The sequence below is a fragment of the Microbacterium sp. NPDC057407 genome, assembly GCF_042803895.1.
Taxonomy (GTDB): domain Bacteria; phylum Actinomycetota; class Actinomycetes; order Actinomycetales; family Microbacteriaceae; genus Microbacterium.
This window is the reverse complement of sequence record NZ_JBHVCA010000004.1, coordinates 1-56,674: the sequence shown is the minus strand read 5'-3', so window position 1 is coordinate 56,674 and position 56,674 is coordinate 1. Positions and strand designations below refer to the sequence as shown.

The 56,674-nt window shown below is 66.2% G+C and carries 53 protein-coding genes and 2 pseudogenes (1 of these 55 cut by a window edge); 31 read left to right on the top strand and 24 right to left on the bottom strand.

Translation table 11 applies throughout. The features are described 5' to 3' along the window. From ACFUTX_RS12270 to ACFUTX_RS12250, 5 genes are all read right to left on the bottom strand, one after another. Positions 1-85, bottom strand: the start of a protein-coding gene (locus ACFUTX_RS12270; protein ID WP_378864838.1) for a hypothetical protein. The gene continues 164 nt to the left of window position 1, outside the view; 85 of the gene's 249 nt are visible here — the first part of the coding sequence; the start codon lies at positions 83-85; its stop codon lies off the left edge, out of view. Positions 86-335: 250 nt separating this feature from the next. Continuing rightward, positions 336-1,175, bottom strand: coding sequence for an alpha/beta fold hydrolase (locus tag ACFUTX_RS12265; RefSeq protein ID WP_378864835.1), 840 nt, complete (start codon positions 1,173-1,175; stop codon positions 336-338). Between the two features lie 126 nt (positions 1,176-1,301). After that, a complete protein-coding gene (locus tag ACFUTX_RS12260; protein ID WP_378864832.1) occupies positions 1,302-2,114 on the bottom strand; it encodes an MBL fold metallo-hydrolase in 813 nt (270 codons plus the stop codon). 25 nt (positions 2,115-2,139) lie between these two features. Continuing rightward, the gene (locus tag ACFUTX_RS12255) at positions 2,140-2,973 is read right to left on the bottom strand and encodes an alpha/beta hydrolase (protein WP_378864829.1); all 834 of its coding nucleotides are present in this window, start codon (positions 2,971-2,973) and stop codon (positions 2,140-2,142) included. A 48-nt stretch (positions 2,974-3,021) separates the two neighbouring features. Next, positions 3,022-3,846: an alpha/beta fold hydrolase gene (locus tag ACFUTX_RS12250; RefSeq protein WP_378864826.1), complete on the bottom strand. Its 825-nt coding sequence runs from the start codon at positions 3,844-3,846 to the stop codon at positions 3,022-3,024. Positions 3,847-4,033: 187 nt separating this feature from the next. Between ACFUTX_RS12250 and ACFUTX_RS12245 the strand changes: the two genes are divergently transcribed. After that, positions 4,034-4,717, top strand: coding sequence for a hypothetical protein (locus ACFUTX_RS12245; protein WP_378864823.1), 684 nt, complete (start codon positions 4,034-4,036; stop codon positions 4,715-4,717). Here the strand turns inward: ACFUTX_RS12245 and ACFUTX_RS12240 are convergent. Then, complete coding sequence (locus ACFUTX_RS12240; RefSeq protein WP_378864820.1) at positions 4,696-5,649, bottom strand: helix-turn-helix domain-containing protein; 954 nt, start codon at positions 5,647-5,649, stop codon at positions 4,696-4,698. The two genes, ACFUTX_RS12245 and ACFUTX_RS12240, sit on opposite strands and share 22 nt — an antisense overlap. 159 nt (positions 5,650-5,808) lie before the next feature. Between ACFUTX_RS12240 and ACFUTX_RS12235 the strand changes: the two genes are divergently transcribed. Continuing rightward, entirely contained in the window at positions 5,809-6,774 is a 966-nt protein-coding gene (locus ACFUTX_RS12235) for a helix-turn-helix domain-containing protein (protein ID WP_378864817.1), read from the top strand. Between the two features lie 35 nt (positions 6,775-6,809). Here ACFUTX_RS12235 and ACFUTX_RS12230 read toward each other — a convergent pair. Both ACFUTX_RS12230 and ACFUTX_RS12225 read right to left on the bottom strand, forming a co-directional pair. Beyond that, positions 6,810-7,917 (bottom strand): annotated as a pseudogene (locus tag ACFUTX_RS12230) (fatty acid desaturase family protein). Positions 7,918-8,102: 185 nt separating this feature from the next. Then, on the bottom strand, positions 8,103-8,306 hold the full coding sequence (locus ACFUTX_RS12225; RefSeq protein WP_378865321.1) for a cold-shock protein: 204 nt from the start codon (positions 8,304-8,306) through the stop codon (positions 8,103-8,105). A gap of 558 nt (positions 8,307-8,864) precedes the next feature. On the opposite strand from ACFUTX_RS12225, the gene ACFUTX_RS12220 reads away from it, so the two are divergent. Both ACFUTX_RS12220 and ACFUTX_RS12215 read left to right on the top strand, forming a co-directional pair. Further along, positions 8,865-10,610 carry a SulP family inorganic anion transporter gene (locus ACFUTX_RS12220; RefSeq protein ID WP_378864814.1) on the top strand — a complete coding sequence of 582 codons (1,746 nt, stop codon included), beginning with the start codon at positions 8,865-8,867 and terminating at the stop codon, positions 10,608-10,610. A 191-nt stretch (positions 10,611-10,801) separates the two neighbouring features. Next, complete coding sequence (locus tag ACFUTX_RS12215; RefSeq protein ID WP_378864811.1) at positions 10,802-12,712, top strand: alkyl/aryl-sulfatase; 1,911 nt, start codon at positions 10,802-10,804, stop codon at positions 12,710-12,712. Between the two features lie 49 nt (positions 12,713-12,761). Here the strand turns inward: ACFUTX_RS12215 and ACFUTX_RS12210 are convergent, their stop codons facing one another. Further along, positions 12,762-13,097, bottom strand: a complete 336-nt coding sequence (locus ACFUTX_RS12210) for an ATP-dependent DNA ligase (protein ID WP_378864808.1) — start codon at positions 13,095-13,097, stop codon at positions 12,762-12,764. 254 nt (positions 13,098-13,351) lie between these two features. On the opposite strand from ACFUTX_RS12210, the gene ACFUTX_RS12205 reads away from it, so the two are divergent. Further along, on the top strand, positions 13,352-13,696 hold the full coding sequence (locus ACFUTX_RS12205) for a hypothetical protein (protein WP_378864806.1): 345 nt from the start codon (positions 13,352-13,354) through the stop codon (positions 13,694-13,696). 38 nt (positions 13,697-13,734) lie between these two features. Here the strand turns inward: ACFUTX_RS12205 and ACFUTX_RS12200 are convergent, their stop codons facing one another. Both ACFUTX_RS12200 and ACFUTX_RS12195 read right to left on the bottom strand, forming a co-directional pair. Beyond that, the gene (locus ACFUTX_RS12200) at positions 13,735-14,421 is read right to left on the bottom strand and encodes an aquaporin (RefSeq protein ID WP_378864803.1); all 687 of its coding nucleotides are present in this window, start codon (positions 14,419-14,421) and stop codon (positions 13,735-13,737) included. 63 nt (positions 14,422-14,484) lie between these two features. Next, positions 14,485-14,829: a metalloregulator ArsR/SmtB family transcription factor gene (locus tag ACFUTX_RS12195; protein WP_378864800.1), complete on the bottom strand. Its 345-nt coding sequence runs from the start codon at positions 14,827-14,829 to the stop codon at positions 14,485-14,487. Between the two features lie 85 nt (positions 14,830-14,914). On the opposite strand from ACFUTX_RS12195, the gene ACFUTX_RS12190 reads away from it, so the two are divergent. The 7 genes from ACFUTX_RS12190 to ACFUTX_RS12160 all read left to right on the top strand — a co-directional run bounded on the left by ACFUTX_RS12190 (position 14,915) and on the right by ACFUTX_RS12160 (position 20,175). Then, the gene (locus tag ACFUTX_RS12190; RefSeq protein WP_378864798.1) at positions 14,915-16,231 is read left to right on the top strand and encodes an FAD-dependent oxidoreductase; all 1,317 of its coding nucleotides are present in this window, start codon (positions 14,915-14,917) and stop codon (positions 16,229-16,231) included. A gap of 14 nt (positions 16,232-16,245) precedes the next feature. After that, positions 16,246-16,740, top strand: a complete 495-nt coding sequence (locus ACFUTX_RS12185; protein WP_378865319.1) for a GNAT family N-acetyltransferase — start codon at positions 16,246-16,248, stop codon at positions 16,738-16,740. 648 nt (positions 16,741-17,388) lie between these two features. Then, positions 17,389-18,270, top strand: coding sequence for a metalloregulator ArsR/SmtB family transcription factor (locus tag ACFUTX_RS12180; protein WP_378864795.1), 882 nt, complete (start codon positions 17,389-17,391; stop codon positions 18,268-18,270). A 72-nt stretch (positions 18,271-18,342) separates the two neighbouring features. Further along, positions 18,343-18,759, top strand: coding sequence for an arsenate reductase ArsC (locus ACFUTX_RS12175; RefSeq protein ID WP_378864792.1), 417 nt, complete (start codon positions 18,343-18,345; stop codon positions 18,757-18,759). Further along, positions 18,756-19,409: an arsenate reductase ArsC gene (locus ACFUTX_RS12170; RefSeq protein WP_378864789.1), complete on the top strand. Its 654-nt coding sequence runs from the start codon at positions 18,756-18,758 to the stop codon at positions 19,407-19,409. The genes ACFUTX_RS12175 and ACFUTX_RS12170 overlap by 4 nt, the downstream gene beginning before the upstream one ends. 69 nt (positions 19,410-19,478) lie before the next feature. Continuing rightward, a complete protein-coding gene (locus ACFUTX_RS12165) occupies positions 19,479-19,964 on the top strand; it encodes a DUF2975 domain-containing protein (protein ID WP_378864786.1) in 486 nt (161 codons plus the stop codon). Position 19,965: 1 nt separating this feature from the next. Continuing rightward, positions 19,966-20,175 (top strand): helix-turn-helix domain-containing protein, encoded by a 210-nt coding sequence (locus ACFUTX_RS12160; RefSeq protein ID WP_378864783.1) that lies wholly within the window; start codon positions 19,966-19,968, stop codon positions 20,173-20,175. A gap of 12 nt (positions 20,176-20,187) precedes the next feature. Here the strand turns inward: ACFUTX_RS12160 and ACFUTX_RS12155 are convergent, their stop codons facing one another. The 6 genes from ACFUTX_RS12155 to ACFUTX_RS12130 form a co-directional block, all read right to left on the bottom strand. After that, entirely contained in the window at positions 20,188-20,784 is a 597-nt protein-coding gene (locus ACFUTX_RS12155) for a hypothetical protein (RefSeq protein WP_378864780.1), read from the bottom strand. A 47-nt stretch (positions 20,785-20,831) separates the two neighbouring features. Continuing rightward, the gene (locus ACFUTX_RS12150; RefSeq protein WP_378864777.1) at positions 20,832-21,818 is read right to left on the bottom strand and encodes a hypothetical protein; all 987 of its coding nucleotides are present in this window, start codon (positions 21,816-21,818) and stop codon (positions 20,832-20,834) included. A gap of 311 nt (positions 21,819-22,129) precedes the next feature. Beyond that, complete coding sequence (locus ACFUTX_RS12145) at positions 22,130-24,796, bottom strand: hypothetical protein (protein WP_378864775.1); 2,667 nt, start codon at positions 24,794-24,796, stop codon at positions 22,130-22,132. Positions 24,797-25,026: 230 nt separating this feature from the next. After that, positions 25,027-25,509, bottom strand: a complete 483-nt coding sequence (locus tag ACFUTX_RS12140; protein WP_378864772.1) for a hypothetical protein — start codon at positions 25,507-25,509, stop codon at positions 25,027-25,029. 229 nt (positions 25,510-25,738) lie between these two features. Continuing rightward, a complete protein-coding gene (locus tag ACFUTX_RS12135) occupies positions 25,739-25,975 on the bottom strand; it encodes a hypothetical protein (protein ID WP_378864769.1) in 237 nt (78 codons plus the stop codon). A 105-nt stretch (positions 25,976-26,080) separates the two neighbouring features. Beyond that, a complete protein-coding gene (locus tag ACFUTX_RS12130) occupies positions 26,081-26,680 on the bottom strand; it encodes a DUF2510 domain-containing protein (protein ID WP_378864766.1) in 600 nt (199 codons plus the stop codon). Between the two features lie 163 nt (positions 26,681-26,843). On the opposite strand from ACFUTX_RS12130, the gene ACFUTX_RS12125 reads away from it, so the two are divergent. After that, positions 26,844-27,119, top strand: a complete 276-nt coding sequence (locus tag ACFUTX_RS12125; RefSeq protein WP_378864763.1) for a hypothetical protein — start codon at positions 26,844-26,846, stop codon at positions 27,117-27,119. A gap of 1,081 nt (positions 27,120-28,200) precedes the next feature. Here the strand turns inward: ACFUTX_RS12125 and ACFUTX_RS12120 are convergent. After that, a complete protein-coding gene (locus ACFUTX_RS12120) occupies positions 28,201-28,689 on the bottom strand; it encodes a hypothetical protein (protein WP_378864760.1) in 489 nt (162 codons plus the stop codon). A gap of 318 nt (positions 28,690-29,007) precedes the next feature. Here ACFUTX_RS12120 and ACFUTX_RS12115 point away from each other — a divergent pair, with 318 nt between their 5' ends. Beyond that, complete coding sequence (locus ACFUTX_RS12115) at positions 29,008-30,090, top strand: hypothetical protein (RefSeq protein ID WP_378864758.1); 1,083 nt, start codon at positions 29,008-29,010, stop codon at positions 30,088-30,090. Between the two features lie 97 nt (positions 30,091-30,187). On the opposite strand, the gene ACFUTX_RS12110 is transcribed toward ACFUTX_RS12115, so the two are convergent. Continuing rightward, positions 30,188-30,847: an HNH endonuclease gene (locus tag ACFUTX_RS12110; RefSeq protein ID WP_378864755.1), complete on the bottom strand. Its 660-nt coding sequence runs from the start codon at positions 30,845-30,847 to the stop codon at positions 30,188-30,190. A gap of 153 nt (positions 30,848-31,000) precedes the next feature. Between ACFUTX_RS12110 and ACFUTX_RS12105 the strand changes: the two genes are divergently transcribed. From ACFUTX_RS12105 to ACFUTX_RS12085, 5 genes are all read left to right on the top strand, one after another. Then, complete coding sequence (locus tag ACFUTX_RS12105) at positions 31,001-31,201, top strand: helix-turn-helix domain-containing protein (protein ID WP_378864752.1); 201 nt, start codon at positions 31,001-31,003, stop codon at positions 31,199-31,201. Positions 31,202-31,270: 69 nt separating this feature from the next. Further along, positions 31,271-32,749, top strand: a complete 1,479-nt coding sequence (locus ACFUTX_RS12100) for a hypothetical protein (RefSeq protein WP_378865316.1) — start codon at positions 31,271-31,273, stop codon at positions 32,747-32,749. A 29-nt stretch (positions 32,750-32,778) separates the two neighbouring features. Then, a complete protein-coding gene (locus ACFUTX_RS12095) occupies positions 32,779-33,666 on the top strand; it encodes a DNA adenine methylase (RefSeq protein WP_378864749.1) in 888 nt (295 codons plus the stop codon). Next, complete coding sequence (locus ACFUTX_RS12090) at positions 33,666-34,733, top strand: hypothetical protein (RefSeq protein WP_378864746.1); 1,068 nt, start codon at positions 33,666-33,668, stop codon at positions 34,731-34,733. The genes ACFUTX_RS12095 and ACFUTX_RS12090 overlap by 1 nt, the downstream gene beginning before the upstream one ends. Positions 34,734-34,761: 28 nt before the next feature. Beyond that, positions 34,762-35,787, top strand: coding sequence for a hypothetical protein (locus tag ACFUTX_RS12085; protein WP_378864743.1), 1,026 nt, complete (start codon positions 34,762-34,764; stop codon positions 35,785-35,787). Between the two features lie 363 nt (positions 35,788-36,150). Here the strand turns inward: ACFUTX_RS12085 and ACFUTX_RS12080 are convergent, their stop codons facing one another. After that, complete coding sequence (locus tag ACFUTX_RS12080; protein ID WP_378864740.1) at positions 36,151-37,902, bottom strand: ATP-dependent RecD-like DNA helicase; 1,752 nt, start codon at positions 37,900-37,902, stop codon at positions 36,151-36,153. Positions 37,903-37,985: 83 nt separating this feature from the next. Further along, the gene (locus ACFUTX_RS12075; RefSeq protein WP_378864737.1) at positions 37,986-38,735 is read right to left on the bottom strand and encodes a relaxase domain-containing protein; all 750 of its coding nucleotides are present in this window, start codon (positions 38,733-38,735) and stop codon (positions 37,986-37,988) included. A 552-nt stretch (positions 38,736-39,287) separates the two neighbouring features. On the opposite strand from ACFUTX_RS12075, the gene ACFUTX_RS12070 reads away from it, so the two are divergent. After that, complete coding sequence (locus ACFUTX_RS12070; RefSeq protein WP_378864734.1) at positions 39,288-39,725, top strand: helix-turn-helix domain-containing protein; 438 nt, start codon at positions 39,288-39,290, stop codon at positions 39,723-39,725. Between the two features lie 132 nt (positions 39,726-39,857). Here ACFUTX_RS12070 and ACFUTX_RS12065 read toward each other — a convergent pair whose 3' ends face one another. Genes ACFUTX_RS12065 through ACFUTX_RS12055 form a run of 3 tightly spaced genes read right to left on the bottom strand, consistent with a single transcriptional unit; the run spans position 39,858 to position 43,233 of the window. After that, positions 39,858-40,979, bottom strand: a complete 1,122-nt coding sequence (locus ACFUTX_RS12065) for a hypothetical protein (protein ID WP_378864732.1) — start codon at positions 40,977-40,979, stop codon at positions 39,858-39,860. Further along, positions 40,979-41,575: a hypothetical protein gene (locus tag ACFUTX_RS12060; protein WP_378864729.1), complete on the bottom strand. Its 597-nt coding sequence runs from the start codon at positions 41,573-41,575 to the stop codon at positions 40,979-40,981. Before ACFUTX_RS12060 ends, ACFUTX_RS12065 begins: the two co-directional genes overlap by 1 nt. Beyond that, positions 41,575-43,233 carry a hypothetical protein gene (locus ACFUTX_RS12055; RefSeq protein WP_378864726.1) on the bottom strand — a complete coding sequence of 553 codons (1,659 nt, stop codon included), beginning with the start codon at positions 43,231-43,233 and terminating at the stop codon, positions 41,575-41,577. Before ACFUTX_RS12055 ends, ACFUTX_RS12060 begins: the two co-directional genes overlap by 1 nt. Before the next feature lie 30 nt (positions 43,234-43,263). On the opposite strand from ACFUTX_RS12055, the gene ACFUTX_RS12050 reads away from it, so the two are divergent. The 11 genes and pseudogenes from ACFUTX_RS12050 to ACFUTX_RS12000 all read left to right on the top strand — a co-directional run. Continuing rightward, positions 43,264-44,310 (top strand): hypothetical protein, encoded by a 1,047-nt coding sequence (locus tag ACFUTX_RS12050; protein WP_378864723.1) that lies wholly within the window; start codon positions 43,264-43,266, stop codon positions 44,308-44,310. An 84-nt stretch (positions 44,311-44,394) separates the two neighbouring features. Beyond that, positions 44,395-44,592, top strand: coding sequence for a hypothetical protein (locus ACFUTX_RS12045; protein ID WP_378864720.1), 198 nt, complete (start codon positions 44,395-44,397; stop codon positions 44,590-44,592). A gap of 93 nt (positions 44,593-44,685) precedes the next feature. Next, positions 44,686-47,301, top strand: a complete 2,616-nt coding sequence (locus tag ACFUTX_RS12040) for a Z1 domain-containing protein (RefSeq protein WP_378864719.1) — start codon at positions 44,686-44,688, stop codon at positions 47,299-47,301. Then, entirely contained in the window at positions 47,291-49,108 is a 1,818-nt protein-coding gene (locus tag ACFUTX_RS12035; RefSeq protein WP_378864716.1) for a hypothetical protein, read from the top strand. The genes ACFUTX_RS12040 and ACFUTX_RS12035 overlap by 11 nt, the downstream gene beginning before the upstream one ends. Continuing rightward, positions 49,105-50,001 (top strand): hypothetical protein, encoded by an 897-nt coding sequence (locus ACFUTX_RS12030; protein ID WP_378864713.1) that lies wholly within the window; start codon positions 49,105-49,107, stop codon positions 49,999-50,001. Before ACFUTX_RS12035 ends, ACFUTX_RS12030 begins: the two co-directional genes overlap by 4 nt. After that, on the top strand, positions 49,994-51,325 hold the full coding sequence (locus ACFUTX_RS12025; RefSeq protein ID WP_378864710.1) for a hypothetical protein: 1,332 nt from the start codon (positions 49,994-49,996) through the stop codon (positions 51,323-51,325). The genes ACFUTX_RS12030 and ACFUTX_RS12025 overlap by 8 nt, the downstream gene beginning before the upstream one ends. Before the next feature lie 24 nt (positions 51,326-51,349). Continuing rightward, positions 51,350-53,359 (top strand): AIPR family protein, encoded by a 2,010-nt coding sequence (locus tag ACFUTX_RS12020; protein ID WP_378864708.1) that lies wholly within the window; start codon positions 51,350-51,352, stop codon positions 53,357-53,359. A 65-nt stretch (positions 53,360-53,424) separates the two neighbouring features. Next, positions 53,425-54,525, top strand: coding sequence for a DNA cytosine methyltransferase (locus ACFUTX_RS12015; RefSeq protein WP_378864705.1), 1,101 nt, complete (start codon positions 53,425-53,427; stop codon positions 54,523-54,525). Position 54,526: 1 nt separating this feature from the next. Next, positions 54,527-55,510 carry a restriction endonuclease PLD domain-containing protein gene (locus ACFUTX_RS12010; protein WP_378864702.1) on the top strand — a complete coding sequence of 328 codons (984 nt, stop codon included), beginning with the start codon at positions 54,527-54,529 and terminating at the stop codon, positions 55,508-55,510. A 34-nt stretch (positions 55,511-55,544) separates the two neighbouring features. Further along, positions 55,545-55,967, top strand: a complete 423-nt coding sequence (locus tag ACFUTX_RS12005; protein ID WP_378864700.1) for a very short patch repair endonuclease — start codon at positions 55,545-55,547, stop codon at positions 55,965-55,967. 278 nt (positions 55,968-56,245) lie between these two features. Then, positions 56,246-56,455, top strand: a pseudogene (locus ACFUTX_RS12000) (tyrosine-type recombinase/integrase); the annotation flags it as partial. Positions 56,456-56,674: the final 219 nt, after the last annotated feature.

The following is a 56,674-nucleotide window of genomic DNA, read 5'->3' as shown; positions in this document are numbered from 1 at the left end:
CGGGATCGCAGGCGACCCAGGCTCCCGACCCGACCCACACCAGTTCGGGATGGCGGTGCGTCTCCGTCTGAGAGGGAGCGAGCATGGGAGCCTCCTTCGGGTCCGGGAACGCCGTATCAAGGCTCAGATTGGCGGCGAACCGGTGTCACGGGAGGGGTCTTGACGGGGAGGGGCGTTTGTGCATGAGGGTTCGTCGGTCCGCGAGGGGCCGATCTCGAGGCCGTGCCCGGGGCCTCGCGCGCACAACGTCGGCGATCCGGCTCCGCCCGTCGCCGCCTGAGCCGTGGCTCCGGGCGAGGGGAGGGATCGCCGACGTTGTGCACGCGGGTCGCGCGCTACTTCGAGGCCTTGCGGATCAGTGAGATCACCGACTGCGGCTTACTCAGCATCGGCACGTGGGAGGTGTTGACCTCGACGGTGGTGGCTCCGGCGCGGGCCGCCATCACCCGCTCCGCCTCGGGAGGGATGATGCGGTCCTGCTTGGCGACCAGGTACCAGCTGGGGATCGTCTTCCACGCCGGCGGGCCGGACGGCGTCACGAGCGAGGCGTACGAGCCGGGTCGCTGCGAGGCGGCCATCGTCTTGGCCACGACGCGGGGCAGATCCTGCGCGAAGAGCCGCGGGAACGCCTCCGGGTCGATGTAGGCGTCGGCGTCGCCGTTCGTCGCGCCCGGGAACGGCCGGATCACCAGGTTCTCGGTGACTTCGGTGTGGCCGCCGCCGAGCGAGTTCGCGGCGGCGACCGACTCGCCCTCGTCGAGCGCGTAGGCGGCGATGTAGACGAGCGACTTCACGTCGGGGTCGCCGGTCGCGGCATTCGTGATCAGCGCGCCGCCATAGGAGTGGCCGACGAGCACGATCGGCCCCTCGATGGTGCCGAGGAAGTCGCGCAGGTACTGGCTGTCGTAGGCGATGCCGCGCAGCGGGTTCGAGAAGGCGAGGACCGGATAGCCCTCGGCCTGCAGCGCCGGTGCGACGAGGTTCCAGCCGCTCGAGTCGGCAAAGGCGCCGTGCACGAGCACGATGGTCGGCTTCGCAGCGCCGCGGCTTGCCGGGCTGACGGCGGTGGGCTCGGACGCGGTGGCGGGGATCGCGACGGCGCCGAGCACGGCGAGGGTCGCTGCCAGAGCGGCGGCGGCGAGACCGAAGAGGCCTCGCGAATGACGACGGTTCATGGTGTGTCCTTTCGTTGGGGTGGGCAGGCCGCGATAAAGCAGGTTCGGGTGGGCCGAGCCCGGGAGGGGAGTTGCGGCGGCGAGAAGGCGAAGAAGGGGCCGGATGCCTGGACCCGGGGCATCGCGCTACGGCGCGGTCTTCTGCGGGTCGAGGGATTCGCCGAGGTCGACGGGCTCGCCGTCGGGGAGCCAGCGCACCCGGTCGCGGACGGCCGCCGGCGCCGTGGCGATGGCCGTGCGCATGCCGGCTTCGCCGTCGCGGAAGTGCGACCAGCCGTCGTAGTGCGCCGGGATCGCGATGGCCGGTTCGAGGGCGGCGATGAGCTTGGCGGCATCCGTTCCCGTCATCGAGTACCGCACGGGCCCCGTGATGCCGAACTGCACGCCGCCGCCGTTGACGATCGCGACGTCGACGGTCATGTGGCGCGCGGTCCGGCGGAGGCGACGGGTGAGGACGGTGTCGCCGGTCGCCCACAGGTCGAAGTGCGCGCGCGACTGGCGGCGGACGGTGAACCCGATGACGTCGCCCACCAGCCGCCGGCTCAGCGGCGGCCCGTGACGGCACGGGGTGGCGCCGACCCGGATGGGCTCGCGGCCGGGAGCCTCGAGCAGGATCGTGTCTCCCGTCGCGAGTCCGTGAGCGTTCGGCAGGCCGAGGCGGCCCGCGCCCGAGACGGTCGTCACGACGTGACGGGCGCCCGGGAGCAGCGCGCGGCCGGCGTCGTCGAGGTTGTCGGCGTGATGGTCGTGGCTGACGAGGATCACGTCGATCTCACCGAGCTCGTCGACGGGGACCGACGGCCCGCGGGTCTTCACGCTCGACGTCCCCAGCCCGAACGAGTATCGCCGGCCGGGGGCGTCGAACGTCGGATCGACGAGGATGCGCCAGCCGTCGAGCTCGACGAGGACGGTGGGCCCGCCGATCCGGGTGACGTTCATGATCTCGTCCCGGTGCCGCCCGCCGTCAGGCGGTGGTCCGGTCGGCCGTCGACCTCGCGTGCGCGAGCGTCCACTCGAGGGCGTAGTCGGCGACCGCCTCCCACCCCGGTTCGGCGCAGGTCCAGTGGCCGCGGCCCTCGAACTCGTGGTACTCGGTGATCGCCGGCGACTTCTCCCAGTGCTTGGCGTTGGACTTGTTCACCGACGGCGGCATGATGTGGTCCTCGCTTCCGCCGATGAACAGCAGCGGCGCGCGGTCGGCGCTGTAGTCCACCCACGTCTCCTGGTGGCCGGGTTGGAAGTTCGCCAGCAGTCCGTACGCCCAGACCCAGTTGCCCGGTGCGGGGATCGCGTACCGGTCCCACGAGGCATCCGATTCCTCGCGCGTCAGCACATTGGCGAAGGCGTAGTGCCACTCGTCCTTCGTGAAGCCGACCGCCTTGTGGAAGTTCGCCGGGTTCTTGAGCGCGGGGAACAGCGACCGCGCTTGCGAGAGCGGCGTGACCCGAACGCCTTCGGTGGGGGCGGAGTCGATGACCGCGCCGGCGGCGCCGAGCCCGCGGGCGAGGAGGAGCTGGGTGAGGGTGCCTCCGAACGAGTGCCCCATGATGATGGGCGGACGGGGGAGCGCCTCGATCACCCCGGCGAGGTGGTCGACGGTTTCGGGAACGGTGAGGTTCGCGATGACGTCGGGGTTCTCGCGAAGCGCCTCGACCTCGATCTCGAACCCGGGGTAGGCGGGGGTGACGACGGTGAAGCCCTTGCTCTCGTAGTGCGTCTTCCAGTGCTCCCAGCTGCGGGGCGTGACCCACAGGCCGTGGACGAGGACGATGGTGTCGGGTGCGTCGGCAGTGCTCATGATGCGTTCCTTTCGCGGGCGCTCGGGTGTTTCGGGTGTGCGGGTCAGTCAGGATTCGACGAAGGCGAGGATGTCGGCGTGCAGCCGGTCGCGTGCGGTGTCGGGCAGCCCGTGTGCGCCGCCTTCGTAGACGATGAGCTGCGCGCCGTCGACGAGCTGGGCCGACAGCTTCCCGCTGATCCCGAACGGGACGATCTGGTCGTCGTCGCCGTGGATCACGAGCGTCGGCACATCGACCTTCGCGAGATCGGGGCGGAAGTCGGTGGCGGAGAACGCGGCGATGCACTCGTAGGCGTTGCGGGTGCCCGACGCGAGGCCCTGCAGCCAGAACGCGTCGCGCGTGCCTTGCGGCACGTCACCGGCACGATTGTTGCCGAAGAACGGCCCGTCGGCGAGCTCGCGATAGAGCTGGGAACGGTTGGATGCCTCGCCTGCCCGGATGCCGTCGAAGACGTCGATCGGCAGCCCGTTCGGGTTGTCGTCGGTGCGCACCATGAGCGGCGGCACCGCGGAGACGAGGATGAGCCTCGCCACGCGCGACGACCCGTGCCGCGCCAGGTAGTGGAGGACTTCGCCGCCTCCGGTCGAGTGGCCGACGAGGGTGACGCCGTGCAGATCGAGGTGGTCGAGCAGCTGGGCGAGGTCATCGGCGTAGGTGTCCATCTCGTTGCCCTGCCACGTCTGCGTCGACTTGCCGTGACCGCGCCGATCGTGAGCGATCGCCCGGTGTCCGCGCTCGGCGAGGAAGAGGGCGGCCGCCTCCCACGCGTCGGAGTTCAGCGGCCAGCCGTGGCTGAGCAGCACCGGCGTCCCGTCCCCTCCCCAGTCTTTGTAGAAGATCTCGGTTCCATCGGTCGTGGTCAGATACGGCATGGCGTCCTCCTTCGTCTGCTGCTCGGACGCTACGGCCGCGGGCGCCCGCGTCGCCTTCACCGTTCGTGCACGGGGGTGTGCACAGTGCGCACGGATGCCGCGGGCGTGCGCAGTCCGCACACCTCCGTGCACACCCGGTCAAGGCGCGGTCGTCTCACGGCGGGTTGACTCGGCGCAGGAGGTCGGTGTGAGCGGGGTCGAGAGGCAGGTCGTGCTGATCACGGACGTGACGGGCGACCTCGGCGGGCACCTCGTCGGCGCGTCATTGCGCGGCGGTGCCGACCGCGTCTATGCGTGCGCGCCCCACCGTCTCATGGCCCCGTCGCGGCGTGTCGTCCCCATGCTCCTCGATGCTGACGATCCCGTGTCGATCGGCCGGCTCGCCGAGACGGCCGCCGACGTCACGGTGCTGGTGACGACGACGACGTCACCGACGTGGCCGCCCGTCTCCGTAAGCGGAGGCGACGCGGACGCCCTCCAGCGCCACCTCGCCCGAGCCCTCTTCCCGCCGCTGCGGGTCGCGTCGGCGCTCGCCGCCACGCTGGCCGCCAACGGCGGCGGCGTGATCGCGTGCGTCGAGTCGGTGCAGGCGTGGATCAACCTGACGGGAGCCTTCGGCGTCGCGCAGGCTGCGCTGTGGTCGGCCGTCAACGCGCTGCGCGTCGAGCTGCGACCGTCGGGCGTGCACGTCCTTGCCGCGATCGGAGCCTTCGACGAGGGGGAGCGGATGTCGATGCCCGCTGCGGCCGAGACGATCCTCGCGGGGATCGCCGACCGGTCGAACGAGGTCGTCCTCGACGAGTACACCGCGCGCGTGCGCCGGCGCCTGTCGGGGCGCCTCGAGCAGCTCTACCCGGAGGTGGAGGGGTGAACGCCGCGCTCGCGCCATTCCGTGGGAGTGCATCCATACCTCTCGCGGAAAGCCCGGGTGAAGGACGAGTGGTCGGCGAAACCTGCTCCTCTGCCGATCGCGGCGACGGTGACCTCGCGCTGCGACGCATCGGCGAGGGCGGCTGCCGCCCGGCTGAGCCGCTCGGTGCGCACCCACTCGCCCAGCGAGACGCCCATCCTCCCGAGCACGACGTACAGGTAGCGCCGCGAGATGCTGAAGCGGGCGGCGACGCTCTCGGCCGTGAGATCGGGGTCGCTCAGGTGGGCGCGGAGGTACATCATGATGCGCACCCCGATGGTCTCGCCGAGGGGCCGGCGCGCGGCGGACTGGTCGCCGGACGCGGTCGCGAGAAGCAGCCGCACCAGTTCGATCGTGGGGGAGGCCGCGGCATCCGATTCCTCCGCATCGAGATCGGCGCGGGTCAGGCCCGAGAGGAACCCGGCGACGACCGAGCCGAAGGGGGAAGCGCCGAGGTCGCGGCCCATCAAATCGCGGACGGTCCGGTGCGGCAGTGCGACGTCATCGAGGGGCAGCGTGATCGCGTCGATGGACGCCGGTTCCGGGATGTCGGTACGCAGCGGGTCGAGGCTCCACATCGCGACGACCGAGGTCGGGGTGCTGGTGATCCGGTGCCCGCGCTGCTCGGTCGTCACCGCACGGTCGGCGACCTGCAGGATCAGCCGAGGCTCGGAGCGCCGGACGAGGTCGTCCGCCCGGACCGCGCGATAGTTGCCCGTGTGCACGTGCGTCACGACCAGGTCCGAAAGAAGCTGGTGATGGATGTCGAAGGTGATCGGGCGCGACGGATCGACCGCCGACACCGCATAGGGCACCGAGTTCTGGGCGGCGAGGTCGCGCATGACGCTGAAGCCCTCTTCGCGAGGCATGCGTTCGATGGTGAGGGTGGCCATGCCACGCAATGGTGGCACCGCATCCCGGTTGCGGACATTCCGCTCAGCGACGTGTTCTGTCGCCAGAGTGCCAGGCGGCGGGGACCGGCCGTTGACAGATCGCGGTTGCCGGTGGGAGCCTGACAACCTGCCATGGCACCGCTCTCAGAGGGGGTTTCCATGCTTGTGCTCGACACCGCCCAGATCGACACGAGCGACCGTGCAGACGCGTACCAGAGCGCGGTCAGCCAGAACTGCACCACCAGCGCCGCCACGTTCGAGGACCGCGACGCGCTGTGGGCGCGCATCCACGCCTACGAACTGGGACAGGCGAAGGTGCTCACGATCGACGCCTCGGGCACCCTCCTTCGGCGCACCCCGAAGATGGCGAGGGGGATGAACGACTGCCCGATCGCGCTGGCGCTTCCGGTGCGCTCGCTGAACCGGCTGACCCGCGACCGGGACGACCGCACGTTCGACCGCGACGACCTCATGCTCGTCGACCTGTCGGCGCCGTATGTGTACGGGTGGGGTGGCAGCGGCGCGTCGTACGCCTTCCACGTCGACCTCGATGTGCTCGACGTCCCGATGGACGTCATCCGCACCGCGATGCCCAATCTGGCGGGAAGCCCGATCTACGCCCTGGTCCGCGATCACTTCGGGCACGTGATGACGAACGTCGGTCGCATCGTCGACAGCGGCGCGGCGGTCAGCGTGGGGGCGGCGAGCATCGAGCTCATGCGCGCGCTCATCGTGACGGCGGCCAGCGACGCCGACCGCTCGCGGGAGCTCATGCAGCGGTCGCTCCCCGATCGCGTGGAGACGTACATCCGCCATCACCTGCGCGACCCCGACCTGAGTCCCGCGAAGATCGCCGCGGCGAACGCGATCTCGGTCCGGCAGCTGTATCGGCTCTACGAGAACCGTGATCTCGGCCTCGAGGCGACGATCATCGAGCAGCGGCTGCTCAGCGCGCGGGCGGCGCTGGCAGCGCGCGATGCGCGGGATGCCTCGATCTCCGCGATCGCGAGCGCGTGCGGCTTCAGCAACCCGAGCTACTTCGCCGACCGGTTCCGCCGCCGTTTCGGCATGACTCCCCGCCAGTGGCGCGACCTCCATCATTCGCCGGTCGGCGCGGCGGGCTGAGTCGACGCCGACCGACCAGTCGCTGGGGGCCGACCTCAGGCCCGGCGGTACTCGCCGACCATGGGGCAGTCGAACGGGTCGCGCGCGGCGAGGCCGACGCGGTTCAGGTACGCGATGACGATGGCGTACGACCGTCCGAGCGTGGTCTCGGTGTAGGGGATCCCGAGGGTGCGGCACTGCTCGATCACGATCTCGCGCGCGCGGGCGAGGTGCGGGCGCGGCATGTTCGGGAAGAGGTGGTGCTCGATCTGGTAGTTGAGCCCGCCCATGAGCCAGGTCGCCCACCAGCCGCCGCTGACGTTGCGGGACGTGTAGACCTGCTTGCTGAAGAAGTCGAGCTTGGCGCCCGGCGCGATGATCGCCATGCCCTTGTGGTTCGGGGCGAACGACGCCCCCATGTACACGCCGAAGACGGCCAGCTGCACCCCGAGGAACGCGAAGGCCATCCCGAGCGGCAGGAAGACGAAGACGGGCGTCCAGATCACGGCGAACCGGGCGGCGAGCATCCCGAGCTCGACCCAGCGGTCCTTGGCGCCCTCACGGCTGAACAGGTGCTTGAAGGCGAGGAAGTGCAGGTTCAGTCCCTCGAGCGTGAGCAGCGGGAAGAACAACCAGCCTTGACGCCGGGTGATGAGGCGACGGATGCCGCGTGCCTGGCCGGCATCGGCATCCAGGAACGAGATCGTGTCGACCTCGATGTCGGGGTCCTTGCCCACGCGGTTGGGGTTGGCGTGGTGGCGGGTGTGCTTGCTGGTCCACCACGAGTAGCTCATGCCGACGACGGCGTTTCCGAGCAGGCGGGCGAGCCGGTCGTTCGCAGGACCGGACGCGAGGATCTGCTTGTGCGCGGCCTCGTGCGAAAGGAACGCGACCTGCGTGAACAGGATGCCGAGGGCCGCCGCGATGAGCAGCTGGTACCAGGTGTCGCCGAGCAGGATGAAGCCGGTGATCGCGCCGCCGAAGCCGAGGGCGATCGCGAGGCCGACGATTCCGTAGAACCACGGGGTGCGTCGCAGCAGGCCGCTCTCTTTGACGACCTGCGAGACCTCGGTGTAGGCCTTGGCGATCGGGGGGAAACTCGGCGGTTCCGGCATATGTCTGACGGACGGGACCGAGTCGGGACTCGAGAGCGGTGGAGGAGATGATTCACCCGGTTTCGATGAGGCCGATCTGGCCGTGTAAGCCAGAGGCGGTTGCCCATCGCTGGTCCCACGCTACGTCGCTCCGCATCACCGTGGCGGTATATGCGCGTTCTGCCGGGAGATGTTCAGGCTGCAGACAGGAAACGCCCGTCCCACCGGAGTGGGACGGGCGTCGATTCCGCGGGATCAGAGCGGCCGGATGTCGGCTGCCTGCATGCCCTTCGGGCCACGCTCGGGCTCGAAGGCGACCTTCTGGCCCTCGGTGAGCTCCTTGAAGCCCTCTCCGGCGATCGCGCTGAAGTGTGCGAAGAGATCGGCCGAGCCGTCATCGGGTGCGATGAAGCCGTAGCCCTTCTCTGAGTTGAACCATTTCACGGTGCCAGTGGCCATCGTGTCTTTCCTCTTCTTCGGGCCGCGGGAGCGGCCGGGGTGCCACACCAAGGATGCAGTGTGGGCGATCAGGGGGCGGCGGTGCGGGGTGCGCCGTCGCGGGGGGAGTGCGGACCTGTCCTGACTCGCGTGCGTGTGCGAGCTCTCGACCGCGTCGCGGGCGGATTCGGCGGTGTCGTACACGCCGAGCTCCTCGCCGCGGGAGCCGTACGCGACGACCCCGGAGAGTGCGAGGTGGGTGAAGCCGGCGTACTCGTCGCCGGAGGTGGCCACGAACACGTCGTGGTCGGCTTGGCGCCACGTCAATGCGTGGGCAAGGTGGAGGGAGATCATCGGGATTGTCGTTTCGTGCTCAAGCATCGGCGCTTGATGCGGGCGGGTGCAGACACCGCGGAGAAGATGGCAGGCGCTCGAATCGACTTCTGCATGCAAGGCAGGGTTCGTGCGCAGGGTCCCGGGAACGGGAACTCCCAAGGCTAGCACGCATCCGGTCGGGTGAACGCCGCTAGCCTGTGACGCGTCACCGTTCGCCGGTGCCGCAGGCCGAAAGGAACGCGCGTGCAGAAGCCCCTCGCCGGACTGACCCGTCGCAACATCGGGCGCGAGCTGCTCGCCGGTGTGACGCTGATCGCGATCGCCATCCCGCTCAACATCGGGTACGCGCAGATCGCGGGGCTTCCCGCCACGGCGGGGCTCTACGCGCTCATCGTGCCGACCGTGCTCTACGCGCTCGTGGTGTCGTCGCGACAGGTCGTGGCGTCGCCGGATGCCGCGGCCGCCGCCCTCGTCGCGTCGTCGGTCGGCGGGCTCGCGGTCGCCGGCTCGGCCGACTACGCGATGCTGGCGATGGCGCAGGCCATCATCAGCGGCGTCCTCTTCGTGCTGCTCGCCGTCTTCAAGCTCGGGTTCCTCGCGAACTTCCTCTCCAAGCCGATCCTCGTCGGGTTCGTCGGCGGCCTGGCGCTCGGCATCCTCGTGTCGCAGGTCGCGAAGATGCTGGGCGTGCGCATCGACAGCGGCGGCGAATTCGTCGAGAAGTCGGTGCAGCTCGTCACGGGCCTCTCGACCACGAACGGCTGGTCGGTGCTGATCTCGGTGGTGTCGGTCGCGGTGCTGCTGCTCGGGCGGCGCTGGCTGCCCGCGGTGCCGTGGGCGCTCGTCGTGCTCGTGCTGGCCACGATGGCGGTCGTGGTCACGGGTGCCGATCAGGCCGGAGTCGACGTGCTGGGCGAGGTGCCCGCCGGGCCGCCGGCGCTGACCTGGCCGGTGATCTCGTGGACCGAGTGGCTGGCGCTCGTGCCCTCGGCGATCGCGCTCACGATGGTCACGGTCGCCGAGGGTCTGCTCGTCGCGAGATCGTATGCCGAGAAGCGGCGCTACCCCACGAGTCCCGACCGGGACCTCCTCGCGTTCGGCGTCGCGAACATCGCGGCGGGCGCGTCGGCGAGCTTCGCGGTCGGGTCGTCGACCAGCCGCACCGCCGCGATGGACCAGGCGGGCTCGCGCACGCAGCTGCCGTCGCTCGTGATGGCCGCCGGCACGCTGCTCCTGCTGCTGTTCGGCACGGCGCTTCTGGCCGACATCCCGTCGCCGGCGATCGGGGCGATCGTCGCCGTGGCGATCCTCCCGCTCCTCGGCATCGGCGAGCTCCGCGCCCTGTGGCGGCTCGACCGCTTCGAGTTCTGGATCGCGGCGACCTGCTTCCTGGTGACGCTGCTGATCGGCTCGATCCCCGGCATCCTGGTCGCGTTCGTGCTGGCGCTCATCAACCTGGCCAAGCGGGCCTCGACCCCCGCGATCGACGTGCTCGCCCGCAACGACAACCCCGCGGCATCCCTTCTCGACGAGGCGGGGCCGGGTGAGACGACCGCGCCCGGCGTCGTGGTGGTGCGGATGGCGGCGCCGCTGTTCTTCGCGAACGGGACGGTGTTCGCCGAGTCGGTCAAGAGGGCCGTGACAGGTGCGGGCGACGGCGAGGTCCATCACGTCGTGATCGACATGGAGGCGGTGACGGATGTCGATGTCACGGCCGCCGAGGCGTTCGAGGGCCTGCGCACCTGGCTCGCGCAGCACGACATCGCCCTCGCGTTCAGCCGCGTGCGCTCGGGGGCGATCCCGCGCCTGCGCCGGTTCGGGATCCTCGGCGACGCGCCGGTGTATCCGACCAACCGTGAGGCGGTGGCCGCGCTGGCGCCCCCGCCGCACTGGCTCGACCGGGTGCGCACCCGTCTCGGCTTCGAGCGGCACGACGACCGCCCCGCGAGCCCGAAGCGCCCCGACAACATCGCCCGCAGCAGCAACTGAGGCATCCGTCGGACCCGGGCCCGGCGCGCACCGCCCGCCCGGCGCGCACCGCCCGTCCGGCGCGCACCGCCCGCCCGGCGCCGGAGAGATGAAGGGTGGGCGACGACCCGTGACGCGTGGCTGCCGGGTCGATACGCTGACCCCGAGCCGCGCGGGCCCAGCCGAGCGGCGGAATGCGGAAGGCGGTTGTCATGAGTGGTGCGCGTGATCCGAAGCCGGCGACGGAGTGGACCCGCAAGGCGAACGCCGAGGCGGCCGCGAGCCTTCCGCTGCACGACCGCCGCGACTTCGACGACGCGGCGCGTGGTTTCGTCGCGACGCTCGACGAACCGGTCATCCACCGGGCGGACGGCGTTCCGATCATCGACATCTCGGCTCACGACTTCCTCGACGCCGAGGTGCCCGACACGGTGCATCCGGGGCTGTGGCGGCACGCGCAGGCGAACCACCACCACGGCCTGTTCGAGGTGACCGACGGTATTTACCAGGTGCGGGGCATCGACCTGGCGAACATGACGATCGTCGAGGGCGACGAGGGGATCATCGTGATCGACCCGTTGTCGTACGTCGAAACCGCGACCGTCGGCATCCGTCTCTACCGCACCCACCGCGGCGCTCGGCCGATCCGGGCGGTGATCTTCACCCACAGCCACGTCGACCACTACAACGGCGCACGCGGCGTGATCAGCGAGGACGAACTCGCCGCGGGCGTGCCGGTGATCGCGCCCGAGGGGTTCCTCGCCGAGGCGGTGTCGGAGAACGTCTACGCCGGCAACGCGATGACCCGGCGCGCGCTCTACCAGTACGGCACCGCCCTGCGGTCGGGCACGCAGGGTCAGATCGACGCGGGCCTGGCCAACAACCTCGCGCACTCCGGCGAGTCCACCCTCATCCCGCCGACCGACCTCATCACGACGACGGGTGAGACGCGCGAGATCGACGGGGTGCGCATGGTGTTCCAGATGGCGCCGGGCACCGAGGCGCCGGCGGAGTTCCTCATCCACTTCCCCGACCGGCGCGCCCTGTGCGCTGCCGAAGACGCGACGCACACCCTCCACAATCTGCTCACGCTCCGGGGAGCGCAGGTGCGCGACGCGGTCACCTGGTGGAAGACGCTCAACGACACGGTGCACCTGTTCGGGGCCGACACCGACGTCGTGTTCGCCCAACACGGGTGGCCGCGATGGGGAACCGCCGACGTCACCGCGTACCTCGAGAACCAGCGCGACCTGTACAAGTACATCCACGACCAGTCGCTGCGCCTCGCCAACCACGGGCTGACGATGACCGAGATCGCCGAAGAGCTGACACTGCCGGCATCCCTCGATCAGCAGTGGTACAACCGGGGCTTCTACGGCACGGTCAACCACAACTCGAAGGCCGTCTACCAGCGCTACATCGGGTGGTACGACGCCAACCCGGCACGCCTCCACGCGCTGCCGCCCGAGAAGGTCGCACCGAAGTACGTCGAATTCATGGGCGGGGCCGACGCCGTGGTCGAGAAGGCGCGGGCGTCGTACGAGCAGGGGGAGTACCGCTGGGTGGCCGAGGTGGTGGGCCACGTCGTGTTCGCGCAGCCCGACCACGAGGAGGCGCGGCTTCTGCAGGCCGACGCGTTCGAGCAGCTCGGCTACCAGTGCGAGAACCCGACCTGGCGCAACGCCTACCTCATGGGCGCGCAGGAGCTCCGGCACGGCGTGCGCGACCTCGGCGCGATCCAGCTCGTGACGCTCGACGTGCTCCGGTCGATGACGCCCGACATGGTCTTCGACTACATGGGCATCAAGCTCAACGGCCCCGCGGCGGCCGAGGCACGCGGCACCATGTCGTGGACGATCGCCGACGGCGCGTCGGGCACCGAGCAGTACCTGCTCGAGCTGCGGAACGGATGCCTCATCTACACGCCGCACCGAGAGGCGGCGGCCGATCTGCGGGCGTCGTCCGACAAGCTCACCCTCGCGTCGCTCGTGTTCGGCACGAAGACCGTCGACGACGCCCTCGGCGACGGGACGCTCGAGGTCACCGGCGATCCGGGCGCGTTGAGGACACTCTTCGGTTTGCTCGACGACTTCCGGTTCTGGTTCCCGATCGTCGAGCCGTGATCCGGCGCTCTCGCGGGCTCCGGTTTCGCCCTAGTCCGCGGCAGCGGAGTCAGATCGCGTCGGCGTGATCCCGGGTGCCGAGCCGCGAGACGGCCGGTTCAGGCACGACATACAGTCCGGTGGACGAGTTGGCGGTGAAGGCCAGCGCCTCCACCCACGCCGGATTGAGCTTCGGCAGGCGGCTGCCGTAGAACTTGTAGATCAGCGCGCTCTGCGCGTGGACCCATACCGTCGTGCGGCCGTCGCCGATGCTGGCGTCGTCCTTCCAGCTGAAGTGGAACCCTTCATTGCGGCGCAGCTTGGTGCCGATCACCACCATGAGGTGCGCGAGCGTGCGGTCGTCGAAATCGACCCGGACCGCCCCTTCGTAGGTGAACTTGCCCATTGTGGGCCTCCATGGAGATGCCGGCGAAACGAGGCGCCGAAGGCGCGATAGAGGGGGACGCCGGTCAACTCCGTTCTCCATCGTCCTCTCTCTCACGGCGCTTCGATAGCCCCCTCGCGCTGTCGAAGTCCGTCGCGCGACGACCATGGAGATCGGATCTTGACCGGCCGACACGGTCCTCGCCACGATGGAGGCGGGAGCGATGGCGCTCGCCGCGAGGCAGGACGCGCGTGCGTTCGTACGAGGAGGATCACATGCCGTTCCGCTCGATGGAGATGCTGCGCACGTGGGTGGCGGAATTCGAGAGTGCGCACCCGCCCCGGAACGTCACCATCCGAGTCATCCCGCAGGACGGCGACGAGGGCGCCGACACGGGCCTCGTGGGGGTGCGCCTGCTGAACTCGCCCGCCGAGATCTACGTCGAACCGCCCGCGGTGGCAGAAGACGAGTGGGTCGTCACGTTCGAGCCCCGTGAGGAGTTCGTGCACCTGACGACGGGACAGGTGGTCCTCATGGCCGACGCCGTCGGCGAGCTCGCTGCCATCTGCGCCTTCCTGCAGGAGAAGGGACGCGCGCTGGCGGCGAACCCGGAGGGCTGACCGCTTTCACGGCAGTGATCGCCGCGAAGTGCCGATCGTCACGCCTCGACGGTGGCGCGGCCGACCTCGACCGGGAACAGCACGCGGACGACGAGGCATCCGATCGCCGCACCCACCAGCTGTGCACCGATGAAGGGCAGCACCGAGGCGGGCGCGATGCCGGCGAAGGTGTCGGAGAACATGCGGCCGATCGTGATCGCCGGGTTCGCGAAGCTCGACGATGACGTGAAGAAGTACGCGGCGCCGATGTAGGCGCCGACGGCGGGCGCGGCGAGGTGCGAGCGGCCGGTGCGCACGAGGGCGAAGATCACGACGATCAGGCCCGCGGTCGCGACGACCTCGGCGAGCAGGAGCGGCCAGCCGGAGCGGTCGGTGGTGCTCCACGCGACCGCGGGCTCGGCGAACATGAGGTTCGCGAGAATGGCGCCGCCGATGCATCCGATCACCTGCGCGGGAAGGTAGACGGCCGCGATGGACCACCGCTCGCGGTGCAGGGTGAGGTCGGCCAGGGTGACGACGGGGTTGAAGTGCGCGCCCGACACGGACGCGAACACGAGAATCAGCACCGCGAGGCCGAGGGCGGTTGCGAAGGCGTTCTCGAACAGCTGCAGGCCGGTGTCGCCGGGGGAGAGGCGCTGGGCGGCGATGCCCGAGCCGACGACGACCGTGGCGAGACCGGCGCTGCCGAGGAACTCGCCGAGCGCGGCGCGTGCGGTGCGGTTCACGAAGTGTGGGTCTTCCTGAGGCGAGGATGCGTGCGGCGGGGCAGATTCACGAGGCGGTCGGGTTCACGAGGCGACGAAGAGCTGCGAGACGCGGTCGAGGGCGCCGGGCACGAGCGCGTAGTACGCCCAGGTGCCGCGCTTGCTGCGGGTGAGGAAGCCGGCCTCGGTGAGCACCTTGAGGTGGTGCGAGACGGTGGGCTGGCTGAGTCCGACCGGGTCGATGAGGTCGCACACGCAGGCTTCGGCGCCGTCGGAGGCGGCCACGATCGAGAGCAGGCGGAGTCGCGTCGGGTCGGCGAGGGCCTTCATGGTGTGCGCGAGCTGCTCGGCGTCGTCGGCCGAGAGGGTGTCGCGGACGAGGGGCGTGCAGCAGGGGGCGGACACATCGGTCACCTCGAGCGTGATCATGCATCGATGCTAGTCGATATTGACAGTCATCGATAGACGGGTGCAGGATGACATCGAAGCTCATCGATATTCGAAAGGCACGACCGTGACCCTGCTCGACCTCACCCCCCGAACCGCGACGAGCGACCGGCTCGCGACGCTCCCCGTCGTCGTCATCGGCGCCGGACCGATCGGTCTCGCGGCCGCCGCGCACCTGGTCGATCGCGGGATCGACGTGGTCGTGCTCGAGTCGGGCGACACCGTGGCGGCGAGCGTCAGCTCGTGGGGGCACACGCGGCTCTTCTCGCCGTGGAAGCACCTCGTCGACCCGGTCGCGCGGCGCATGCTCGAGGCATCCGGATGGGAACTTCCCGACCCTGAGCGGGCGCCGACCGGCACTGAACTGGTCGAGCAGTATCTGCGTCCGCTCGCGGCGCTCGAGCCGATCGCGGCCGTCGTGCGCACGGGTGTGCGGGTGGTGGGCGTCGCCCGGGCGGGGATGGACCGCACCCGGTCGAAGGCTCGGTCGACGACCCCGTTCGTGCTGCGCGTGGCCACCGCCGACGGGGTGGACGAGCTGCAGGCTCGGGCCGTGATCGACGCCTCGGGAACGTACTCGACGCCGAACTCGCTGTCGTCGAACGGCCTGCCGCTGCTGGGCTTCGAAGAGATCACGGATGTCGTGGCCCCGGCACTGCCCGATGTGCGAGGCCGCGACCGCGCGAGGTTCGCCGGGCGCCGCACGACCGTGGTGGGTGCGGGGCACTCGGCGGCGAACACGCTGCTGGCGCTCGCCGAGCTGGCGCGGGACGAACCTGGGACGCGGGTGACGTGGCTGATCCGCAACGCGCAGGCGGTGCGGGTGTCGGCGTCGCCCGACGATGAGCTCGCAGACCGCGCGAAGCTGGGCAGCCGTGTCGACCAGGCCGTCGCCGAGGGTGTCATCGAGGTGGTCGACGGGTTCGAGATCATCCGCGCCCGGCGTGCCGGTGAGGGTGTCGCGCTGGTCGGGTACCGCGGGGGCGAGGTCGTCACGCACGAGACCGACGTCGTGGTGAACGCGACCGGGTTCCGGCCCGACCTCGACATGCTGCGTGAGATTCGGCTCGAGCTCGACGACATCGTCGAAGCGCCCAAGCGCCTCGCGCCGCTCATCGACCCGAACGTGCACTCGTGCGGCACGGTCGAGCCGCACGGGTTCCGCGAGCTGACGCACCCCGAGAACGGGTTCTTCATCGTCGGCATGAAGTCGTACGGACGCGCGCCGACCTTCCTGCTCGCGACGGGGTACGAGCAGGTGCGGTCGGTGGCGGCGTGGCTCGACGGCGACCTCGCGTCGGCGTCGAACGTCGAGCTCGTGCTTCCGGCGACCGGTGTGTGCTCGACCGATCTGGGCGGCGGCGGGTCAAGCTGTTGCTCGTGATCGAGACGCGCGCGATGGTTCCCGGCGACTGGCCGGCGGTCGAGCGCATCTACGCGCAGGGCATCGAAGACGGCGAGGCGACGTTCGAGGCGTCGACGCCGACGTGGGAGGCGTTCGACGCCGGCAAGCTCGGGTTCGGCCGGCTCGTCGCGGTTGAGTCGGTGGCTGGTGTGGTGGCCGGGTGGGTGGCGGCGTCGCCCGTGTCGTCGCGCGAGGTGTACCGGGGCGTGATCGAGCACTCGGTGTACGTGGACCGCGCGTTCCGCGGGCAGGGAATCGGACGGATGCTGCTCGACGCGTTCATCGCGGATGCCGAAGCCGCCGGCGCCTGGACGATTCAATCGAGCGTCTTCCCCGAGAACGCCGCGAGCCTGCGCCTTCACGAGCAGGCGGGGTTCCGCGTGGTCGGGCGCCGGGAGCGCATCGCGCAATCGGCCGCCGGCCCGCGGGCGGGGGAGTGGCGCGACACCGTACTGATCGAGCGGCGCAGCGAGCGCAACGGGGTGTAGCGCGGCGGGTCGTGCGTTCGGGGCGCCGTTCGTGCGCGGCGCGCGGGGTGGGGCGGCGTGTTCCGCGGGTTCCGCGCCCCGACGCCGGGACGCGGGTCAGGGTCCTTGGGTTTGGGGCGCCGTTCGTGCGCGGCGCGCGGGGTGGGGCGGCGTGTTGCGCGGGTTCCGCGCCCCGATCCTGGGACGCGGGTCAGGGTCCTTGGGTTTGGGGCGCGGTTCGCGCGCGGCGCGCGGGTGGGACGGCGTGTTGCGCGGGTTCCGCGCCCCGACCCAGGGACGTCGGTGAGGGTCGTGGGGTTCGGGGCGCGGTTTGTGCGCGGCGCGCGGGGTGGGGCGGGGTGTTGCGCGGGTTCCGCGGCCCCCGACGCCGGGACGTCGGTGAGGGTCGTGGGGTTCGGGGCGCGGTTTGTGCGCGGCGCGCGGGATGGGGCGGCGTGTTGCGCGGGTTCCGCGCCCCGACCCAGAGACGCGGGGCAGGGTCCTGCGGTTTGGGGCGCGGTTCGTGCGCGGCGCCCGGGTGTGGCTGGCGTGTTGCGAAGGTATGACGCCCCGAACGGGCCTGGTCAGGTGGGCTCCGAGTTCGGGGCGCGCGAAATGCACCACGCGCCGGAGCGGCTCGGCCGCCGCCCGCTCGATAGACTGCGGTCTATGGATCAGCGGGAGTCGGGCTTGGTCGTTCTGGCGGACCCGACCCGTGCGCGCATTCTGCGGCTGATTCGGGATGCCGAGGGCGGGCGTGAACTCGTGGGCCGCCTGGCCGACGCGCTGGCGCTGCGGCAGCCGACGGTGAGCCACCACATGAAGGCGCTGCTCGCCGAGGGTGTCGTCGCGCGCGAGCCGGACGGACGGCGGGTCTGGTACTCCATCGCGCCGGACCACGCCGAGCGCGTCGATGCGCTGCTCGGCGCCCCGGCTCTCGCGCCGTCGACCGAGCCCGACATCGACCGCATCGTCGCCGACCTCGCCGTCCGCTATCGGGGCACGTTCAGCCCCGAGACGGTGCGCGAGCAGGTGCGTGAGAGCTACGACCTTCTCACGCAGGGGTCGGCGTCGCCGCTGATCGCCTCGCGCACCGCGGCTTTCGCGACGGCCCGGCTCGACGCCCTGGCGCGCGTGCAGTCTCCTCACCGGGACCGACCGGAGGTGCTGTTCGTCTGCGTGCAGAATGCGGGCCGGTCGCAGCTGGCTGCCGGCATCCTGAAGCAGCTTGCCGGTGATCGCGTGGTGGTGCGCACCGCGGGGTCGGCCCCGGCCGCGGAGGTGAGGGCGTCGATCGTGCAGGCGCTCGACGAGATCGGGGTGTCGCTCGGCGGGGAGTTCCCGAAGCCGCTGACCGACGAGGTCGTGCGCGCGGCCGACGTGGTGGTGACGATGGGGTGCGGCGACGCGTGCCCGGTGTATCCGGGTCGGCGTTACCTCGATTGGGACCTCGAAGATCCGGTCGGGAAGTCGCCCGAGACGGTGCGGGCGATCCGCGACGACATCGAGTCGCGCGTGCGGGGGCTGCTCACGGAGCTGGTCGATCACTGATTGTTCACCTTCCTGGGCGTGCAATTCAATAGATCGCGGTCTATGCTTTGTGATGACAGAAAGCGAGCCGCCATGACCGACAAGCCCACCGTTCTCTTCGTCTGCGTCCACAACGCCGGCCGTTCGCAGATGGCCGCCGGATATCTCCGCGCCCTCGGCGGCGACCGTGTCGAGGTGCTCTCGGCCGGCTCGGCCCCGAAAGACCAGATCAACCCCGTCGCCGTCGAAGCGATGGCCGAGGAGGGCATCGACATCGCGGGCAACACCCCGAAGGTGCTGACCGTCGAGGCGGTGAAGGAGTCGGATGTCGTGATCACGATGGGCTGCGGCGACGCGTGCCCGATCTTCCCCGGCAAGCGGTACGAGGATTGGGAGCTCGACGACCCGGCGGGCCAGGGGATCGACGCGGTGCGTCCGATCCGCGACGAGATCCGGCGCCGCATCGAGACGCTGATCGACGAGATCCTCCCGGAGGGACAGGCGGCATGAGCACCGGGAGCGGGCAGTCCGCACTGCTGTCGCCCGACTCGGTGCTGCATCGGGCGTCGGAGCGGCTGGCGCAGAAGTTCACCGGCATGGTCGGTGAGGAGACCGTGGAGCGGGTGGTTTTCGAGTCGTATGTCGCGCTCGGCCGCACCGCGAAGGTGCAGACGCACCTGCCGTCGCTCGCCGAGAAGTTCGCGAGGGAGCGGCTGACGGCGCTCGCGCAGTCCCGCGGACTCGTCGTGAAGGACGTGCCCGAGGTGCTGTACATCTGCGTGCACAACTCGGGTCGGTCGCAGATGGCCGCCGCATTGACGCGGCACCTGTCGGGTGGCCGGGTGCATGTGCGGTCGGCGGGTTCGCAGCCGTCGGGTGAAGGCATCCTTCCGTCTGTCATCGCCGTGCTCGACGAGATCGGCATTCACGTCGACGAGGAGTTCCCGAAGCCGCTCACCGACGATGTCGTGCGTGCCGCGGACGCGGTGGTGACGATGGGGTGCGGCGACGCCTGCCCCCTCTACCCGGGCAAGCGGTACCTCGATTGGGAGCTCGCCGACCCGGCGAAGCTCGACCTCGACGGGGTGCGGGTGGTGCGCGACGAGATCCGCGCGCGCGTGGAGGACCTGCTGTCGGAGCTCGTGCCGACGAAGGGCTGACGCTTGGCCATTGCCTCATCTATCGATAAACGATATATTCCTATCGTTACTCGGAGATCGGGGTGGGCCATGGGGAAAGCAACCGTCGTCGTGCTGCAGGTCGTGATCGCGCTGGCGCTCGCTGGGTCGGTGGTCGTTCAGGCCATGATCCTGCCGGCGATCTGGCGCGACCTCGAAGGTGCTGCGACCGGACCGCGCGTCACGCTCGTCACACTGCTCGCGCTCGTCGTGGTCGCGATGCAGGTGTTCGGGGTGTGCGTCTGGGTGCTGGTGACCAAGGTGCGCAAGGGCTCGGTGTTCTCGGAGTCGTCGTTCCGGTGGGTCGACGTGATTGTCTGGGCTTTCGCGGCATCCGCTGTCTTCGTCTTCGCCCTCGCGGTGCTGATGGCTCCCGGGGGCGCCGCGCCGGGGATCGTCGGGCTGGTCTGCGGGGCGGCGCTGGTGCTCGCCGGCATCGCGCTGCTGGTGGTGGTGATGAAGAGCCTGCTGCGGCAGGCGATCGAACGGGATGCCGAGGCCCGTGCGCTGCGCTCCGAGCTCGACGAGGTGGTGTGACGTGCCGATTGTCATAGACATCGACGTAATGCTCGCGCGCCGCAAGATGTCGGTCGGGGCTTTGGCGGACAAGGTGGGGATAACCCCCGCGAACCTCGCGGTGTTGAAGAACGGGCGGGCGAAGGCCGTGCGCTTCACGACGCTCGAGGCGCTGTGCGAGGCGCTGGAGTGCCAGCCGGGGGATCTGCTGCGGTGGGAGCCGGGGGAGTGAGCCAGGCTGGCACTACCCTGACGTGACCCCGGGCACCTTGCGCGGATTCCACGTGGGCTTCTTCACGCGCAGCGCGACGTCGTCGATGAAACGGTCGAGCTGGTCATAAGCGACTCGGCGGTGCTGAATGTACTGGCTCTGCAGTGCGGCGCCATCGTTCAGGCGCCAAGAGTCGCGTTCGGCTTCCGGCAACAGATCGAATGTCCGATAGAACCTCACGGCGGTTTCCAGAGCATCACGCTCGGCGGCGAGGACGCCGCGGGTGAACTCGGCTGCCCGCGAATGTGGGAGAAAGACAAGACGCACGTCTGCCCGGGATGTCCTGACCCGGTTGATCGCCTCCTCGCACTCCGCGACCCGCTTGTCCCTCACCTCGTGGTCGGCCAGGAGATCCTCGTTCCGATGGGGGAGCCTGTTGCCTGGCCGGAGCGGCGGAGGGGTGATGCCACGCATCTTCGCGAGGGCGGAGTAGGCGTCGCGCGCGAACTCCCGCGCCGGCTCGAAGAGAACCTCGCGGGCGTGCTGGACGCGGCTCGCCCGTTGACTGATCACCGCCGACACGAGGACCCCGACGAGACCGAGGATGGCCACGAGGAGCGTGATGGCCACCGGTTCGGACTGCACGGTGCACTCCTCAATACGCGCCGGATACCGAACTAGTCGCTAGAGTCCGCCGCGGCGGCTTTCTCGTACAGCTCGCGCACAGAGTCGTCTTGGATGTTCTTCCGTGCCGCATCCCGCCGGGTTTCGAGTTCTTTCAGCTTCTTGGTCTTCTCCGCTGAGTCCTTCTCTTTCGCGAGAGCCGCCGCGTCGCGGTCGATCGTCCCGATCTCGCGAAGCCACCGCACGTCGTTGAAGAGCTTGAAGGCGGCGATGGCGTCGTCGGCGTCGACTCTGTCGGCGTTGAGGAACTTCTCTGCCAAGTTCGCGGACACGGCCGCTGCCGCCCAGCCTTCCAGTTCACGGATCTTCGCGCCGTTGATGAACACGAGAACGTAGGAATCGCCCGTCAACACGACGTCGTCGGTGCCCGCCCAGCAGAGCTTGCCGTTCCGCACCTCGAACTGGTCGCCTGCCCGGCTGAAGCTCCCGTCAGTGGAGATCACCTGGTCGGCGTGCTTCCCCGGGTTCGCGGGGATGAGCTCGTTGCCGTCCGGGTAGAGGAGGACGTATCCGGACTTGGTGAGGTCGCGTCCCGGACTGCTCAGGTTGACCCGCCACGTCATGACGCGGTCATTGTCGCCGTCGATGGCCTTGTCGGCGATGCGGGTTACGAGCTTGGCAGCGTTCTGCGCGACGGCGATCCACGCTGCGCCAGTAGGCCCAGACACCGCGAACACGGGCAGAGAGGCGGCTGTCGCAGCGGCGTCGACCCACGAGTCGAAGGTCTCTCGGTTGAATCGGTCGAACGCCAACCGAACGGTCACATCCAGTTCGGCGCTGAGCTCAGCCGGGGAGTAGTAGATGACGTCGGAACCCGGTTCATCCGCGCGCGAGCCGAGGAGGCTCCCGTAGGGGACGGAAGAGTAGAGGTAGTGCATCGCCAGAGGCGCCGCGTCGTGCAGCATCGGGCTGCGCACCGCCGACGTCAGAATCGCGCTCTTTCCGCGATTGTGTTCCTCATCGCCGGGGAAGACGCTCATGATGCGGATGCTCAAAGGCGAGCCAGGTTTGATCGGTTTCGTGCGCAGGTTGGTCCCGTTAACGGGAACATCGACCACTGAGTCAAGTGCCTCGAATTCGATCGCGTCGAGCGCATCGTTGCTGTCCATGGGCCCCCCAGAGTGCCGCGGCGTCGACCAGTCCCCACTGGTCCAACGCCTATGTCGTTAGCCCCATGGATAGCGCTTCGCGAGGTCGCGCGCAAGACTGGTTGCTTCGCGGCGTGGAGGACCGGAGTCCGCCGCTCTAGCGTTCGGGGATTGCGCGTAGAGCTCCACTTCGCCAGCGCACGTCACTCTGCGGGGTAGGGGTTTGCGAAGGCATGGGGGAACTCGCGCCGAAGCTCGTCTCGATCATCAAGGAGCCCGTTCCGAGTCAACTCTTGGTGCAGATCCCGGACCGCCCAGAGAACCTCAGCCCGGTCGGATTTCTCGCCCAGATTCAAACGCTCGTCGATGCAAGCACGCAATGAAACTAGGCCCGAGAGGTCGCCCGTAGCAGCCCGCGCCGCCGCAAGTCTGCTCTTCGTCAGAATGCTGATGGCCTCGCGGGACTGAAGGCGCTGCCTGCCCGTCGCGAGCTCTTCGGCATCGACCAGGGCGAGGCGTGCCAGCTGCGCCGCGACATCGACGTTGCCGCTGCGCCACTGCAGATAAGACGCACGGCGGCGGGCGGATGATCGTGCCGAGAGAGCATTGAGCGTTGATCGCGACTGCGGGCCAAACGAAGTCTGGATCAGCTTGTGGGCCCGTTCGGTCATCGCCAGCGCTTCGGGCACCAACTCATCACGATACGAGTGGAGCATCCGTACGGCAAGATCCTTCTCCTGGATCGCTACCCGCGGATGACGGGTGGTTCCCCACCGCCGCGTCTGCAGGTCGATGACGTCTCGCGTTGGTTGAATCGCAGCCAGCGGGTCGACGCGCGCGATATAAAAGGCAGCGTTCGCGAGAGCTTCGCTTCGCTCGTCGGACTCGGGGCCGAACTCGGTCTCCGTAAGCACGGCATCCTCCAGCGCGAGGTGGTAGGCCTCAAGCCGCTCGCCGCGGGCGGACATGAGACCGTACCTGCGAGCTCGCAGTCGGTGGTGGATGTCGTCGGACAGGTGCTCCGTGTCCGCGGCAAGCTCGGTCGCCTCCCGGTACAGCCTCTCTGCAGCGTCGATGTCGTGAAGGTGCACATCGTTCTTGCTGCTCAGGAGGATGCTGCGCTCGAGCAGCGCCGCTATTCGCAGGTCCGGCCGCTCGCGCCGAACGCGCTTCGACGCCTTGACGGCGGCCCGCGAGAGCCCATCCAGCGCCGCGCTCGCCGGGCTGACAAGCCGCCGCTCATAGTGAGCTCGGGCAACAGCGAGTTCGGCCGCCCTGACCGGGTCGAGCCGAGTCGGCTCCACGAGCTGGTCGATGCGAGCGATCAACGACTGACCGGCCCGGTAGGCGCGCTGGCGCCAGAACTCGGCAAGTAGTTCCGTCACGCACACCGCCAGAAGGTCGTCGTTTCTATCCGTTCGGGTTCCCGCGCCAGAACGTCGTTGCTGCTCAGTAGCGATATCGATGTAAAGCGCGGCGAGAAGTGCGCGGTCCTCGTCCACTGCGCGACCTGTCAGCCACTTCTCCAACGTAAAGAGCGCGTTGTGGTACGTGAGCGCGAGAGTCGGTGGTGGTGTGCGCGAAAACGCCAGCGCACGCGCAGTCTCGTGCCGGATCGGCTCGATGAAGCTTGCGAACTCCTCGGTGAGTTGGTCCGAACGCATCCATCCGCTGACGAGCGCATGCTCGATTCCCACGTCCGCCCCCTGGAGCCGAGCGGCATCGTCGCCGAGCGACTCGGGAATTCGGTAACCGAGGATGGCGGCCGCCATGAGCGCAAGCCTTGATTTGCGGTCGGACTGCTCGAGCAGCCGCCGCAGCTCGGTGTGGAGGTCGGAATCGGCCTCCGCAAGCCAGTCGAGATCGGCCCAGTCCCACGCCTCTCCGGGCTGGGCGTCCCGATTGAGGAGGAACACCTGCAGCCCGTAGGGGTTGGACGCGAAGCGCTGCGCGAGCAGGTCGACGACCTCCGACGGCGTGCCGGGATGGAGATGATCTACGATCTCCCGGGCGTCATGAGCGTCGAGGGCGAGGAGATTCTCGACACGCAGCGCGCTGGGAGCCGACTCAACGAAGGCCTGGAACGGCGCGAAGCGCTCATCGCCATTCAATTCCCATCCCGTCGCGATGACCAAGATCGGGAGGTTCGAGGCGAGAATCACTCGCAACAGATCTGCGCTCTGATCGCTGAGGAACTGCGCGTCCTCGATCAACAGGACAATCGGCGGTCCCTTGCGTCCGTCCTCGCCCCACACAGTGGTGAGCAATTTCCGCATCTGCGCCGTGTAATCGATCGTGTCGGTGCCGACTGTTCGAGAGTTCGCGGCGCCAGCTCGCCAAGCATCGACGACGTCGGTGGTGCCGTCCAACAGAGTCGCGAGTGCTTCGATATCGGTGGGCACCGGGAGCAGCGCTCCGAGCAGCGACAACACCGTTCGGACAGTCGCTTTCGTCAGTCGTCGCATTCGCAGGATCGGCGCGATGTGTGGCTCCAATTGCGCCACGATCCTCATGTACGCCTCTTCTGGGCGGGCAAGAAGGCTGGGATCCGTCGCTATACCAAGCCAGATCCACTCCGGCGAAGCATCCCCAGGAACGTGGAATGGTGCGGGAATCAGCCGCTTCCGCTCTTTGAAGACCTCATTCACGTTTCGCGGCGTCGCTGTCGAGATCGCGGCTGGCCAGTACGGCCTCTCTTGGCTCGCCGCTAGTTCGCGATACAACTCGTGCACCAACCGCGTCTTTCCCCACCCCAGTGGCGCCTGAACGAACGTCACCCGTGGGCCACGGTGCTCGGCCACGGCGCGGTAATCCGACAGCAGCCTCTCCAGTGCTTCGATCCGGTGGCCGCCGACGAACGGCGGGTTCACGTGGGCGACTCTTCGCGGACTGGTGAAGCTAGGGGCGAAGAATGTGAGGCATGACTCGCGTACGAGGATCGGGTTTGCATTCGACACCCTGATTCGACGGGAACAAGGACGTTTGGTGCGCAGCCACACTGCAAGTGCGGCGAAAGTCACGCCAGCATATATGGCGGGAGGTCGAAATTGTTGAGTTTCGCCACGGCGCAACCCGTTAGGGAACCGTAGAGAGATCGCTTCTAGAGGTCGATCTTTGCTTTGCCGCCTAGAACTGCGACGCTTGCCGCCACCGCAATCGCGGCCGCGGACGCGACCACCCCCAAGACCTTGAGAGCGAACGCTTTGTGTTCGCGATCCTTGAGAGCCTCATCATCGAGAGCCTTTTTGAGCATCTCGAGAATCCTGAAGCGGTCTTCCGAAGTGAGGTTGTCGCGATCGAGTTCCTTACTCAGGATTTCGCGGTAGTGGGCGAACGCCTCGTGAACCTTTTTCTGGCTCTTCCAGTTGACTCCGACGAGGTTGGCCGCCTCCTTTTGTACGTCATCGAGCGAGCCGAGAACGAGCGACTTGAAGTCGGGGAACTGCTCGACGACCTTGAGCGCCACCTCTTCGCTCATATTCGGAAGCTCTGAGACGAATGTTAGGAACTTCTCCTTCGACAGATTTCTCCAGGAGTCGATGCCGATCTTCTGCTTCAGCTGTTCCTCGTCCTGATACTCCATGTCGCGGTGTCTCCTGCCTCGGGCGCACGGGTGCTTGATCAGACCCTACAGAGTGTTCATCTCCCGACACGCGCAGCCTGCGGAGGTGGCGAGTCCGGCGCGAGGGGCGCCTCGGAAGAGACCAGATCTCGCGGGAGGTGCAGCGGTGTGCGACCGGCGCCGAAGAATCGGCGCATCTGACCGCGCCGCTAGCGGCGATCCTGCGCGAGGCGCCGGCTAGCTCCAGGCCTCAGAGATGCGGGTAGACCTCGACCTTCGCGTCGAGCGGGATGTGCCAGTAGCTGAGGTTCCAGGCTGCGGTGCCGCCCGCGGGGACACGGTTCGCGGTCGTTGATGCCACTGCGCGGATCTTCCCCTCCGCGTCTCTGGCTACGAGGTCGAGACGCACTCCATCCTGGTCCTCGGTGAACTCGGACGTGATCCTGCCCTTGACTGTCACCCAGTCGTATTCGGGGGCGAGCGTCACGTCGCTGATCGAAAAGCTGCCCGCCTCGTGTTCGGGTGAGTGTGTCGCTGCGTCGGCGGGCGGCACCCGAACGTCGAGGTGGTCGATCGCACCGGCGCCGATGTCTTAGCAGTAGCCGACGAAGATCGAGGTCCCCGGCGAGACGTTCGCGAAGAGGGTGTCGGTGTCGATGAGCACTCCGGCCGAGTCGTACGCATCGACGCCGATATCGGTGAGCGCGGTGAAGACGTAGTCGTCGTTGGGGTTCGTGATCTCGACCGCGTACCAGCCCGTGCCCCTCTCCGCATCCATGCCGAACGCGGTCTCGCCGACCTCGAGCGGCTCGGGGGCGGCGGCTCCTCGTTCGTCCGGCTCGTCGGCAGTGAACGGACGCCGCGAGTCGCCCTGCGCCACACCGGTACCCGCCTGCGACCCCGCCTGCGGCCGAGCGGCGCTGAGGCTCGCGATCACAATGGCGGTGACGACGAGGACAGCCAGTCCGATCACTGCCCAGACCCACCAGGGCGGGACGCCCTTTGCGGCTCGGGTGCTTCCGGCGGCTTTCCCGGCAGCGTCAGCGGTGGGTGCCGAGGCTGTCGGCTCGGCCGACTGGTTCGCGGGTCGCGTGTGCTCGGTCCACTCCGACCCATCCCAGTAGCGGAGCTCATCAGCCACTCCGGCCGAGTACCAACCGGCGGGCATCGACGGAGTGGAAGGTGCAGTCATCGATCGGCTCCTGGGACAGGGTGCCCGCGATGAAGCGGGCGCGGGTGCAGTAGTGGATGCAGCGGACCTGCGAACGCCTCAGGCGAAAGAGACGTTGAGTGTTGCCGCTTTCGTGTGAGAGTATCAGAGTATTGACCGAAATTTCACCGCTCAAGGAGGAAGCGTGAACTCCCCATCTCGAATCACCGTCCACGCGATCGTGGGCCTTGCCGTCGGCAGCGCCCTCGTGTTCATCGCGGCTATCTGCTCGCTGCTCATCGCACTCGTCACCGAGTGGACCGTCGAGATCCCCGGGATCATTTCGATCTGGCCCACGGTCGAGAACGACGCCCGCGCGTTGATCTTCGATCCGAATCCGCTCGGCATGAGCATCGCGGCGGTCGCGATCGCCGCTGTCTACGGGGCCGTCACGGTCAGGCGGGCGTCGCGCGCGGCGTAGAGCCCGCGGGTGGAGGTGAACGGAAGACATGATGTCTCCAGATTCGAGCGCGCTGCCCTCGCTTGCGCGAAGCGGGCGAGCACGGCCGGTGCGTCAGGGCGACCGGGTTGTTGCGACGGGTCGAGTGCGCAGGGAAGGGCGATCGACGAGGTTGCACGCGGTCGGACAGGGGCTTGTCGACACCTCCTTCGGCGACGCGGGCGGGTTCAGTGTGCCCATCGACATCGCCTCCGATTTCGACGAAGGCACACTTCGCGCCTGAAGCCCCGCGGTGGACCAATGGGATCTGACCACCAGCTCAAATGGCTCGCCGCGGCGGCGGTCTCCGTAGTTCGCGCCGCGGCGTCGCCGGTGTCGCTCCCGCTGACTGCTCCGTCTCGATCTCGCCGTCCCCCTGGCGTCGCTGATTTGGTCTAGGTACGCGATCCTCAATCGGTCGTTGCGCGCATGCGGCCCGTCGCGAGCCGGCATGCGCGCCTGCGTTTGGCAACGGCCGTTCGAGTTCTGCACCCCACCAAGGAGGCGATTCGACCGTGCTCTGACCCGTGCGAGTCCTCCCGCTCTTCGGGTAGTACGCGCAAGCCCGCCCCCGTCTGCGCACAATGCCCCGATAGGGATCGCGGCGGTTCACCCGCAACTCCAACCGCGGCGTGGCAACGGGGCGCGAGAGCCCGAAATGGCGGGTTCGGGGCGATCCGCCACTAGCGTACGAGGCGGGCGATTGGATTCTGGGTTAGCGGGCGAGTGTCGGACCTGCTCGGTATTCTCGCGGCATGCGAGGTGTTAGATGCCGGACGGGCCGCACCCCGATCGCTACACAGGCTGAGGCAGCAACAATCGCCGCCGGCGTATTCAAGGGCGCGAGCGCTATGCACTGTCCTTATTGCGGTAGGTGGCATGTCGCGGGCTATGGTTCGCCGATCGAGCGCCCTAGCAACGCGCGGAAGCGCCGTCGGTAAGTGCGAGCGCGTCAGCGATTGGAGTGAGCATTGCGCGCGAGCGGGATCTCGAGCGCAAAGCGTCCGGGAGTCCGTCACCAGCCGGACGCGCACGAAGATTGGTGAGGGGCTCTGAGACAGTTCTAGCCTGCGATGAGAGTGCGCTCGGAGTCGTGGGCGGGGCCGTTCTCGTCGGCGAACTCCCAGTGCAGCGTTATCGTGCGGATGCTCAACGCGTATCGGGATCGCGCCCAAAACTGAAGTTGCTCGCCCGCTCGGAACAGCTTTGGCAATTCAACATCGAGTTCAAACAAGGGAGTCGCCTCCTTCGGTACGACATCGATGCGCTCGAGCATGATCGGACGCTCGGAAGTGTTCCGGATCACCCACAGATCTCCCGCTCCACCCTTGAGCGGCCCCCAGGCCTTCGGACGATGCGACTGCGCGACAATCTCCTCCGCATCAGCGATCCGGGTCCACGCGCGGTTCGCCTCTGCCGCAAGCACAGCGGTTTCCCGCCCGGCGGCTTGAGCAGCCGCCCTCGCCTTCTTGGCCTCACGCGCCTGAGCGAAGGCAGCGATTGCGGCGAGGATTGCGCCACAGCCCCGCGACGCCAATCCAATCGCCAACATTCATGGCGTGATCATACGATCTCTGCCGATCGATTGTTCTTCGGCGATACGCATCCCGGCTCGCACGCACGAGGCCCGCCCCAAGCGGCCGCGGGTGCGTGCGTTTGGCATTCGCCTGCGCGCAGCCGCCCGAGGAAGAACGTCGCTCGACATGGGCTACGTTGTCGGGTTGAACCCGCCCGGGCGGCCGCCGCAGTTCGTGACTCGGCGAGTGCGCCCCGCACGAAAAGGGAGCCTCTTCGTGCCGGTTCGCTGGCTCATCTGAACCGATGTCGTTAGTTCCGAGCAGAATCTGCAGGTATGTGAAACTGGGCGAGCATGGGCGACGGGCCCGTCTTTGATTCGTTCGGGCTGAGGATAAGGTCGCCCGCCTCGCTTCCTCGCGCGGCTCCTAGGGCGAGCGGAGCGGGTAGAAGCACCTACTTCGATATCCCGCTCGGAGGCTTGCCGTGGGCCAGAACGGTCATGCTGGACTGGAACATCAGCGCTCGCATCGAGAACATTCATCGGCGGCAGGCGCGTTTCGAGCCGTTGAACCTGACTTCGGCTGAGGTTCAAAGGCTGCGCCGCCTCGTGTTGTCGATTCCGGAGGGCGCGGCGGTTATGGGGGCGTTCGCCGCAGCGGAACCTGAGACGCGTCGTACGCCTCGGCCGCACGACGTGGATCGCTACAACGCTCGCACCGATGTCGCCTCGGTGTATCTGGCACAGGCACCGGACTACCTTCTGCACCTCCTGGATGGTGGGGACAGCGGCGGCTTGGTCATGGACTCAGTGGCCGACGACGATCCATATGAGCCTGATCCATTCCGGGCCTGGTTCATGATCTCGTACGCGACATTCCTGAAGGCAGCCAGCCTCCATCGCGAGCGGCTGAACTCCCGTCGGGAGCGTGTGGAGAGCTTCGCGACGTGGCTAGAGCATGATCTCCGTATCTCGCCTGGCCTGGAAGCATGGATCGGCTTCAAGCTCCTGGCAGGCCGCGGCGATCAACCCGGCAAAGCCGAACGGCTGCTCAAACTCGGTCGCCCGCACGGCAGCGCGGACGCGATCTGGGGAGCCACCTGGGACCTGATGTACACCCGGATCCCCGCGGTGATGGCTGTTCCGCCGTTGCGAGGAACGTGGCCGCTTCCTATCTCGTTTGTCACCGACGACGCTGCGCTGGTCGACGTGCTCGAGGGAAGCAACTCCCCATTCCTCGTCACAAACGCGAATGGAGTGACACTCGGCGGCGGTCACGTCGACCTCACTCTCCTGCACGACGACGTGCAACCGACCGTCCGCGCCTACCTGAAACGCGAGAAGCTCAGGGTCCTAACCAGCAGTCCGGGTCTAACCGATGACGCAATGAATCGCGCTGCACGGCTCGCTCGATCTCTCGAGTCCCTCTTCGAGTAGGCGATCCGCATCCGGGCTATGCCCGTTGGCGGGGCGTAATGGGCGGGTCATGAGGTGCCCGACCGATGCTCTGAGGGGAGCGGCTGGGTTACCTCGCCTATTCAGGCTTCAGCGAGAAGTGCCGTAGCCAGCGGTCGTGGTAGCTCGCCGCCGAGTGTCGTCGTCCGTGGGACTCGCCCATGGCGATGATCCTTGGGTAAGCCGCGAGAAGCCCGTCCCATCCGATCACGTGCTCGGGTCGATCAACCGCTGGCAGGTCGGTCACGAGCGCGTCGGATTTGCGGGCGTTGCACATGGTGTGGAGCGTCGTGAGGTTCGCGATGTCGCCTGTGCCTCCGCGGGCGTGCGCGAACTTGTGGTCCGCTTCGGGAGCGAGTGCCCAGTACATCGGGTGGATCGCTCCACGTCGGTAGTTGGGGTGGTACGGCAGCTCGTCAGGGAACAGGTCGCTGAACGCGACGAGGACGTTCCGCGGGATGCATCGTCCACCGCAATACGTGCATGCCATCTCATCCCGCAGAAAGACCTGCGCGCGCATGGGATCGGTGACGTCGCGAGGCCGGCGTTCGGTGTGGTCGGTCGCTGGTCCGGCTTCCGCTGCGTAGCGAAGCTGTCCTTCCCAACGTTCGAACGCGATCGGTTCGATGCCGCTCCGAGCGCGCTCGAGGTCGCCGCTCACGAGCGCTCCCGCCGCTGCGCTGAGCGCGTCGGCGTATCTGTCTACGTCGTCGAGGTCGAGGGTAAGGATGGCGGTCACGGCGCCACTGTATCCATCCCCGACCGGGCGTTGCGCGGTGGAGGGGCCGCAGCGTGCGCGCGGTCACTCCAGCGTTCCCTGCGTGTGTCTGGCCGTGGGCGGAGCGCCGCTGATAGCGTGAACTTGCGTCCCGCAAGAGGAGAGAGCTGGAAGATGGCGGAAGATCACGAAGTCCTGACCACGGAGGAAGCTGCCGCACTCCTTCGTGTCAGCACCAAGACGGTTCTCTCCCTTGTGCGTTCCGGCAAGTTGCCAGGCGAGAAGGTCGGACGGGCTTGGCGTTTCCCGAAACGAGACGTTCTCGACTATGTCCGAGGGTCGAGCGAACATAAGGCGGGAATCGTGGATGAGTAGGGTGCAGACCTTTGGCACGACCGCGATCAGCGTGCCCGCTGCAAGTCGAGGTAGGCGGCTGTGATCAACATGACGACGTGGGAAGAGCTGACCGTAGACATCGTCAACGGTGTCAGACTCGACCCTCGAAACGTCCGCCTGGACATCCCCGAGGGAGTCCCTGAGTCCGACATCGTTCAGGACCTCTTCGCGAACGAGAAGGCCCTTAGCCTCGTTGAAGGCATAACGAAAGTTGGCCTCCTGACTCACGAGGTCCCTATCGTCGTTGAGCGTGACGGCACTCTCATCGTCGTTGAAGGAAACCGTCGAGTGGCGGCGCTCAAAGCGATCCAGAACCCGTATCTCGCGCCAGATCACCAAGCCCGAATCACCAAGCTCGCGCAGAGCATCGTTAGCCGTGATGAACTCCGACACATCACCGTGAAGAAGGCGCCTACGCAGGACGACGCCGATCAACTGATCGCCGCGCTCCACACCGGAAACCAGCGTGTCGCCTGGAGCCCGGCCCGGCAAGCAGCGTTCTTCCAGGCACAACTTGACGCCGGCAAGACCGCCGAGCAACTCGTCGCGCAATACCCGACAGTCGATGTCCGAAAGTTCATCACTCGGAGCAAAATTCTCGGACTCTTCCGTGGCGTCAGCTTCGCCGATCCGTCACTCCATGACTATGTCAATCGTCGCCGCTTCCCCGTCTCGACTCTCGCGCGCCTCTACGAGAACGACAAGTTCCTCCAGCTCGCCGGTATCGAGCTCGATAGCGACACTGGGAATGTGGACCTCCGTTCGTCGCGAGCTCTCTTCGAACGCCTGGCGACGAAGATCGTCTCCGATATTCGTGACGGGGTTATCAACACACGTGTCCTGAACAGGACTACCGGCGAACGATACGTCGCCTACATGGACGAACTGCGCGACCTGCTTAACGAGTACGAGGATTCAACTGCCGGCCACAGCGCTTTTCATGAGTCGTCGTCATCGAATGCAGACACGGGAGGGTCCAGCCGCCAGGAGGCCGGGACGAGTGACCAGCATCAGAAAGGTCATCACGAGTCATCTGATAGAGGATCGGATGCGGGTAGCGACAAGGCAAAGCCCTTCCCGCGGAAGCGGAACTACCTCAACACGGACAACCTGACGGTTCCGAGCAGCTTCCCTGCGTCGATTCACGAGATCGTCAAGGAACTCTCCGCGATTAACATCCAGCGTTTCCCAAACGCCACCCTCGATCTACTGCGCACCTTCCTGGAAAAGACGATCAAGGCCCATGCCGAGGTGCTAGGCGAGGACATCAGGAAGGGCTCCAACGAGCAGGGATTCGTGTATCTCTCGAACTGCCTCGTCTGGCTCGAAGCGCACTTCAAGACGACCGGGCAAACCGCCTTCATCCAGCCCGTACAGAAGATTCGCGGTGGACGCTACGGTTTCGTGGGATCAAAGGCGCACCTCGACGCAACCAACCACAACCATCACATCTTTGCCACACCCGATGACGTTCGAGAATGCTGGGCGACCATCGAAGGAGTCATGAAAGCGGTACTCAAACCATGACGCGAACAGCGACATCCGCCAGGAAGAGAGTGACCATCTCACCTCTTCGATACCCCGGCGGCAAGGGGCTGCTGTACTCGCGGCTGCGAACCATCATCCGCCAGAACGACCTCACCTCAAGCGTGTACGTCGAGCCCTATGCCGGGGGAGCCGGGGCCGCTCTAGCGCTTCTGGTATCTGGTCAGGTCGAGCGAATCGCAATCAACGATCTCGACCCCGCGGTCTTCGCATTCTGGAACGCGGTGGTCACGCAGCCGGGCGAGTTCACGCAGCTCGTCAACAACGTTGAACTCACCGTGGATGAGTGGGAGCGACAGCGAGAGGTCTACTTGACATCGGCGAGAGACGACCATCTTCCCCTTGGGTTCGCCACCTTCTACCTCAACAGGACAAACCGTTCCGGTGTGCTGAACGGCGGGCCGATCGGCGGGAAGGACCAGACGGGGAACTACAAGATCGACGCTCGCTTCAATCGGGAAGGTCTGGCGGAGCGAATCAGGTTGATCGCGCTGCACGCGGACCGCATTGCCGTGACCAACGAAGACGGTCTGGACGTGATTTCGCGCTACTCCGACTGCGAGGACGCGTTCATCTACGCAGACCCGCCCTACTTCGAGAAGGCCGGGTCCCTGTACCTCAACGCGTTCCAAGAGGCCGACCACAAGGCGCTTGCTGAACGTTTGAAGAGCGTCGAGCGAGCGAAGTGGATCCTCACCTACGACAACGTCCCTCAGGTCACAGAACTCTACTCGACTCTACGACGACGCCTCTTTGCCCTGAACTACTCCGCACACCGCGTAGTGAAGGCAAACGAAGTCATGGTGTTCTCACCCGACCTCGCCATCCCGGAAGAACTCGAATCCGCCCATGCTGAGCTGATGCAGCGTGTAGACGGCACGACAGAAGGAGCTTCCTGATGGCGCGGCTCGATAAGGCAGCACCCGACACACTGTCCCTCGACTTGTCGAACCCGCGAATGCCGGACGCGAAGTTCACCGATGAGGATGAAGCGATCGCCTACCTCTACGTTCAAGCAGACTTGAGTGAGCTCATCCAGTCGATCGGAAACTCAGGCTGGCTTGACTTTGAGCCGCCCATCGTCGAAGAGTCGACTCGAACCGTTGTCGAAGGCAATCGGCGCCTCGCAGCTCTTCGCATCATTGCGAGTCCTCGCCTCCAGCAGCAGTTCAAGGTCTCGCTCCCGCAGCCGCTACACGCCAACGCCGTACCGACCGAAATTCAGGTGAACTACGTCGGTAGCCGCAAGGAAGCACGCGACTTCATCGGGTTCAAGCACGTCAACGGCGCGTTCAAGTGGGACTCCTACGCGAAGGCGAGATTCGCGCACTCGTGGCTACAAGACGGAGACGATATTGACGAAGTGAGCCGCAGGCTGGGCGATGGCCACAACACCGTCAGCAGACTCGTCAACGGTGTCGTCATCCTGGAGCAAGCGGAGAACGCCAAGCTCTTCGACCGCGAGCTCCGCTCCAAGAAGTCCTTCTACTTCTCGCACCTCTACACCGCGCTGTCCACCGTCAACGTGCGCCAGTTCCTCGGACTGCCCGAGAGTGACAACTCGGTGCTGCCAGCCAACCCAGTGCCCGCGTCACACCGGCCGCAGCTTCGTAGCTTCTTGTCGTGGCTCTACGGACAAGACGACGAGCCGGCGCTCATTAGGAGTCAGAACCCCGACCTTGGGCGACTCGTCAACGTGCTCGGCAGCGAGCGCGCCGTCCGGGTACTTGAGTCCAACCGGGACCTCGACCGCGCTTTCGACGTCGTGGAGGACAAGGCCAAGGCCTTCGAGAAGGCGTTCTACCAGCTCGCGAGCTCGGCCGAGGACGTCTCGCGCATCATTGCTCGCTACGACCCGAAGTCTGACCTGGTTGATGATGCTGAATCGACTCTCCGCGTGGTCACCATCGTCGTCAACGCGATGAAAGAAGCACATCTTCGAGGCAAGCCCGCCGATGAGAGTTAACGCGCCACTGGAACGCTCGACGCGGAGCGTGGCGGCCGACTGGGTAGAACTGCGCGCTTTGTTGGATGAGTCGGGCGCCAATGAGCAGAGCCTGATTCGAAGCCAGACCGTTCAGAGGGAGCCTGACCACGGAAGCCTGCTGACCGATCTCGACGCCGAGCTTGTCGATGAAGAGATCCTGGAACCTGAGAACGATGAGCTTTCTGAGCGCGTTTACGAGGAGCTTGCCTACCGCGAGCGCGTGCTCGGTGCTCTGTACCCCTTCGAGCTCGTATCGGAGTTTGGCAAATGGGCGCTAAGGCGTCGTGCGGCGCTGAGCGATGCTGATCAGGCCGCACACGACTGCTACCTTTGCTGTCTTCTCATCTCCGCTATCCATTCCGAGCTCTTACCGACGAAGAGTGACCATGAGGTGTTCAAATCGAGTGCAAGGGCTCTCCAGGTTGAGTCGTATTTGACGGCCGCAGAGGTGCTGGGCGGGCGTGCTTACTGGTTCGGTTTTCCACGTCCGGACGGATCGGGGATGCTCAAGGCCATCCAGGACCTTGCCTACGCTATGGGCACCGCTGTAGCGCCGGAAGAACGACCGATCGGACTATCGCCGCACGCTGCTGACGGCACTGTCGACATCGTCGCCTGGCGCCCCTTCCTTGACGGCGAGGCTGCCTCGATCGTCGCTTATGGGCAAGTCGCGTCAGGGAGCAACTGGACCGCCAAGCCCATCAAGTCGTTCATCGAGGGACATTTCCTCCCTTGGTTCGTGAAGATGCCCTCCCACAAGCACATCGAGATGCTCTTCGTGCCCTTCCCCCAGCATCATGAGCAATCAGAAGAGAAGAAGGCCGACTTCCGTACCGTTGCGACGGAGAAGGCGCGCCTGCGGGAGAACGACTACGGGGTGGTTATCGATCGGCTCCGGCTTACGGAACTCATGGCGCTCTCAAAGGTGAGCGGAAGATACGACAAGCAGGAGTATCAGATGCATGAGGAGTACGTTCGCACTTGGTCAACGGACGCACTTTCTTACGCCAAGGGGAGCCCCGTGGCCGCCTGATCGTGCCGTCTGCGGCTGAGCATTCGCGTCTGAGGGCCGCCGACATTGCGGTGGAGAGCCAACCTGCCTGGGACCGCGACCGCGTCCATGAGAGCCGCTCGATACTCAAGTTGGGGGCCACCGGGGAACCCCATGGGCGAACGACTGCACGAGACGGCAGCGGCCGACGCACCGCGTGGCACGTCCGTCGAGTCGACCCGGACGTCGTTCGCTCGCGCAACCGCTTCTCGCCCGGCGCTCGATAGACGGTCGATATTGGCGACAGCGGCGGGAATCGATGGGCGAGGCACGAAACCCGCACTGCTCGCGCTCAAATAGCCCGCGCGATTCTCTCGCCATTGAGCGCCCGACGATCGCGCTCCTTTACATCCCTATCCCGCGCCCCGCATTCTGCCCCGCGACCACCGGCCCCGTTACCGTGGCCGCCTCCCGGCTCTTCGCGGCGCGGCGCATCTCCGCCGCGGCCGCGCGCACAGCATCCAGCATCGTCAACTCCGGAATCCCGCGCTGCATCGACTCGGCGAGGCACTCGCGGGCCGCGGCATCCGTCCGCGCCACGACGATCGCGACGTTGCTAAGCCGACCCCGCGTGAGACCCACGTAGAGTCCGGCTGCATCCACATCCGGCCCGACGACCGATGCATCGGCGGTGTCGCCCTGCACGCCGTGCACGGTGGACGCGTAGGCGAGCTGAAGGTGCTCGCGCGCGTACTCGGCGGACACCCGCGCCACCTCGCCGCTGTCGCTCACGGAGACGAGAGACACGTGTTCGTCGCTGATCCCGCGCACGATCCACTGCGCGCGGTTCTCGACGCCAGTGAGCCGGTCGTTTCGACGGGTCTGGACGGTGTCGCCGACGAGGATGCGCTGCTGCCCGATTCCCCACGCGGCGACGCGGACCTCGAGCTCGCCCTCGTCGACTCGCCGCTGCTGAATGGCGTCGTTGATCGCATCCGCCTCAGCATTCGTGCCAGATGCCAGCGTCACCCGCTTGCCGCGTGCGTGCCAGTCGAAGTGCGCGTCGATCATCCGCTCACGCGCCGCGTCGTGATGTTCGACCCGGTCGACGTGGCCGCATCCGGCAAGCTCGTCCGCAACCAGCAGGGCACTCTCGCGATCACCCGCATCCCGGAGCCTAAGTGTGAGCGCCGCGTAGTCGGGATCGCGGAACCGGTGCACCGTGTCCAGCTCGACCGCCGCGTTCGCACGCCGGATCGCAGAACCCATCGCGCCTGCATGTCCGACCGGCAACGCCTGATGCGTGTCACCCACGAACGCCAGCCCGACATCCTGCTCGATCGCGAGCTCGACGAGGAGTTTCGCCGTCTCCGAGTCGACCATGCCGGCTTCGTCGACGACGATCCGATCGTGAGAACGCAGTACGAACTGGGTTGGTCCGCCGTATGCGGCACCCTTGCTGGGATCGACTTCTCCCACTCGAAGCCGGGTCCACACCCGCGCACCGGCCCCGTCGGTGCCCCATCGGTACCCGTGGTCCGAGAGCAAGGCATGAATACTGGATGCCGCGGTCCCGACCTCGCGAGATGCCACAGATGCCGCTTTGCGCGTCGGTGCAACGACGAGCATCCGTCTCCGTTGTGACGTGAGCGCCGCGGATGCAGCGCGGAGCGTCGTCGTCTTGCCCGTGCCAGCAGGTCCGGTCACCGTCACGAGCCCGTCCGTGCCGGCGATGGCGCACGCGGCAACGCCCTGAGACGCATCCAGTGCGCGCAAGTCCTCGTTCAGTGCGAAGCGGTGCAATTCGCCCGGCAGCAGCGAGCGCCCGGGTCGGGCGAGCACACCCAGACGGCCGGCAAGCCGTGCCTTGCCGATCACGGTCTCGGTCGCCATGAACGCCTTCACGTGCGCCGGCGGATCCTCCGCGACGAGCCGGTACATGGCACTCATGGCGCCCTGCGTTATCTCGGCAATCACGCTGTCGAGCCGGTCGCGCTCGGCGATGACGCCCGTACGCGAGAGCGCGCGTATCGCGCCCGCGCGGATGTCGAAGATGCTGAACCTCCCGCCGCACGATGTGGCCCGTTCGTCCGCGTCGACGACCGCCTGAGCAGCGAGCAGATCCAGGTCGACCGCGTGTGGGTCTTGTCGCAGCAACGGGGATGGGCACGCGGTGGGTGGTCAGACTGGGATCGATTGCTGTGATCTCGTCGCGGACGCGCGCTTTCCACGACGCCTCGTCAAGAACGGCCGGCTTGTTCGGACGCGAGACCGCCCAGGCGCGGCGATCGATCTGCTGCATCACCTCCACGCTCGGCGCAGATCCTCCGTGACCCGCCCGACCACTCCACGATCAGGCGCGCGCGGTTGGCCCCGATCTGCGCCGACCGACGCGAAAAGGGCCGGACGGCGCCGGCGAGTTCGGCAATCTCGCCAGTGTCGTCGAGCGTGTAGCCGTGCCGGGCGAGCGCGGCGATCCACGCGGGATCGGTGCGGGCGGCGAGCTCGCCCTCGGCGTTGACGACGGTGTGCAGCTTCATCGCGACGCGCGAGTCGAGGTTCGACCACTTGCCGTCGGCGCCGAGCACCTTGATGTTCAGCCAGAGGTGACGGTGATTGTGGGGGTCGAGCGCGCGAGAGCGCCGATGCTGCAACTCGACGACCTCGAGGCGGCTGATCTCCTCACGGATAAGCCCTCCGTGCCCGCGACGTGCATCGAGTTCCATCTGCCACGTGAGCAGGATGCGTTCACGCAAGCGGTCCTGGAGCGCTTCGAACTCAGTGTCGAGTTGGGGATTCAGAAGCGCGGCGATGCTGTAGGACTTCGGGTGGTTGAGCGTTCCGTCGAGCAGCAAGTCGGCGTCGGGGCTCAGTCGCTGACGGCCGCGCTCCCCGATGAGCGGGTCGTGTCCCGTGAGCCAGGCACGAAGGCCGCCCGCGGTGAGCTCGTCGGACGTTATGACGCCGTTCTCGACAATGAACCGCGACACTCTCGAATCGGATGCGCCACTGTACGCCTCGAGCGCGTCGACGCTGGGGGAGTGGTGCAGGTGTGCGTCGCAGGTGCCCTTGAGCGCGTAGCCGATGGCCTGTCGAACTCCTCTGGATTCGACACTTCGTTTCCACCGTTCGAGAACCCCCTCCCATGCCGCCAGAGTACGTCCAGTTTTGCTCGTTATCCAGGTATTTTTCCGACATGCAGTTGCGTGTAGGGGAGTGTTCCTAAAGGGTCTCGCTCACCTCGGGTGCCTGCGTGCATTGCTTCTTACTGTTCAGGCTGCGACCCTGTGGCGGCTGGACGTCTCTTGCCCGGCGCGGGCGTCTGCGGAGGATCCACACGGCGCTAAGTTGGGTCTCTCGGCAAGTGCTTGGAGCTCGTCCAATATCAGCTCAAATCTCGGATGGGTGGGCTGCTTGAGGTGTCAGGCCACAACGCCAGGGCTCGCGAAATGATCGTGGGCGTCGCGGGAGCATTTCGTCCCTCGGAGCCCTAATCGAAGTCGCACATTGCATGATTTCATCTGTTCTGAGAGCATAGACGCATGGCCCGCGTCACCCCCGAACCGCGTGCGGGTACGTCCCCGCGCACAGGAGACCTCGCGCTTGGTCGCCGTATCGCTGCGCGACGGGACGAACTTGGGATGAGTCGAAAGGATCTCGCCGAGGCAACCGACCTCTCATACCCGTACGTCGCGCAGATCGAAACCGGGTATCGGCTCCCATCTGCGAAGCACCAGGTCACACTTTCGCGTGTTCTCGGGATGTCGCTTGATGACTTGTTCGACACCGCCGGGGTCTTGCCCGCCTCCCGATCCGCTACTCCATCAACCCGGGTGCGTCCCTCCATCGAAGAGGCGATCGAGCGCGCTGTCCAGGAGCTAGAAACGCTCCCCACATCCGTCCGTATGGAAGCACTCAACAAAGTTCAGACTCGCGTGATGCAGGGCGTCGTCGAGGAGCGCAGCCGCACGCAACACTGAGTCTTGCTCGGATACATCGCGGCTGCGCGCGTTGCGTCGCGGACGCGTCGTCGCGAACCGACTATTTGCTCGCGAGGGTTCGTCGGCCACCGAATTCTCAAAGACCTCGAGTTGCAGCGGTCGCGGCCGCTCCTATCCCAGGTGCCCTGGGAACCACGTCTCCGGGGTCACCACGGCGATGCGAGACGTTCCTGTGTCGTCGAGGTACAGCACGTCGCCGTAGTTGGTCACGCGGATGGTGCCCCCGGGCTCCACCACGGTGGCCACTGCATCCTCGATCTCGCGCGCTTGTTCGGCGCAGCCGGCTCCCACAGTATCGCCGAGCGCCGACCCGGAGTCGATGTCGACGAGCCTGCCGTCGCGGATGTCGTAGAACCTCTTCACAAGGAATCCGCGGGCGGTCTCACCTTCGGGATCCTCGCCGGTGTATCCGAGAAGGCGCTCTTGGCCCTCTACAAAGCCGCCCACCGCGCCATCAGTGTCGACCCACAGGTCGCCAAGGGGGCGAGCAGAGGTCCACTGGCGGATCTTCTCGCCAAGATCTCCGCTGGTCTCACCGCGAAGCGACGCACCGGTCGCGATGTCGACGACGTCACGGGTGCGGGTCACCTTCACCCGTCGGGTGGGAACGTCGCCGCGCCAAAGGGACCCAATCGGAGGACGAGGCTCGACGGCGATGGGCTCGAGCGGAATCTCGGCGGGCGGTTCACCGCCGCCGGCAAGACCCGAAGGATCCTGCTGCGGGGAGGTCTCCTGCGCCTGCCCCGGCTGGTGCTGACCTGACTTGATACGGTCGATCCGCTTGATCATGCGGGTCGCCGGGCCAGCCACACTCATCGACGCTCTCGTACCGAAGTCGCGCAGATACTCAGCCGCCTCCCGGAGCTGCAGTACCGACGGCTCATCGGCGAAATGCAGCCACGTGTTGCGGGTGTCGATGATCTTCTTCGAGAGAACGCGAAGATCCCCGGTGTTCGGGATCACCTCGCGATAGACGGTCTCTGGAGCGCTCAGAAACTCCCGAAGGAAGAAGCTCGGGTCGGCCGGCGACTGGCGCCGCTTCACATGAACCGGATCCTGCTCGTTCCGCCATGCGACGTACTCATCGAACCAGCGTGTGCCATGCGTCGGCGCGAGGATGCCGTGACTGCGGTTCGCGAACTCGAGCCCGAATCCGCGCATGAGTGAGAAGTATCCCTTCATCACCTCGCCATAGGTGTTGTGATCGGGGAGCTCAACGACATATCCGGACATCAGTACAACGCCTCCACTCCACCGTCGCGGCCGAAGCCCTTCATGATCGGGATCACGCGCGTGATCGCGAACGCGGCGAAGACCGCCTCGAGGCCATCCTCCGAGACCGCGAAAGCGGGGTGCTCGCGGTACTGCCGAGGTTGCGGCCTCAGGTCTTCGTACGCTCCGACCCGAGCACCGTGCGAGATCAGGAGATCCGCGGCATCCGCGCCCGCCAGTTCGCTCAGCTCTTCCCATGACACCGACGCGAGCGACGGGTAGCCGCGATCGCCGTACTTGAGGGTGCGCAACAGCGCAACCCGTGAGCCGTCGCCGGCATCGGCGAGCGACATGCGGCCGGCGGCCTCGAGCCGACGGTAGGCATCAGGGCCGGCGAGGAAGTCGAGGGGCTGGACATCAGCCGACCCGTCCTCCCAGACCGTGCATCCGATCGTCATGCGCAGCCCGTCGCTCGACTCAATCACGGCTTCGCGAAGCTTGCCCTCCTGCTCGGCGCCGCCGCGGCCGGCTGACACCGGGACTCCGCGGAAGTCGACATCCTCAGGCCTCATCGCGATCGCGACCAGCCCGACGTTGAACTCGACATCGTCACCCATCAGACAGTCTCCCCTGCCTTCGCCGCCAGCAGCAGCGTCGTGTACGTGTCGCGCACCATCGTGTACGCGGGACCGGACTTGCCGACCTTCTGCGGGTCGAAGTCTCCCATCTGCATAATGCCTTTGAACCGCTTCGCGATCTCGTCCAGATTTTCGTTGAGGAAGGTGGTCGGGTCGGTCTTCCACGCGATCGTGCCATCTTCCCGGCGCTCGAGCAGAGCGGAGAGACCGTAGACCAGCGGGATGATGAAACCCTCAGGGCTCGCGTACTTCGCGCCCTGGTCGGTGAAGCGCGTCTTGTGCGGAGTCTTCGAGTTCGCGGGGTTCATCTTGCTCACTGCCGTGATGCGCCCGTAAAGTCCGCCGTTCTTGTTGTACGCCTCGGGGAACTTGCGGTAGATCAGCTCGTACAGCGCGGGGATCTGACCCGCGATCGCCAACGCGCTGAACACGGGAACGTTGTGCAGCTCGGCGACCGCTCCGTGCTCCTTGGTGACGACCGGCGAGCTCATTAGCCGCTCGAAGCGGACGACGCAGTCGCCCTTGTTGCGGTAGAGGTTCTGCGGAAGGGGCGGAACGACCGGCTTGCCGTCGTCAGCGGCAGGCATCGGCTCCAACATCCCGAGCGGAACCCACGCGAGCGCGACGATGTCGGCCACCTTGATCGGCTTCGGGTCGCCTTGCTGCCATTCCACGCGCTCACTGATGTAGGACGGCAGCGTCTGCTTCAAGTCATCGAAGTAGCCGCGCTTGTTCGCCTTCGCCTCGACCTTCAGCTGGACGTTGTTGTTGCGCGCCGCGCAGATGTCGAGAAGGGATGCTTCGAACTCCTCCGTCACGATCTCATCCTCGGGGTCCGAGGGGACGATGAGCTCCACAGGAATCAGGAAGTCCAGGTCTGTGCTGTCTCCGTCGCGTACCTTTGCGCGGAGTTCGTCGACGGTCTCAGCCTGCTCATGCCACAGAGCGCGGAAGTCTTCCCAGACCCTGACCTTCTTGATAGAAGCGTCGGGCACACCCGCCTTGGCAAGGACGTGGAGGCCGATTGCGAGTGTGTTGTGGCCGCCGTCGAGGATGCCCTCGATCTTGCGCTTCTCGAAGTTCACGCCGATACGATCGCGGTCGAGGCGACGGTAGCTCGACGCCCCGAGGAGGATGCCCTTGGTCTTGAACGGGAAGTCGTTCGGCGTGTTCTCGATCGACTCTCGGATCGCGGCCGTGACCTGCCCGACCTTCGAGGAGCGCGGGTTCGCCTCCAGGTCGATGACGTCGATCACCGGCACGAAGTACCGCGCCGGAACGAATCCCGAGAAGCGGGTGATGCGTTCGACGGTCTGCTCGACAAGCTTGTCGAACTTGATCACCGCGTGGAATGCAGCGAATGTCGTCGCGTCGGTCGTGTTCATTGCTCTACCTCTTTCATAGAGGAGAGCCCCTGGAAACAGAAAGGCCGGCCCGAGGCCGGCCGCGCTGCTGCGGGTCGATGACCCTCCAGAAGCCCTGCCGGGTTTCTTATGTGATGACGCGGCTCCCGTCCGGAGCCGCCAGATGGTGCTTCCGCCGAGCGTTTCGGCTCGACTTGATGAGCATGGCACAATGGCCGCTGTCTGCACAAGTAGATTTTTGCTCAGCGCATAGTCTATGGTGAGTTGCGACACCACCTGATCCGATCCCGAAGGCCGAACCCGATGAACATGACAACCCCGCTCAGCGACCGCAACAAGCTCATCCTCGACCGCTACTCGGACGGCGCGACTCTCCAGGAGATCGCTGCTGTTGTCGGCCTGACTCGTGAGGGTGTGCGTCTTGTCGTCGTCAAGCTCGGGGGAGCAGATGCCGAAGCATCCCGCGCCGCCCGTCAGGCCGCAAAGTCGGCACTCGCCGCGTCGGCCCGCGACGAATTCCTGGCTTCGTTCCGCGACGTCGCGTCGGATCTCGCGCACCAGGGCTTCACGCGAGCAGAGACGATCTCGCGGCTTGCCGTGCTGTATCCAGCTATGGATATCGTGGTGGCCGACGATGCCCTAAAGGATTCCGGCATCGTGTTCGACCAGAACAACGACGTTGACATCTTCTCCAATGTCGCCCTCGAAGCGGGTGTGTGGTTCCTCCTCGGCTCAGATCTCCGTCTCAAGCCGGACTACGCGTGGGCAGCTGTCAATCTCCCGCAGGAACTGCTCGACGAGCTCGGAGCGCACTTGGTCGAGGCATCCGTCACGCCTGAGGAGCTTGCCACCATCCTGGGTATCATCGGTGCCGCGCAGCGCGCCGCCCTCGACGACGGGACCCTCACGATCACCGGCGCTCGCTACAACGAGCTACGCGGGGAACTGCTCGATGCGATGGGGTTGACGTCCGCGAAGGGTTCGAAGCCGTGGCCTCCTACTCGCCAAACGATCCAGAAGCGGTATGACGGCTGGAATGATGCCCTTGAGTCGATGGGACTGGCAACGGCAACCAAGGGTCGACAGAAGGGACTGCTCGCTTTCAGCGAGGATGACTACGCCCAGGCGATCGTCGACTTCATCGCAGATGCGACCGCGACCGGCATCGAGCAGACTTTTGCGAACTACGACCAGTGGGTCAAGGAGCAGGCGGCTGCGGGCACTCGCCGTCCGTCGCCGGCCTCGATTCGCAACTTCTACGGAGCGTGGCTGCCGGCTCTGCGGCAGGGGGCGCGTGCGCATTCGGCTTCCGGAAGCATTGGGATGCGTCCCGAAGCACTTCCTAGATAACGTTCAACCGGGGCGCAGATGCTCCAATCAAGCAAGGGGTGAGCTATGGCGGCAATTGGCAAGTTTGTGGTTGGTGATCGGCAGGTGAAACCGCCCCAGAGCACGGTGGACGGATACGTGCAGAAGGTCCTGGACGAGGACGGGACCCTCTACCTCTACCTCTACAACTACAAGGAGGGCGGCCCGCAGCCGGGCGACTCCCCGACCCAGAGCATCCACTTCGACTACACCGCCGCCAAGGCGTTCAAGGCGATTCTCGACGAGACGTTCGGCGGGCTGTAGGACCCGGCACTTGCCGGATGCCAGACGACCGCGCCGCGGGGAACTGACGCCCGGCGCACGTGCTAACTATCAATGGGGGAGTATTCAGAACTGATGAGTGATCTGTACACCGACGATGAGATCGACACCTTTGCGAACATGGTCGGCGCCTGGGTCGCCGGCGGACAATCGCTCGATTCTGTGCGCAGCTTTCTTCGGGCCACACGAACGCCGGAAGAACTGATCGAACTCGCGATCGCCCGACACGAGATGCGGATGTCCGACATCGCCGGCGTCGAAGTGGTCGTCGACCCGAAGACTCCGCACACGCCGTGGTACCCGGGCCCGAAAGCGAGCGATCGCTTCTGGCCCCCGGTGAAGGCAATCCTCGAGGATCGCCTCGGTGATGCGGCCGTCACCGACATCGACAAGGTGACGAGCCTGACGCTGTCGAAGCTGAACCCTCCGGGGACGCACCAGTTCTCGGATCGCGGCCTGGTCCTCGGCTACGTGCAGAGCGGCAAGACGACGAACTTCATGGCGCTCGCGGCGAAAGCCGCGGACGCGGGCTACAAGTTGATTGTCGTGCTCTCCGGAGTGACCGACATCCTCCGCGATCAGACGCAGGCTCGTATCGATGAGGTGCTGGTCGGCGACTCGGTCGAGTGGTATCCGCTGACGAAACGGGGTGAGGACTTCGCACAGTCGAGCGGCGCCGCTGCGCTCTTCACGAAGTTCGACGGAGCTCTCATCGCCGTCATCAAGAAGAACCCGGCACGACTTCGTCGCTTGCGCGATTGGATGACCGGCGCAGGGAAGATCGCGATGCAGCATGCTCCCATGCTTCTGATCGACGATGAGGCTGACCAGGCAAGCATCGACGTGGGGACCGCTGGCCGCACCTCGACCATCAACGGCCTTCTCCTCGACATCTTGAAGCACCCGCGCAGTGCATACGTCGCGTACACAGCGACGCCGTTTGCGAACCTCCTCATCGACCCGAGCAACGAAAAGGACCTCTATCCGCGCACGGTCATCGTGTCGATGCCGAAGCCCGCTGGCTACTTCGGGCCGGAACGTCTGTTTGGGAGTATCGACTCACCGGACGAGGCGGGCCTTGACATGATTCGGACGATTCCCGCGGCAGAGGCGGTGTCAGCCCGGCCCCCGGCTGGCTTGGGTGCGGTGAAGACTTGGAACCCGATTCTCGGCTCGGAGCTCCGCCGCGCCATTCTCTGGTTTGTTCTCTCGACCGCCGCGAAGCGGATTCGGAACGGGCACGGACGGCACTCCTCGATGCTGATCCACACGTCGATGCTCTCGGACGCACACTTTCGGACGCGGGACATCGTTGTCGATGCTCTCGGAGCAGTGCGCGTCGGCATCGCGACCAACGACGCGACCACGCTCCTCGAACTGGAGGAGATCTGGAAGTCGGAGTCGGCTCGCGTATCGGCCAGCAGCTTCGGGTACGGGTCGATCACCTGGGGTGAGCTAGGGGCGACGTTGCGTGCGACCCTCGATGACATTGACATCGTCGTCGACAACTACAAGTCTTCCGACCGCCTGAGCTACTCCAGCGCGAAGCCGACAACGGCCATCGTCATCGGAGGCAACACCCTCTCCCGCGGTCTGACACTGGAAGGGTTGACGTCCAGCTACTTCGTCCGCTCGGCGTCCGCCTACGACACGCTCCTTCAGATGGGCAGATGGTTCGGCTATCGCGGAGGGTACGAGGATCTCTGCCGGGTCTGGATGACCGACGAGCTGCGCGGATGGTTCCGCGACCTGTCCAAGGTCGAGCAGGAGATCCGCGACGAGATCGCGCGCTACCGCCGAGAGGGCCTATCGCCGCTCGAGCTTGGCGTGCGCATCCGACTGCATCCGGATCTCGCGATCACCGAGGCGGCGAAGATGCGGAACGCCGTGAACGCTTCGCTGTCCTACAGCGGCCGCAACCCGCAGACAACCGTGTTCCGACGGTTGGACGGCGCACGCCTCGATCGCAACCTGACGGCGGCAAAGGACCTGCTGGAAACCGTGCAGCGCTATGGCGGCGACATCGCGAAGTTCCCCGCGGGCGCTTCGCTCAAGCAGTCGCTCCGTGGATATCGCGACGTGCCTGCGGAGTACATTCTGCGCTTCTTTGAGGACTACGAGTTCGATGAGGACCAGCGCGAGATGACCCGCGCTCTGCTCACCGACTACCTCAAGGAGGAACTCCAGCAGGACTCGCTGCGGAAATGGCGCGTGGTGATCATGGAAGGCCCCAACGGCGAGAAGCTGGATCTTCCCGGTATCGGACAGATCGGCACGGTTGTCCGCAGCCGGCTCGGGAGTACAGACGACGATCTCGCAAACATCCGCATCCTCACGAGCGCCGAGGACCGCATCGCAGGTATCGACTGGGAGGGCGGCGAGACGCCACCCAAGGGCGCAGACCTGGCGGTCGAGCGCTCCGAACGGCACCCAGACGAAGGTATCCTGCGTCTGTACTTCCTCGACCGCACCTCGGCGCCCGCCGCTAGCGCCACAACGCGCGTCCCGCTCGACGCAGTCGGTATCGTCACAGGCATCTCGGTGGATTTCCCGGCGTCGTCAACTCCGGACAAGGCCATCGGCTACGTGATCGCCAACGTGCCGGGCGCGGCGGACATCGAGGAAGCCGAAGCTCTGGACGCCGCCGACAAGGCAGACGAGCAAGAGCTGGACGACGCAGATGAAGCTTGACCTCTACTCAGAGATGGTCCCGCCCACCGGAATGATCGACGGCGACGCGGCTCGACGAGCGCTCGGCAAGCCCAACCTCGGATTTTGGGAGGTCTTCCTACGGGAGTCGCTGCAGAACAGTTGGGATGCGCGCGTCGATCGGGACGGATCGATCGACTTCGCGATCGATGCCGTCAGGTTCGATGCGGCAGCGATTGCCACGCTTCGCGACCTGGTCTTCGCGGATTCACTGCCCGCCCCGGCCGATCAGCTCGGGTCGCTTCTCTCCACGGGCAACCTCGACGCACTGGTCGTCCGCGACGGAGGTACTCGCGGTCTGTCCGGGCCCGCGCCAGCTGACCAGGCGGTCGATGACGGCGTCCGAACCGACTTCCGAAACTTCGTGTTCGACATCGGGCGTGATCTTCGTCGGGAGCTCGGCGGTGGAACGTATGGGTTCGGAAAGGGCGTCCTTTACGACGCGAGCTCCGTCCGGACGTGCCTGGTTTACACACGGACGGAGATGGACGGACAGCTAGTCGACCGCTTCATCGCCACGAGCGTCGGTTCAGGTTTCGCGCACGCCGGCCGTCGCTTCACCGGCCGCCACTGGTGGGGACAGCGCCCCGAGAACGGAGTTCTCCCCCTTGAGGGCCCAGCCGCGACAGAACTCGCCGAACGGCTCAACATGCTGACCAGTGGCGGCGGTACGGGCACGACGATCGCCGTGCTTGCCCCCAAGGATCCGTCGGTGGATTCCACTGAGGATCTGCCGGCAATCATGGATTCGATCCGGGACGCGACGATGACATGGGCGTGGCCACATTTCGCGGCCGCCAGCGGTGAGGCGAGCATCCGCTTCGCGTACTCGGTGCACGGCGCGCTGATTCCCCTCGAGATCGACCACTACCCGCAGATCCAGCAATTCGCGCTTGCATTCAAGGAAGCCGCTCGGGTGCAGACAGAGGATGGCTACGAGCCGTCATGGCAGGCCGAGGCCTACTCCCTCCCCCTGGACACCAAGCGCCCTCGAACGGGAGTCCTGGTTATCCGTCGGGCTCTCCAAGCGGAGTCGATGGAGCGCCGGCTCAGCCGCGATCTCAACTCAACTGTCGCGCTCATGCGCGGCCCTCGCTTCGTCGTCCGCTACGAGAAGGTCGACCCGGATCCGCACGGCCAGTACTTGGCGGGGGTCTTCCTCGCAGACCCCGCCGTGGAGGATGACTTCGCTCGCTCGGAGCCGGTCACACACGACTCATGGGCGCGCGAGCACGGGGCGAAGAAACTCCGACCCGTCGCCTGGACACTCGACAGCATTCGAACCGCTACCACCGTGCGACTGCAGGCGCCCGATCCGGAGGACTCCAAGTCGAGCATCGGCGGAGTCGCACACCTCTCGCGCACGCTCGCGGAGAACCTCATGGGGTTCACGGGAAAGGGCGCAGAGAAGCAGCGAAGGACCCAAGGCACGCGTTCGAGAGTGGAGCTGAGCGTGACTGTCAATGGTGACCCCTCCCCAGTCGGCACGGATGGTGATGAGATCGTCGTGGACTTCCCACTCGCGGTTCGCATCCGCCCCGGCGCTGACCTGTCGCGCTGGAAAGTCATGGCAGACCCTCGCGTGGTCGCAGAAGCAGGTGGCGGCGCGACGAAGACTGATGTCGACACCCCCGCGGCGATTATCGGATGGGTGGCCGGTGACGACGTGGTCGCAAGCGGAGCTGTGATTGACGGCCCGAAGTTGAAGGCTGAGGGCCTGAAAGTTCGAGTCGTCCACACCCGCAGAGCCGCGATCGCAGTGCAGATCTCGAAGGCGGCTCTCGCGTGACGCACTCGAGCCGGGGGTACCGCACCCTGCCTCCTACGGCTGCGCGCATCGACCGCTGGACGATCGCAGTTGAAGATGGGCCGTCCTACGACAACATGACGATTGCAACGGACTGGACGTACTACCAGAGCATCCAGGCGAGCGTCGAAGTGCTATTGGACGCCGCAGGACTCGCGAGCGCGGTCGGACTGCCCGACGACGCAGAATTCGGGGTGAGCCTTGCCTGGCGCACGAGCCGCGTGGGACTTCGCGGAAGCTCCGCGATCGTGCCTGTCGACGGCGCTGAAGTGGGCGCGAGCGTGCTGATCCCGGTCGGCGCAGTCGGCGGCTCGCTCACCCTCGAAGCGAAGGTCGTACTCGTGACTCCCGGGACCGGACACCGGGATGAACTCGCGCCCACGGAGATGGGATCCGTCCTTTGGTCTACGGAGTGGCACGTGATGCTTGAGGGCATCGCGGCTCGACTCCCGATCATTCCCGTGTCGGCGGGTCAACACCCATTCATTGATCTGCACAATGCCCGGTGGCTGGTGAAGGTCGACATGGCCGACCTCGAAGCGCCCATCGACGCTGCGGTGCGCATCTTCGTCAATGAGTCGAACGAGAACGTGCAGCGGATGATGGCGGAGCCGGGCGGTGAGACGGCAAACGCAATGACATCGTCACTGCTCATCGACATTCAACGGGAGCTCATGCGTCTGGCGCTCGCGGAGGACAGCGTGTATGAGCACGACCATGACTACCCCGATGGCTCTCTGGGAGATGCACTGTCTGCGTCGCTTGGGCTGTTCCGGAAGGACTTCGAGCTGCTGCAGAACATCGCCCACTACGATGCCGCAAGCTTCGACGTCGAACTGCAGGGCCGGCTCGGCGAGGAGCGGGTGAATGGCTGAAGTCTCTATGCCCGCTGGCTGGCCGCGCATGCCCATCGATGAGGCGATCACTGCTGTCTCGAAGCTGTGGGAGCAGTCGCCCGTCGCCGCGGCCGAGTACGTGAACACGGATATCGAAGGACGCAGGTTCTACGCGACGGCACCTACTCGCGTCGACAAAGGAACGCTGGATGGGCTTCGAGACTCAGTAGTCGCGCTAGCCGAGAAACACGGGTTTCCCCATACGCGGAAAAAGCAGACCTACACCTTTGACCAAGAGCTGGCGGTGCTCTTCGCTGAGTCCGTTCCGATGCTTCCTGTTGAGGCAGCCGATGAAGAGGTGTGGGCGTTCATCACTCTCAGCGTGCTGCCAGACGTGGCGATATGGCGATGGCCTGCGATGCAGGGCGAACCTGACCGAACGCTGGTCGATGACGAAGGGGAAACCCGATCGGACTCACGCGCTGATCGCCTCCTGGGCAGGCGTCGTGGCGTGTTCCGGCAGGCATGGTGGCGAGGAAACCTGCTCGGACAGGACGCATGCTTGCAACTCGACGAAGACAACTTCATCAACCTCACCGATCGAGTGTCGCTCACGGGCTACGGGGCCCTTGCGCGGCTCATTGTGCAGGCGCATCTCGACCGCATAGGACAGGGCGCGTACCACCGGCGTTTTGCTCTGCGACGCGCACTCATCCTGATCGGCCGTGAGTTTGGACGGATAGCCGTCGAAGCGCTGCCGGAGGAACACGTCAAGACCATCGTCAATCACGCGTTCGACCGCGCGACAGCTGACGTCGCTGAGGAGCTGGAGTCGAAGAAGGCGGCAGCTGCCGCCAAGCGGGCCGCAAAGGCGAACGCGGCGGCTACCAAGCCCGACGCTGAGGAGCCGCCGGCCATCTCCGAGATATCGGCAAGTGGATCGGAGGTCGATGTGGAGGACTCTGCGACTGCTGACGTGGGATCGCCGTCGAACTCAGTCACGCCCGCCGACCCGAGAGCGCGTTTCCTTCAGGCAGCGGCGGCGTACGCCGTGATCCTCGAGCCGATGCTGGTTCCAGTCGACTACACGACCGCGATGGCGATGCTGGCGCAGGCGGAGCAGCACCTCCGCGCACTCAACGGTGATCAACTTGCCGCGCGCATCTACGACGACTTGGCCGATCTCATGGGCGATTGGGCATCCTTTGACGACGACGCGAGGTCGATCGTCTATGCCGCGATCACGTACTTCGTCGAGAACGAGGATGTTGCCGCGGATGCCGACCCCGATGGCCTGCTCGATGACGATGACGTCGTGGACTGCGCATTCGCGGCGCTCGGGCGCGAACGCCATCTGAGCTGAATCACACTTTCATAAGGAGAGGCAATGGCGGAAGCGACCAGCCCGCTGGATACCTTGCGGACAATCGTCTCAATCTCGGCAGAGAATGACGGGGTTCCGTCGTCACGGGCATTCACTGGGCAGGGCATGGCACTGCTCGAGGAAGCCGGCCAGCTGAATGGCCCTGAATGGTTTGCAGACCCTGTCGGTCGTATCGATGCGTTCGACTGGGATGCTGACACTGGCCGACTCACTGTGATCGTCACCGATTTCGCACCAAGCAGGTGGGGCGAAGTCCGCGACAAACGCGAACTGCTCCCCGCGGTGACCGATGCCACTTCGCAGCTCACCCGACTGCTGCCCGCCGCAGCTCGAAGCGACGGTGACGCGACACGTGCGATCTCCTACCTGCGTGATCTGCGCGGCAAGATCCGGGCAATCCGAATCGTCGCAATGTCGAATGGGTCCTACGAGACGCAGCAGGCGGCTCTGGAGAACATCGCGGAGATCCCCGCAGAACTCAGCGTCTGGGATGCCGGCGACCTCGCGACTGCGGTGGCGCATACTGCGGTCCGAGAGCAGACGATTCACTTCGACGATCAACCCGGAGGAGGTGTCCCCATTCTTGGGCCCATAGGGGAACACGATGTGAGCTCTTACCTGATGGTCCTCCCCGGTGACCTCATCGCCGATCTTTACCAAGCACACGGCGCAAGCATTCTGGGTCGCAACATTCGCGCGTTCCTCCAGGTGAACAACCGCGTGAACAAGGGCATCCGTCAGAGCCTGCGAGAGACGCCTGGATCGTTCTTCGCCTTCAACAACGGGCTCTCCTTGACAGCGACCGAACTGGAGCGGTCGCTGGTTGGCGGGGAGCACATCGTCACTTCGATCAAGGGCCTCGAGATCGTGAACGGCGGGCAGACGACCGCGTCCCTGCACCATGCCAAGTATCACGATGGAATCAGTCTTGCTGGCGTGTCTGTTCAGGCGAAGCTCACCGTTCTGCCTATCGGCGCCGACGAGATGGCTTTGCAGATCGCGCGGTTCGCGAATAGTCAGAGTCCCGTTCGGATGGGCGACCTCACCTCGAACAATCGCTTCTTCCAGAGCATCGAGCAGCTTTCGCGCACGGTGGACTTCTCTGTGGATCAGACAGGAAAGCTCTGGTTCTTCGAACGCATCCGCGGGCAGTTCGCGACGGAGACCGCCGCCGCCCGCGCCCTCGGCGCTGAGGCGCGCTTCAAGCGGAAGTATGACCGCACTCGCCGATTCGACAAGGCCGAGCTTGCGAAGTACGAGCTCGCGTGGCTTCAGATGCCGCAGGTCGTTGCCGCCGGCGCAGAGAAGTCGCTTGCAATCTTCATGAACCTCGAGCACGGACCCGCCTCCGGCGGCGTGCCTGATGAGAAGTACTATTGGCGACTCGTCGCGAAGGCCCTGCTATGGGCGGAAACCGACCGCGTCATCGGCTCGCTCGACCTCGGCGGATACAAGGCCGTCGATGTCGGATACACCATCGCACTGATCTCGAATCGTACAGCGGGACGGCTCGATCTGGACGCCATCGCCCGGCGTCAGGACGCCGGGGACGCGTGGCGAGACGCCGTGACAGCTGTCGCCCCGGAGGTCCACGCGAACCTCATTCGCAACGCCGGAGCGCGGAACGTGTCGAGCTGGTCGAAGACGGCGGCCGCTTGGTCCGCAGTGCAGGACATCGACTGGAACCCCGGTTCGGCTCTCACCACTTCAGCGCCTGCGCCGGACGCGACTCGCATGGCGGTTGCGGCGGGCCAGGCCGCGATCGGTCTCGCAGCAGATGAGGAAGACGTCGCCGCCCGGGAACGGGTGGAGGAGTTCGGGAGTCAGGCGTGGTTCCAGCTGAGCTCCTGGGCGAAGGAGACCGACAACCTGCAGGGCTGGCAACGCGGCATCGCATTCAGCGTCGGACGACTCGTTGCGGCGGGGAAGACCCCGACGGCCAAGCAGGTGGCGCAAGCGGTCAAGATCCTCGATGAAGCCGCCCGGTTGGGATTCACCCCCAAGCGAGGCTGAACGTGGGCGTGGTGACGCCGGATGTCGGACGCCCGGGCGAGAATGGACGAGACGAACGGAGACACATGACAACCTTCGCGCTCGGCGAGCTGTTCTGCGGGCCAGGTGGAATCGCACTCGGGGCCCATCAGGCGGCAGAGGCTGTCCCCGGAATCGAGGTTACCCACGCATGGGCGTCTGACTACGACCACAGCACCTGCGCCACGTATCGCCGCAACATCCCGGGCGCAACAAAGGAATCGGTCATCCATCAGGACGTTCGCGCGCTCGACATCCGCAGCCTGCCCCCCATCGATGGTCTCGCGTTCGGCTTCCCGTGCAATGACTTCAGCCTCGTGGGAGAGCAGAAGGGCATCCACGGCAACTTCGGCCCGCTGTATCAGTACGGCGTCAATGCGCTGGAGGCACACAACCCGAAATGGTTCGTCGCTGAAAATGTCGGCGGCTTGCAAAGCAGCAATGAGGGTCGAGCCTTCAAGATGATCCTCTCGGCGCTCCAGTCCGCGGGGAATCACGGCTACCGGCTCTACCCGCACCTCTACCGGTTCGAGCAGTACGGGGTGCCGCAGCGCCGTCACCGCATCCTCATCGTCGGCATCCGCGCCGACCTCGACATCGACTTCGCGGTGCCCTCGCCGTCGCTGTACGAGGAAGTCGACGTCAGCGTCGGTCGACGTATCTCGAAGCCGCCGATTGCGGCTGATGCTCCGAACCACGAGCGCACGCGCCAGGCGAAGCAGGTTGTGGAGCGATTGACTCATATCCTCCCTGGCCAGAATGCGTTCACTGCTGACCTGCCGGAGCACCTCCAACTCAATGTGGCCGGCGCTCGCATCAGCCAGATCTATCGCAGGCTCGAGTTCGCCAAACCGTCCTACACCGTGACGGGTTCGGGTGGCGGCGGCACCCACGTCTACCACTGGCAGGAGCCGCGGGCACTCACCAATCGCGAGCGTGCGCGCATCCAGACCTTCCCCGACGACTTCATCTTCGAAGGGTCCAAGGAGAGCGTGCGCAAGCAGATCGGGATGGCCGTTCCCGTCGACGGAGCCCGCGCGGTGTTCACTGCCCTGTTCCGTTCCTTCGCCGGCATCAGCTACGACAGCGTTGACGCGAATCTGCTGCACATGGTGCCGTCCGATGAGGAAGTCGCGGTAGCCAACTGACGTGAGCACCGATCTCATTCGCGACGATCTGTTCCAGCAAGTACTGCTGTCGCCGTTGGGAGATGGCGCGGATGAGCTTCACGTCCTTGCGGGTTACGCCTCTGCAAGCTTCGCGATGTTCCATATCCTGGAAGCGCGCGAACACCTCAAGCGCGACTTCAGCATTCGGCTGAACATTGGCATGACCGGCTCGGACGGCCTGCCGCTTAGAGCACACCAGGCGTACGTGGCCGCCGCCAGCGCCGTCTCCGGTGCCTGGCTCCGGGTCGCGTACGCTCCCACCGGCGTGTCCGACCATTCGAAGCTGTATGTATGGCTGAGGAGTGGCATCCCGATCAAGGCGTGGTTCGGCTCCGCCAATTACTCCGCGACGGCGTTCGGAATCGACGGAACACGTCGCGAGACGATGGTCGCCATCGATGCCGCATCAGCTTGGCAAATGCTGCAATCTGCCGCGATCGAGTTTGTCCCGGCCGATGGAGCCGATGTCTTCTCCCAGGTTGAGATCTACGAAGTGCTCGAGCAGGAGGTTCGGAGCAGAGTCACCGCCGCGAAGCCTGTGACACACGCGGAGCTCACGGGGCGACCTCAGATCTCGCTTCCACTCGTTCAACGAACGAAGAATCCTGGCGAAGTTCATAATGCGGGCGCAGGGTTGAACTGGGGCCAGCGCGGAAACCGGCGCCGCGCGGAGGCATACATTCCGGTGCCCGCCACCGTGGCTAGATCTGGCTACTTTCCAAACCGCGGCATCCCATTCGCCGTCCACGCTGATGACGGAGCAACCCTCTTTCTCACGGTCGCGCAGGACGGGGACAAGGCGTTGCACAGCGTGCCCGACAACGCCGATATCGGCTTGTGGTTTCGGCGCCGGCTGGGATTACCTGGTGATGCGTTCGTATCAACGCGAGATCTGCATCGCTATGGCGCCACCGAAGCGGTCTTCACCGCACTCGATGACGGCTCATACTTCTTGAGTTTCTGACGGTTGCGCGTCCCTGGCGGCCTACGCTTGCTGAATGGGCTCCATCGCCGTTCCGCCTCCCAGCACCGAGGGCGCACGACGGACGATGGTTGCCAACCGCCGCAGGGACACCGGCCCCGAGCTCGGGGTCCGCCGCCTCCTTCATGCCCGAGGCTTCAGGTACCGCGTGGACTTCGCACCTGTCGCTGAGTTGCGGTCGCGCGCCGATATCGTGTTCACCAGTGCGAAGGTCGCCGTCTTCATCGATGGGTGCTTCTGGCATATGTGCCCTGACCACTTCATCATGCCGAAATCGAACCGCGACTATTGGGAGCCGAAGCTCGCACGCAACGTGGAGCGTGACCGTCTCACTGATTTGAGGATGGCCGACGCGGGCTGGAAGGTGATGCGGTACTGGGAGCACGAGTCTACTGGTGCCGTGGCGGACGACATCGCCCACCGACTTCACGCAGACTAGACGTGACCGTGGTGATGAGCTCGTGCAGTTCTTCCTCGAACGTGTCGTCGATTGTTAATCCGACACCCTCGTGGAGCGCGAGACGACTGTCGTCGATGTACGCCTCGCGGGCCACACTGACTCTGCCGCATCCATGCAGACACACCGCATCGCGCGCAGCCTCCCTCCGACATCCAGCCATTTCAGCGTTCCGGCGCGGCGCAGTGCTCGTCGCGAACGGCTGCTAAGCGGAGCGCGCCGACGTCATCCGCGCCGGCAACTTCCGCTCCCGTACGCTCGCTTCCGCGGTGCAGCGAGTGCAGGACGCCGACCCGAGCTTTCCCAGAGTCACGCCGCACGATCTCCGTCACACGGCGGCGAGCCTCGCGCTCTCATCCGGCGCCAACATCAAGGCGATCCAGGGCATGCTCGGACACGCCTCCGCGACGATGACCCTCGACGTCTACGCCGACCTGTTCCCCGACGATCTCGACAGCGTCGCGGCTTGAGCTCGAGTCACCGCCGGCGCGATGCGCCGGCTACCGACCTCGAAGACTCAAGGTGCCGACAGGATCCCTCGCGTCGAATGTGCCCGCCGCTTCGCGACGGTCAGATTCGGCGCGGGGGGCCCGCGAACTACGCCCGCTTCGCGGGCTGTTCGATTGCTGGCGCGGCCGCAACGAGAAACGACCGGCCCGAATGGGCCGGTCGTTTCTCGCTGTCTCTTA

Coding starts and splice junctions, on each gene's coding strand:
- ACFUTX_RS12265 (WP_378864835.1), bottom strand. CDS start 1,175: ATGAACCGTCGTCATTCGCGAGGCCTCTTCGGTCTCGCCGCCGCCGCT.
- ACFUTX_RS12260 (WP_378864832.1), bottom strand. CDS start 2,114: ATGAACGTCACCCGGATCGGCGGGCCCACCGTCCTCGTCGAGCTCGAC.
- ACFUTX_RS12255 (WP_378864829.1), bottom strand. CDS start 2,973: ATGAGCACTGCCGACGCACCCGACACCATCGTCCTCGTCCACGGCCTG.
- ACFUTX_RS12250 (WP_378864826.1), bottom strand. CDS start 3,846: ATGCCGTATCTGACCACGACCGATGGAACCGAGATCTTCTACAAAGAC.
- ACFUTX_RS12240 (WP_378864820.1), bottom strand. CDS start 5,649: ATGGCCACCCTCACCATCGAACGCATGCCTCGCGAAGAGGGCTTCAGC.
- ACFUTX_RS12235 (WP_378864817.1), top strand. CDS start 5,809: ATGCTTGTGCTCGACACCGCCCAGATCGACACGAGCGACCGTGCAGAC.
- ACFUTX_RS12225 (WP_378865321.1), bottom strand. CDS start 8,306: ATGGCCACTGGCACCGTGAAATGGTTCAACTCAGAGAAGGGCTACGGC.
- ACFUTX_RS12215 (WP_378864811.1), top strand. CDS start 10,802: ATGAGTGGTGCGCGTGATCCGAAGCCGGCGACGGAGTGGACCCGCAAG.
- ACFUTX_RS12210 (WP_378864808.1), bottom strand. CDS start 13,097: ATGGGCAAGTTCACCTACGAAGGGGCGGTCCGGGTCGATTTCGACGAC.
- ACFUTX_RS12205 (WP_378864806.1), top strand. CDS start 13,352: ATGCCGTTCCGCTCGATGGAGATGCTGCGCACGTGGGTGGCGGAATTC.
- ACFUTX_RS12195 (WP_378864800.1), bottom strand. CDS start 14,829: ATGATCACGCTCGAGGTGACCGATGTGTCCGCCCCCTGCTGCACGCCC.
- ACFUTX_RS12185 (WP_378865319.1), top strand. CDS start 16,246: ATGGTTCCCGGCGACTGGCCGGCGGTCGAGCGCATCTACGCGCAGGGC.
- ACFUTX_RS12180 (WP_378864795.1), top strand. CDS start 17,389: ATGGATCAGCGGGAGTCGGGCTTGGTCGTTCTGGCGGACCCGACCCGT.
- ACFUTX_RS12175 (WP_378864792.1), top strand. CDS start 18,343: ATGACCGACAAGCCCACCGTTCTCTTCGTCTGCGTCCACAACGCCGGC.
- ACFUTX_RS12170 (WP_378864789.1), top strand. CDS start 18,756: ATGAGCACCGGGAGCGGGCAGTCCGCACTGCTGTCGCCCGACTCGGTG.
- ACFUTX_RS12165 (WP_378864786.1), top strand. CDS start 19,479: ATGGGGAAAGCAACCGTCGTCGTGCTGCAGGTCGTGATCGCGCTGGCG.
- ACFUTX_RS12150 (WP_378864777.1), bottom strand. CDS start 21,818: ATGAGCGTCTTCCCCGGCGATGAGGAACACAATCGCGGAAAGAGCGCG.
- ACFUTX_RS12140 (WP_378864772.1), bottom strand. CDS start 25,509: ATGGAGTATCAGGACGAGGAACAGCTGAAGCAGAAGATCGGCATCGAC.
- ACFUTX_RS12130 (WP_378864766.1), bottom strand. CDS start 26,680: ATGACTGCACCTTCCACTCCGTCGATGCCCGCCGGTTGGTACTCGGCC.
- ACFUTX_RS12120 (WP_378864760.1), bottom strand. CDS start 28,689: ATGTTGGCGATTGGATTGGCGTCGCGGGGCTGTGGCGCAATCCTCGCC.
- ACFUTX_RS12115 (WP_378864758.1), top strand. CDS start 29,008: ATGGGCGACGGGCCCGTCTTTGATTCGTTCGGGCTGAGGATAAGGTCG.
- ACFUTX_RS12105 (WP_378864752.1), top strand. CDS start 31,001: ATGGCGGAAGATCACGAAGTCCTGACCACGGAGGAAGCTGCCGCACTC.
- ACFUTX_RS12100 (WP_378865316.1), top strand. CDS start 31,271: ATGACGACGTGGGAAGAGCTGACCGTAGACATCGTCAACGGTGTCAGA.
- ACFUTX_RS12090 (WP_378864746.1), top strand. CDS start 33,666: ATGGCGCGGCTCGATAAGGCAGCACCCGACACACTGTCCCTCGACTTG.
- ACFUTX_RS12070 (WP_378864734.1), top strand. CDS start 39,288: ATGGCCCGCGTCACCCCCGAACCGCGTGCGGGTACGTCCCCGCGCACA.
- ACFUTX_RS12065 (WP_378864732.1), bottom strand. CDS start 40,979: ATGTCCGGATATGTCGTTGAGCTCCCCGATCACAACACCTATGGCGAG.
- ACFUTX_RS12060 (WP_378864729.1), bottom strand. CDS start 41,575: ATGGGTGACGATGTCGAGTTCAACGTCGGGCTGGTCGCGATCGCGATG.
- ACFUTX_RS12050 (WP_378864723.1), top strand. CDS start 43,264: ATGAACATGACAACCCCGCTCAGCGACCGCAACAAGCTCATCCTCGAC.
- ACFUTX_RS12040 (WP_378864719.1), top strand. CDS start 44,686: ATGAGTGATCTGTACACCGACGATGAGATCGACACCTTTGCGAACATG.
- ACFUTX_RS12035 (WP_378864716.1), top strand. CDS start 47,291: ATGAAGCTTGACCTCTACTCAGAGATGGTCCCGCCCACCGGAATGATC.
- ACFUTX_RS12025 (WP_378864710.1), top strand. CDS start 49,994: ATGGCTGAAGTCTCTATGCCCGCTGGCTGGCCGCGCATGCCCATCGAT.
- ACFUTX_RS12020 (WP_378864708.1), top strand. CDS start 51,350: ATGGCGGAAGCGACCAGCCCGCTGGATACCTTGCGGACAATCGTCTCA.
- ACFUTX_RS12015 (WP_378864705.1), top strand. CDS start 53,425: ATGACAACCTTCGCGCTCGGCGAGCTGTTCTGCGGGCCAGGTGGAATC.
- ACFUTX_RS12005 (WP_378864700.1), top strand. CDS start 55,545: ATGGGCTCCATCGCCGTTCCGCCTCCCAGCACCGAGGGCGCACGACGG.